Annotated in this window: 45 protein-coding genes, 1 tRNA gene and 2 pseudogenes (2 of these 48 cut by a window edge); 28 read left to right on the top strand and 20 right to left on the bottom strand. The window is 24.4% G+C overall.

From position 1 onward, the window contains the following. The 7 genes from cysN to mutS all read right to left on the bottom strand — a co-directional run. Positions 1-1,003: the 5' portion of a sulfate adenylyltransferase subunit CysN gene (cysN, locus tag BUMPG002_RS02155; RefSeq protein ID WP_025369051.1), read on the bottom strand. The gene continues 419 nt to the left of window position 1, outside the view; 1,003 of the gene's 1,422 nt are visible here — the first part of the coding sequence; it begins with the start codon at positions 1,001-1,003; its stop codon lies off the left edge, out of view. Positions 1,004-1,025: 22 nt separating this feature from the next. Further along, positions 1,026-1,934, bottom strand: coding sequence for a sulfate adenylyltransferase subunit CysD (gene cysD / locus BUMPG002_RS02160; protein ID WP_025369052.1), 909 nt, complete (start codon positions 1,932-1,934; stop codon positions 1,026-1,028). A gap of 62 nt (positions 1,935-1,996) precedes the next feature. Beyond that, positions 1,997-3,367: a siroheme synthase CysG gene (gene cysG, locus BUMPG002_RS02165; protein ID WP_044006141.1), complete on the bottom strand. Its 1,371-nt coding sequence runs from the start codon at positions 3,365-3,367 to the stop codon at positions 1,997-1,999. Positions 3,368-3,528: 161 nt separating this feature from the next. Continuing rightward, on the bottom strand, positions 3,529-4,269 hold the full coding sequence (locus BUMPG002_RS02170) for a phosphoadenylyl-sulfate reductase (RefSeq protein WP_025369053.1): 741 nt from the start codon (positions 4,267-4,269) through the stop codon (positions 3,529-3,531). A 15-nt stretch (positions 4,270-4,284) separates the two neighbouring features. Beyond that, the gene (gene cysI / locus BUMPG002_RS02175) at positions 4,285-5,994 is read right to left on the bottom strand and encodes an assimilatory sulfite reductase (NADPH) hemoprotein subunit (RefSeq protein ID WP_025369054.1); all 1,710 of its coding nucleotides are present in this window, start codon (positions 5,992-5,994) and stop codon (positions 4,285-4,287) included. After that, a complete protein-coding gene (locus BUMPG002_RS02180) occupies positions 5,994-7,802 on the bottom strand; it encodes an assimilatory sulfite reductase (NADPH) flavoprotein subunit (protein ID WP_025369055.1) in 1,809 nt (602 codons plus the stop codon). Before BUMPG002_RS02180 ends, cysI begins: the two co-directional genes overlap by 1 nt. A 96-nt stretch (positions 7,803-7,898) precedes the next feature. After that, on the bottom strand, positions 7,899-10,310 hold the full coding sequence (gene mutS, locus BUMPG002_RS02185; RefSeq protein WP_025369056.1) for a DNA mismatch repair protein MutS: 2,412 nt from the start codon (positions 10,308-10,310) through the stop codon (positions 7,899-7,901). A 176-nt stretch (positions 10,311-10,486) separates the two neighbouring features. On the opposite strand from mutS, the gene BUMPG002_RS02190 reads away from it, so the two are divergent. Both BUMPG002_RS02190 and BUMPG002_RS02195 read left to right on the top strand, forming a co-directional pair. After that, entirely contained in the window at positions 10,487-11,125 is a 639-nt protein-coding gene (locus BUMPG002_RS02190) for a DsbA family protein (protein WP_025369057.1), read from the top strand. Positions 11,126-11,293: 168 nt separating this feature from the next. Further along, positions 11,294-12,169 carry a 5'-3' exonuclease gene (locus tag BUMPG002_RS02195; protein WP_025369058.1) on the top strand — a complete coding sequence of 292 codons (876 nt, stop codon included), beginning with the start codon at positions 11,294-11,296 and terminating at the stop codon, positions 12,167-12,169. Positions 12,170-12,174: 5 nt separating this feature from the next. Here the strand turns inward: BUMPG002_RS02195 and yihA are convergent, their stop codons facing one another. Further along, positions 12,175-12,786 (bottom strand): ribosome biogenesis GTP-binding protein YihA/YsxC, encoded by a 612-nt coding sequence (yihA, locus tag BUMPG002_RS02200; protein WP_025369059.1) that lies wholly within the window; start codon positions 12,784-12,786, stop codon positions 12,175-12,177. A gap of 170 nt (positions 12,787-12,956) precedes the next feature. On the opposite strand from yihA, the gene typA reads away from it, so the two are divergent. Continuing rightward, positions 12,957-14,777, top strand: a complete 1,821-nt coding sequence (typA, locus tag BUMPG002_RS02205; RefSeq protein WP_025369060.1) for a translational GTPase TypA — start codon at positions 12,957-12,959, stop codon at positions 14,775-14,777. Positions 14,778-14,890: 113 nt separating this feature from the next. Here typA and gmk read toward each other — a convergent pair whose 3' ends face one another. Together gmk and ygfZ are read right to left on the bottom strand one after the other, a co-directional pair. After that, entirely contained in the window at positions 14,891-15,514 is a 624-nt protein-coding gene (gene gmk, locus BUMPG002_RS02210; RefSeq protein ID WP_025369061.1) for a guanylate kinase, read from the bottom strand. A 70-nt stretch (positions 15,515-15,584) separates the two neighbouring features. Continuing rightward, positions 15,585-16,550 carry a tRNA-modifying protein YgfZ gene (gene ygfZ, locus BUMPG002_RS02215; protein ID WP_025369062.1) on the bottom strand — a complete coding sequence of 322 codons (966 nt, stop codon included), beginning with the start codon at positions 16,548-16,550 and terminating at the stop codon, positions 15,585-15,587. A 124-nt stretch (positions 16,551-16,674) separates the two neighbouring features. Here ygfZ and prfB point away from each other — a divergent pair. The 12 genes and pseudogenes from prfB (at position 16,675) to tusA (ending at position 29,858) form a co-directional block, all read left to right on the top strand. Next, positions 16,675-17,773 (top strand): peptide chain release factor 2 gene (gene prfB, locus BUMPG002_RS02220; protein ID WP_143269453.1). Its coding sequence is split into 2 segments (ribosomal slippage): positions 16,675-16,749 and positions 16,751-17,773, totalling 1,098 coding nucleotides; the frame shifts between segments, so codons are not numbered across the junction. Between the two features lie 10 nt (positions 17,774-17,783). Next, positions 17,784-19,301, top strand: coding sequence for a lysine--tRNA ligase (gene lysS / locus BUMPG002_RS02225; protein WP_025369064.1), 1,518 nt, complete (start codon positions 17,784-17,786; stop codon positions 19,299-19,301). Positions 19,302-19,375: 74 nt separating this feature from the next. Beyond that, the gene (lysA, locus tag BUMPG002_RS02230) at positions 19,376-20,623 is read left to right on the top strand and encodes a diaminopimelate decarboxylase (protein WP_025369065.1); all 1,248 of its coding nucleotides are present in this window, start codon (positions 19,376-19,378) and stop codon (positions 20,621-20,623) included. A gap of 73 nt (positions 20,624-20,696) precedes the next feature. Beyond that, positions 20,697-21,593, top strand: coding sequence for a prolipoprotein diacylglyceryl transferase (gene lgt, locus BUMPG002_RS02235; RefSeq protein WP_025369066.1), 897 nt, complete (start codon positions 20,697-20,699; stop codon positions 21,591-21,593). Continuing rightward, complete coding sequence (gene thyA / locus BUMPG002_RS02240) at positions 21,556-22,350, top strand: thymidylate synthase (protein ID WP_025369067.1); 795 nt, start codon at positions 21,556-21,558, stop codon at positions 22,348-22,350. Before lgt ends, thyA begins: the two co-directional genes overlap by 38 nt. A gap of 60 nt (positions 22,351-22,410) precedes the next feature. Beyond that, positions 22,411-23,730 carry a tRNA (N6-isopentenyl adenosine(37)-C2)-methylthiotransferase MiaB gene (miaB, locus tag BUMPG002_RS02245; protein WP_025369068.1) on the top strand — a complete coding sequence of 440 codons (1,320 nt, stop codon included), beginning with the start codon at positions 22,411-22,413 and terminating at the stop codon, positions 23,728-23,730. 18 nt (positions 23,731-23,748) lie between these two features. Beyond that, the gene (ybeY, locus tag BUMPG002_RS02250) at positions 23,749-24,204 is read left to right on the top strand and encodes an rRNA maturation RNase YbeY (protein ID WP_025369069.1); all 456 of its coding nucleotides are present in this window, start codon (positions 23,749-23,751) and stop codon (positions 24,202-24,204) included. An 85-nt stretch (positions 24,205-24,289) separates the two neighbouring features. After that, positions 24,290-25,168 carry a CNNM family magnesium/cobalt transport protein CorC gene (gene corC / locus BUMPG002_RS02255; protein ID WP_025369070.1) on the top strand — a complete coding sequence of 293 codons (879 nt, stop codon included), beginning with the start codon at positions 24,290-24,292 and terminating at the stop codon, positions 25,166-25,168. 122 nt (positions 25,169-25,290) lie between these two features. Next, entirely contained in the window at positions 25,291-27,801 is a 2,511-nt protein-coding gene (gene leuS / locus BUMPG002_RS02260) for a leucine--tRNA ligase (protein ID WP_025369071.1), read from the top strand. 38 nt (positions 27,802-27,839) lie between these two features. Continuing rightward, the gene (holA, locus tag BUMPG002_RS02265) at positions 27,840-28,847 is read left to right on the top strand and encodes a DNA polymerase III subunit delta (protein WP_025369072.1); all 1,008 of its coding nucleotides are present in this window, start codon (positions 27,840-27,842) and stop codon (positions 28,845-28,847) included. Positions 28,848-28,909: 62 nt separating this feature from the next. Further along, positions 28,910-29,553 (top strand): annotated as a pseudogene (gene nadD / locus BUMPG002_RS02270) (nicotinate-nucleotide adenylyltransferase). Positions 29,554-29,621: 68 nt separating this feature from the next. Further along, positions 29,622-29,858 (top strand): sulfurtransferase TusA, encoded by a 237-nt coding sequence (tusA, locus tag BUMPG002_RS02275; RefSeq protein WP_025369073.1) that lies wholly within the window; start codon positions 29,622-29,624, stop codon positions 29,856-29,858. A 139-nt stretch (positions 29,859-29,997) separates the two neighbouring features. Here tusA and asd read toward each other — a convergent pair whose 3' ends face one another. After that, complete coding sequence (gene asd, locus BUMPG002_RS02280; protein ID WP_025369074.1) at positions 29,998-31,110, bottom strand: aspartate-semialdehyde dehydrogenase; 1,113 nt, start codon at positions 31,108-31,110, stop codon at positions 29,998-30,000. A gap of 348 nt (positions 31,111-31,458) precedes the next feature. Here asd and BUMPG002_RS02285 point away from each other — a divergent pair, with 348 nt between their 5' ends. From BUMPG002_RS02285 to recD, 7 genes are all read left to right on the top strand, one after another. Next, positions 31,459-32,049, top strand: coding sequence for a YhgN family NAAT transporter (locus BUMPG002_RS02285; protein ID WP_025369075.1), 591 nt, complete (start codon positions 31,459-31,461; stop codon positions 32,047-32,049). Positions 32,050-32,242: 193 nt separating this feature from the next. Continuing rightward, a complete protein-coding gene (locus BUMPG002_RS02290; RefSeq protein ID WP_025369076.1) occupies positions 32,243-33,421 on the top strand; it encodes a phosphoglycerate kinase in 1,179 nt (392 codons plus the stop codon). Between the two features lie 36 nt (positions 33,422-33,457). Continuing rightward, positions 33,458-34,534 carry a class II fructose-bisphosphate aldolase gene (gene fbaA, locus BUMPG002_RS02295; RefSeq protein WP_025369077.1) on the top strand — a complete coding sequence of 359 codons (1,077 nt, stop codon included), beginning with the start codon at positions 33,458-33,460 and terminating at the stop codon, positions 34,532-34,534. Between the two features lie 148 nt (positions 34,535-34,682). After that, positions 34,683-35,528 (top strand): small-conductance mechanosensitive channel MscS, encoded by an 846-nt coding sequence (mscS, locus tag BUMPG002_RS02300; protein ID WP_025369078.1) that lies wholly within the window; start codon positions 34,683-34,685, stop codon positions 35,526-35,528. Between the two features lie 6 nt (positions 35,529-35,534). Continuing rightward, entirely contained in the window at positions 35,535-38,693 is a 3,159-nt protein-coding gene (locus tag BUMPG002_RS02305) for an exodeoxyribonuclease V subunit gamma (RefSeq protein WP_025369079.1), read from the top strand. 8 nt (positions 38,694-38,701) lie between these two features. Beyond that, positions 38,702-42,205 carry an exodeoxyribonuclease V subunit beta gene (recB, locus tag BUMPG002_RS02310; RefSeq protein WP_025369080.1) on the top strand — a complete coding sequence of 1,168 codons (3,504 nt, stop codon included), beginning with the start codon at positions 38,702-38,704 and terminating at the stop codon, positions 42,203-42,205. A gap of 23 nt (positions 42,206-42,228) precedes the next feature. Further along, the gene (gene recD, locus BUMPG002_RS02315; protein ID WP_025384594.1) at positions 42,229-44,058 is read left to right on the top strand and encodes an exodeoxyribonuclease V subunit alpha; all 1,830 of its coding nucleotides are present in this window, start codon (positions 42,229-42,231) and stop codon (positions 44,056-44,058) included. A 41-nt stretch (positions 44,059-44,099) separates the two neighbouring features. Here recD and argA read toward each other — a convergent pair whose 3' ends face one another. Together argA and BUMPG002_RS02325 are read right to left on the bottom strand one after the other, a co-directional pair. Then, positions 44,100-45,428, bottom strand: coding sequence for an amino-acid N-acetyltransferase (argA, locus tag BUMPG002_RS02320; RefSeq protein WP_025369082.1), 1,329 nt, complete (start codon positions 45,426-45,428; stop codon positions 44,100-44,102). A gap of 175 nt (positions 45,429-45,603) precedes the next feature. Then, positions 45,604-45,680: transfer RNA gene (locus BUMPG002_RS02325), tRNA-Met, on the bottom strand. Positions 45,681-45,820: 140 nt separating this feature from the next. On the opposite strand from BUMPG002_RS02325, the gene mltA reads away from it, so the two are divergent. From mltA to nusB, 5 genes and pseudogenes are all read left to right on the top strand, one after another. After that, positions 45,821-46,891, top strand: coding sequence for a murein transglycosylase A (mltA, locus tag BUMPG002_RS02330; RefSeq protein ID WP_025369083.1), 1,071 nt, complete (start codon positions 45,821-45,823; stop codon positions 46,889-46,891). Positions 46,892-46,930: 39 nt separating this feature from the next. Then, positions 46,931-47,407, top strand: coding sequence for a 6,7-dimethyl-8-ribityllumazine synthase (ribH, locus tag BUMPG002_RS02335; RefSeq protein ID WP_044006142.1), 477 nt, complete (start codon positions 46,931-46,933; stop codon positions 47,405-47,407). A 50-nt stretch (positions 47,408-47,457) separates the two neighbouring features. Continuing rightward, positions 47,458-48,429, top strand: coding sequence for a thiamine-phosphate kinase (gene thiL / locus BUMPG002_RS02340; protein WP_025369084.1), 972 nt, complete (start codon positions 47,458-47,460; stop codon positions 48,427-48,429). 45 nt (positions 48,430-48,474) lie between these two features. Then, positions 48,475-49,566: pseudogene (gene ribD / locus BUMPG002_RS03305) on the top strand (bifunctional diaminohydroxyphosphoribosylaminopyrimidine deaminase/5-amino-6-(5-phosphoribosylamino)uracil reductase RibD). Between the two features lie 28 nt (positions 49,567-49,594). Continuing rightward, complete coding sequence (gene nusB, locus BUMPG002_RS02355; protein WP_025369087.1) at positions 49,595-50,023, top strand: transcription antitermination factor NusB; 429 nt, start codon at positions 49,595-49,597, stop codon at positions 50,021-50,023. A gap of 68 nt (positions 50,024-50,091) precedes the next feature. On the opposite strand, the gene dxs is transcribed toward nusB, so the two are convergent. The 3 genes from dxs to BUMPG002_RS02370 are packed head-to-tail and all read right to left on the bottom strand — an operon-like array spanning position 50,092 to position 54,069. Further along, a complete protein-coding gene (gene dxs, locus BUMPG002_RS02360) occupies positions 50,092-51,921 on the bottom strand; it encodes a 1-deoxy-D-xylulose-5-phosphate synthase (protein WP_025369088.1) in 1,830 nt (609 codons plus the stop codon). 19 nt (positions 51,922-51,940) lie between these two features. After that, positions 51,941-52,828: a (2E,6E)-farnesyl diphosphate synthase gene (ispA, locus tag BUMPG002_RS02365; protein WP_025369089.1), complete on the bottom strand. Its 888-nt coding sequence runs from the start codon at positions 52,826-52,828 to the stop codon at positions 51,941-51,943. Positions 52,829-52,887: 59 nt separating this feature from the next. Further along, the gene (locus BUMPG002_RS02370; RefSeq protein WP_025369090.1) at positions 52,888-54,069 is read right to left on the bottom strand and encodes an MFS transporter; all 1,182 of its coding nucleotides are present in this window, start codon (positions 54,067-54,069) and stop codon (positions 52,888-52,890) included. Between the two features lie 70 nt (positions 54,070-54,139). Between BUMPG002_RS02370 and BUMPG002_RS02375 the strand changes: the two genes are divergently transcribed. Further along, positions 54,140-54,484 carry a TusE/DsrC/DsvC family sulfur relay protein gene (locus BUMPG002_RS02375; RefSeq protein ID WP_044006143.1) on the top strand — a complete coding sequence of 115 codons (345 nt, stop codon included), beginning with the start codon at positions 54,140-54,142 and terminating at the stop codon, positions 54,482-54,484. Positions 54,485-54,488: 4 nt separating this feature from the next. On the opposite strand, the gene cyoE is transcribed toward BUMPG002_RS02375, so the two are convergent. The 4 genes in view from cyoE to cyoB are tightly spaced (at most 19 nt apart) and all read right to left on the bottom strand, a layout consistent with a single transcriptional unit that may run on beyond the window. Then, entirely contained in the window at positions 54,489-55,343 is an 855-nt protein-coding gene (cyoE, locus tag BUMPG002_RS02380) for a heme o synthase (protein ID WP_025369092.1), read from the bottom strand. 19 nt (positions 55,344-55,362) lie between these two features. After that, positions 55,363-55,689 (bottom strand): cytochrome o ubiquinol oxidase subunit IV, encoded by a 327-nt coding sequence (cyoD, locus tag BUMPG002_RS02385; protein WP_025369093.1) that lies wholly within the window; start codon positions 55,687-55,689, stop codon positions 55,363-55,365. Continuing rightward, complete coding sequence (cyoC, locus tag BUMPG002_RS02390; RefSeq protein WP_025369094.1) at positions 55,689-56,306, bottom strand: cytochrome o ubiquinol oxidase subunit III; 618 nt, start codon at positions 56,304-56,306, stop codon at positions 55,689-55,691. Before cyoC ends, cyoD begins: the two co-directional genes overlap by 1 nt. Continuing rightward, on the bottom strand, positions 56,303-57,671 hold the 3' portion of the coding sequence (gene cyoB / locus BUMPG002_RS02395) for a cytochrome o ubiquinol oxidase subunit I (protein WP_025369095.1). It continues 629 nt past the right edge of the window; 1,369 of the gene's 1,998 nt are visible here — the last part of the coding sequence; its start codon lies off the right edge, out of view; it ends in the stop codon at positions 56,303-56,305. The genes cyoC and cyoB overlap by 4 nt, the downstream gene beginning before the upstream one ends.

Below are 57,671 nucleotides of genomic sequence, written 5' to 3' on the forward strand. Positions count from 1 at the left end.
CATCAATAATAGCTTCTTGAGAAGGTTTTAAAAGAGAATTAGTATTTACAAAAAAATCTCCTCGATTAATATCTATTTCATCTTTTAATACTATAGTAATTGCCTGTCCAACTTCTGCTTTTTCTAAATTTTTATCAAATGTTACTATATTAGTAATGCGAGAATTTATATTAATAGGTAATATTTTAATTAATTGTCCAACATGAATACTACCAGATAGTAATGTTCCAGAATATCCACGAAACTCTGAATTAGGACGATTGATATATTGTACTGGAAATCTTATTTCTTCTGAATTATTTTTATATTGTATTTTTATTGTTTCTAAAATATCTAATAATGTTGAACCATTATACCAAGGCATAGCATGACTTTTAAAAACAATATTTTCACCTATTAATGCAGATATAGGAATAAACATAATATTTAAATTTTCTGGTAGTTTCTTAGAAAATTGTAAAAATTTTTTTTTTATATTAATAAATATTTCTTCTTTATAATTAACTAAATCCATTTTATTAATAGCAACAACTAAATCTTTAATTCCAAGTAAAGTCGAAATAAAACTATGTCGATATGTTTGTTCAGATAGACCTTTTCGAGCATCAATTAATAAAATAGATAAATCACATGTAGAAGCACCAGTAACCATATTACGAGTATATTGCTCATGTCCAGGAGTATCTGCAATAATAAATTTTCTTTTATGAGTAGAAAAATAACGATAAGCTACATCAATAGTAATACCTTGTTCTCGTTCAGATTGTAATCCATCTACTATAAGAGCTAAATCAATTTTATTACCTTGTGTTCCATGACGCTTGCTATCATTTTTCAGAGAAGATAATTGATCATCGTAAATTTGTTGAGTATCATGTAATAAACGACCAATTAAAGTACTTTTTCCATCATCTACACTGCCACATGTTAAAAATTTTAATAAAGATTTTTTTTGATTTAAATCTAACCAATTTTTAAAATTATCTTTTATATTAATACTCATTATCTTAAATTTAACCTCTTATTTAAAAATAACCTTGTCTTTTTTTAAATTCCATTGAACTTTTTTGATCATAATCAATAGCTCGTCCTGTTCGTTCACTAGTTTTAACTGTTAAAGTTTCTTGAATTACATCTTCAAGATTTTTAGCTTCTGATTCAATAGCACTCGTTAAAGGCCAACAACCTAAAGTACGAAATCTTACCATCTTTTTCTGTATTACTTCATTCGGAAGAACATTCATTCGTTCATCATCAATCATGATCAACGCGCGATCTCTTTTTAAAACTGGACGTAGTGCAGCGAAGTAAAGAGGAACAATTTCAATGTTTTCTAAAAAAATATATTGCCAAATATCTAGTTCAGTCCAATTTGAAAGTGGAAAAACACGAATATTTTCTCCTTTGTTAATTTGCCCATTATAATTCCACCACAATTCAGGACGTTGTTTCTTTGGATCCCACTGATGAAACGAATCACGAAAAGAATAGATACGTTCTTTAGAACGTGATTTTTCTTCATCTCGTCTTGCTCCACCAAAAGCAGCATCAAAATTGTATTTATTTATAGCTTCTTTTAAACCCTCTGTCTTCATTATATCAGTATATTTACTACCACCATGTTCAAAAGGATTTAAACCTAACAATTTTCCTTTTGAATTACAATGTACTATTAATTCTAGATTACAAGTACTAGCAATATGATCTCTAAATATATACATCTCTTTAAACTTCCACCCAGTATCTATATGAAGCAAAGGAAAAGGCAAAGATCCAGGATAAAAAGCTTTTTTTGCAAGATGTAACATGACTGAAGAATCTTTTCCGATAGAATATAACATTACAGGATTATGAAATTCTGACATTACTTCTCGCATAATGTAGATGCTTTCTGATTCTAATTGACGCAAATGACTAGTATTTTTTGTAAACATTAATCTTCCTTTTTTTATTAATTTTACTATAATAGTTTCTGATAAATATTATTTAACAAATTTTAAGTTTGAAACCATTTAAACTTATTATGTAAAAGTACAACTTCTCCAACAATTAATAAACCAGGAGCTATAATCAGTTTGATTATTTTTTCAATTTCATCTAAACGTCCTATAATTACTTTTTGATTAATCGTAGTTCCTTGTCCAATAATAGCTATTGGTGTCGATTTCGATCGACCAAATTCAATAAGTTTTTTAGAAATTTCTTTAGCCTGTAAAATACCCATATATATTACTAAAGTGTAAGAAGCATCACATAAAATAGACCAATTATTAATGAAACCATTAGTCGATTTATGACCTGTAATAAATATTACACCATGAGAATATCTGCGATCTGTTAATGGTATACCAGAATATGCAGCAATACCAATAGCAGAAGTAATTCCAGGAACAACTTGAAAATCAATCTCTGCTTTCTTTGCTGCTTCTATTTCTTCACCACCACGACCAAAAATAAAAGGATCGCCTCCTTTTAAACGTACTACTTTTTGACCTTTTTTTGCTAAAGATATCAATAGTATATTAATTTCTTTTTGAGTAATATTTTTCAGACCCGCACGTTTTCCAACACAGATCCGTTTAGCATCTCGACGAATTAAGTCTAAAACGTCTTGAGAAATTAAGTAGTCGTATAAAACTACATCTGCTTCCTGTAATACTTGTAATCCTCTTAAAGTTAATAAACCACTATCTCCTGGACCAGCTCCTACTAAAATGATTTCACCTTTTAATAAATTAATATCATGAATACTTTTTTTTAAAAAATTAACTGCTTGATCTTTATTACCCTTCAATATATATTCTACAAAAATACTCTTAAATAATCTTTCCCAAAAACGACGTCTTTCTAAAAAATTTATAAAATGTTGTTTGATCTTTTTTCTCCATTTACCTGCAATTTTAGCTACATCACCTAATCTTATTGGTAAAATAGATTCTATTTTTTCACGTAATAAACGTAATAAAACTGGAGCTGTACCACCGGAAGAAAGCGCTATAATGATAGGAGACCGATCAATAATAGAAGGAAAAATAAAAGAGCATTTTGATTGATTATCTACTACATTAACAAATATACAATAATCATTACATACATTAAATATATATTGATTTAATTTAGAATCATTTGTAGCTGAAATAACTAAAAAAGTTTTATTTAAAAATGATTTATGAAACTCTTCAGATATCCAATCTATTTTTTTTTCATCTAGAAGAGTTTTAACTTCTGAACATAATTCTTTAGCAATTACATTCACTTTTGCTTCTGAACGTAGTAAGAGCGTAATTTTATTAAATGCTACTTCTCCGGCACCAATGACTAAAATTTTTTTGTTTTTTAAATCTAAAAAAAGAGGGAGATAATTCACGTTTACCTTATCTGAAATTATTAAAATACAGTATTGAAAAATAAAAAAATTAAACTAAAAATTAAAATATAATAAATTACATTTTTATGTAATTCAAATAGATAAAAAAATTGTTTATGTTTTAAAAAATAATACGTATATTAATTATTTTTTTAAATCTATTAAATTTTATCTTCATGTAAACCACATTCACGTTTTAGTCCAAAAAAACGAGTTTCTTCCTCTAACATTCCTGGTATATGTTTAGAAGTAGTATGTGTGTCTCCTATCGAAGAATAGCCATCTTTTGATAAAGGATGAATATCTAATTGATTGATTTTTAAATATTTTTTTATTTCATTATTAGACCAATCTAATATTGGTAACACTTTAAAAGTTTTTTTTTGAATAGAAATATATGATAATAATTTTCGACTTTTTGATTGATCACGACGTAATCCTGCAAACCATGTTTGTACTGACAACTTATTTAAGGCATCATTCATTGGTTCAATTTTATTGATAGTATTATAAAAATTAATACCCTGAATTCCTTTTTTCCATAACTGTCCATATCTTGCTTCTTGCCATGCTGGAGATATTTTTGATCGAAAGACCTGTAAGTTTAAATTAAATTTTTCAGTTAAAAAATCAATAAAATTATATGTTTGAGGAAATAAATAACCTGTATCAACTAATATTATAGGGATATCTGGTTTTTGCGTAATCATAAGATGTAATAAAACTATTGATTGAATACCAAAACTAGATGACATAATATGTGTACAGGGTAAATTTTTTAATGACCATCGTATACGTTCTTCTGCAGAATAATTAGATATTTTCGAGTTGAGTTCAGATAAGATTTTATTTTTTTTTTTATCATTTAATAAATTAATATCTTTAATATTCAATATTGACATTATTTTATCTCCAAACTAATTCCAAAAATCAAAAATGGGATCAACGATCTCTTTAACAATACCTTTTCTAATAATAAAATCTCCAAAATCTTCTTGTGTTTTTCTTTCATTAGACCAGCATTTAATTAAAGACTTTAAATGAATAAATATTTCTTTTTCAGTAATGTTTTCTTGATAAATTTTAGGAATTCGACTCCCTACGCGATTACCTCCTAAATACAAATTATATCTACCAATAGATTTTCCAATCAAACCAATTTCAGATAATAATGATCTTCCGCAACCATTTGGACAACCAGAAATACGGAAAATTATTGTTTCTTTTTCTACACCATACTTTAACATAATCTTTTCTAATTTTGTAACAAAATGCAACAAAACACGTTCTGCTTCTGCCATTGCTAAAGGACAAGTAGGAAATGAAACACAAGCCATAGAATTTTGGCGTAAAGGACTGATTCTCTGAATTAAACCATGTGATAAAGCTATTTTTTCTATTTTATTTTTATTTTCTTCTAAGATTTCAGAAATGATAATATTTTGATTTGAGGTGATTCTAAAATTACCTTCATGAATATTTGCTATTTTTAACAGTCCAGATTTTAATAATTGATTCTGATTGTCATATATACGGCCATTTTGAATAAATAATGTCAAACTCCAAGTATTATTGATATCTTTAATCCATCCAAATCTGTCTCCCCTACTTATAAAATGATAAGGACGAATTGGTTGAAAATTAATATTTGCTCTTTTTTCTACTTCTTTTTTAAAAGATTCTAAACTAAAATTATTTATGGTATATCTAGTTTTTGCATTAGCACGATCAGTACGATTACCCCAGTCTCTTTGTGTTGTAACTATCGCTTGAGTAATTAATAAAACATTTTCTACAGAAATATAACCTATTTCTGTAGCAAGAAACGGCCATGTTTTTTTATTACCATGAATAAAAGATAATCCTCCACCTATTAAAACATTAAAACCAATTATTTTTTTATTTTCTGTAATAACAATAAAGTTCATATCATTTGCATATAAATCTACATCATTATATGGTGGTACTACAACTGTTGTTTTAAATTTTCTTGGTAAATAAGTTTTACCTAAAATAGGTTCTTTATCTGTTGTAGCAATCTTTTTTTGATCTAACCAAATTTCTGCATAAGCTTTAGTGTGTGGTAATAAAAATTCTGAAATTTTTCGTGCCCATTCATAAGCTTCTTGATGAACTAAAGATTCCATAGGATTAGATGTACAAAGAACGTTTCTATTAACATCATTAGCCGTTGCTAATGAATCCAATTCAATTTTATGTAACATTTTATGGACATCTTTTAACTTATTTTTCAAAATTCCATGAAATTGAAAAGTTTGACGATTTGTGAGTCGAATAGTACCATATAATGTATATTTAGTTGCAAAATTATCAATATCTATCCATTTTTTTGCTTTAATAACTCCACCTGGCAATCTACAACGAAGCATCATTGCGTAACGTGGTTCTAGTTTTTGTTCATGACGTTCTAAACGTAAATCACGGTCATCTTGCTGATACATACCATGAAATCGAATCAGTGAAAAATTATCTCCGCTAAAACCATTAGTTATTTCATTTTTTAAATCTTCAATTATTGTTCCTCTTAAATAATTACTATTTTGTTTTATACGTTCAGCATCAGTAACTTTTTCGAGTAAATCATTTTCTTTATTACTTTTTTTCATTAATATACATCTCTTTTATAACGCTTATTTAAGCGTAAATTATTTAAAAATTCCTCAGAATCTTCAAAATTCATATTACCATACTCACTAATAATATCTAATAACGCTTTTTCAACATCTTTAGCCATTTTAGAAGCATTACCACAAACATACAACTCTGCTCCTTCTTTTATCCAAGACCATACTTCTTTCCCATTTTCTCTAATTTTATCTTGTATATATATTTTATGTTCTTGATCTTGTGACCAAGCTAAACTAATTTTCGTAAGAAGACCTTTTTTTATGTATTCTTGCCATTCAATTTGATATAAAAAATCTTCGGTAAAATGAGGATTACCAAAAAAAATCCAATTTTTTCCTGTAGATCCATCATTATCTCTTTGTTGCATAAAAGCCCGAAATGGAGCAATACCTGTACCTGAACCAATCATTATAATAGGTGTATCTTGATTGAGGGGTAAACGAAAATTGTTATTATTTTCAATAAATATTTTTATTATATCATCAGGTTTTAAAGATTGTGAAAGATAACCAGAAGCACCTCCAAAATGTAAATTACCAGAGATTATTTTTTTTACAACACCTACTGTTATATGAATTTCATCATTATTCTCAGATTGAGATGAAGAAATAGAATATAATCGCGGTGTTAAAGGACGCAACAAGCTAATTAATTGTTCAGAAGATATTTTTGATGGATGGTCATTTATCATCTTAACTAAAGGGGTGTCAACAATATAGTTTTGAAAATTTACCTCGCCAGAAGAAATCATATTTTTTAGAAACTTATTATTAGTAACAACAGCATAATTTTTTACAATATTTTTAGTGTTATTAGTTAATTCAAAATGATTTTTTAGAGCATCAAAAATAGTTACAACGTTATTTTTAATTGTTACTTTATCAGATGCCTGAATAGAAAGTAATTCTAATATTTCCTTAACTAAATTCGAATCATTTTTATACCAAACACCTAATGCATCACCAGGTATATAATTGATATTTAAATTTTGAATATCAATTTCAATATGATGGACATCTTTATTAGAATTGCGACCAGTAATTTTTTGATTAATTAATACAGGAGCTCTTGCAGGATTTTTTTTATTATAAAGATCTTTTAGAATTATAGACTGCTTTTCATTATTAGTAGAAGATGGAAATGATTTATGATTATCTTTATAATGAAGATTCAGTGATTCTAATAATTTTTCAGACCATTGAATATAATTATCCTCATATTCAATATCAGCATCAAATCGATCAATTAAAGATTTTCCACCTAATTCTTTAAATCTCTTATCAAAATCTTTTCCTGCTTGACAAAAAAAATTATAAGATACATCTCCAAGACCAAAAATACTATAATAAAAATCATTTAATTTTGGAGCTTTTTTTGACATAATATATTTATATAAAGATAATGCTTCTTCTGGAGGTTCACCTTCTCCTTGTGTTGAAATAATTAAAATTAATATTTTTTCATCTTGTATTTTTTTAAATTTATAATCAATAGCATTAATTAAACGAGTTTTTATATTGTTTTTTTGTAAGTATTCATGAAGACGTTCAGATAATAACTTTGCATTACCAGTTTGAGAAGCTGAAATAATAGTAATAACAGGTTTGGTATTAAATTGTTTTATTTGAATAGGAAGTGTATTAGATGATTGATTTGCAACTTTCCAAAAATAACCTGATAGCCAAGCACATTGTATATTAGAACAACTACTTTCCAGTTGTTTTAAATTGTTTAATTGATCTGAACTTAAAGGCAGTAAGAGATCAAGTATTTTTTGATTTTTCATTGTAATAAAGATCCAAATTTCATTGAAATTAAAACAACTAAATTTATGAATAAAAACATAATTTATGCAAAAATGATTCATTTATTTCAAACAAAATTATATATTTTCTAAATCTATTAATTTTTCTTTTGCATGTTGAATAACAATATCAGGTAGTCCAGATAATGATGCTACTGATATACCATAACTTTTCCTTGAAATACCAGGTTTTATTTTATATAAAAAAGCTATATGTAAATGACTTTCTACAGCGGTGAAATGAAAATTTTTTACGGAATTATTTTTTAATTCTAATTTTGTTAATTCAAAAAAATGAGTAGATAATAATGTCATAGATTTAATTTTATCAATTAAATATTGCGAACATGACCAAGCTAAAGATAATCCTTCATTCATTGAAGTTCCTCTTCCCAATTCGTCTATTAAAACAAGACTATGAGATGTTGCATTATTAAGAATATTAGAAATTTCTGTCATTTCCATCATAAATGTTGAACACCCGTTGCTTAAATCATCTCCAGCACCGATTCTTGTAAAAATCTTATCAATAATACCAATTAAAGCAAATTTAGCAGGAACAAAACTACCTACCCAAGCCATAATTACAATAAGAGCAATTTGACGCATATAAGTACTTTTTCCACCCATATTTGGTCCTGTGATAATGAGCATCCTTTGTTTTTTTGATAAAACAACAGAATTATTTATAAACGGTGTTTTTAAAAAATATTCAACAACTGGATGGCGACTATCTAATAAAGAAATACCATATTTTTTAGTCATAATAGGACATACATAATTTAAAGATACAGCACGTTCTGATAAATTTGATAATACATCTAATTCTGATAATGCTGATGCACTATCTTTTAATTGTTCTAAAAAAGGCTCTATAATATCAAAGATTTCTTCATATAGTTTTTTTTCTAGTAATAATGATTGGATAACTGAATTTGAAACTTTTTCTTCATGTTGTTTTAAAAAAGAAACGCTATAACGTTCAGTATTTTTTAACGTTTGTATTCTTGTATAATGTTCTGGAATTAAATGAGCATGACGTTTATTAACTTGAATATAATATCCGATAATATGATTAAATCTAATTTTAAATGATTCAATCATCAATTTTCTTTTTTCCTGATATTCAAAATTTTTTATATAATCTATAGAATTTATTTTTATATTTCTCAAATCATCTAGCTGAACATTGTAATTTGAAGCTATTACACCTCCATCTCGGATAGATTTCGATGCATTGATGCTAATAGATTTATTTAATAAAATTAAAATTTCATCAAATGACCCAATAGATAAACGTATGTTTTTAATATGTTTAAATTTTATTTTTTTTAAAATTACATGTAATTTTGGTAAAATTTTTAATGTAGAACGCATTCTTATAAAATCATGAGGTGAGGCAGTACGCAAAGCTAAACGAGAATAAATTCTTTCTAAATCGTTTATTTGTCTTAAAATAGGTTGCAATTCTTTATAAAATAACTTTAAAATTTTTACACTTTCATGACGATTTTTTACAATCTTAAAATTTTTTAATGGTGAATGTAACCAACGATTTAACATCCTACTACCCATAGATGTAACTGTTTTATTTAATATAGAAGATAAAGTATTTTTAGTTTCTCCGAAAATATTTCGAGTAATTTCGAGACTTTTCCGAGTATTAACATTCATTGAAATATTCTCTTCTATATAATTATTTTTTATATTTCGAATGTGAGGCAAGATAGTCATATGCATTAATTTAACATATTGAAGTAAGCATCCTGCTGGACGTATTATAAAGTCATCTTTTTCTATTCCGAAACCTTTTAAAGTATGAGTTTTAAACTGTAAATTAAGTAAATTATATGAATTAGTTAAATCAAATTCTGATAATAAACGTTGACGAGTACATTTTCTATTTTCAATTAGAAAAAAATCGGAAAAATTTTCTGGATAAAGTATTTCTTTAGGATTTGTGCGTTCAATTTCTGCAAGTATAGAAGTAATGCTGAAATGTTTAGATACACCAAAAAAACCTAAAGAAATATCTAAAACAGCATATCCAAATTGATTATTTTCTTTCCAAATAGAAGCTATAAAATTATCTTCATTTTCTTCTAGAAATGCTTCATCTGTAATAGTACCAGGAGTGATTACACGTACTACTTTACGAGTGATTAACTTATTTTTTTTTAATTGATTTTCTTTTATTTGATCACATACTGCAATAGATTCACCTAACTTAACAAGTTTTGATAAATAATATTCAGCTGTATGACACGGTATCCCTGCCATAGGTATAATATTATTATTTGAATATCCTTTTTTTGTTAAAGTAATTTTTAACAATTTTGAAATACGTTCTGCATCGTCATAAAATAACTCATAAAAATCACCCATCTGATAAAAAAGCAACATATCAGGATATTGCAATTTTAAAGATAAATACTGTTTTATCATGGGGGTATGATTGTTTAATTGAGTATCAATATTTATTTTTTTTATCATAATATGCAATCCATATTTTTTATTTATATAAAAAAACTTTTAAAACTTATATAATACATTATATAAAATATATACATATAGAATTCTATTATTGATATATTATTTAAAATAATACTGTTCTTCTTTAAGAACTGATATTATAAAATCAACAAAAAATAAAATATAGGTGAAAAATGAAAAAAATATTTATTATTTTATGGAGTATCTTTTTTTCTTATCATGCTTTATGTTGTGAATTTAGTAATAAAACTAATAAAAAAGAATATACTATCAAAAATAAAAATATAACTAATATTCCTAATATAACGGAATTTTTTTCATTTTTTTGTCCATATTGTTATGAACTTAAAAAAAAATATAATATAAAAAAATTAATAAAAAAAAAGATCAACAAGAACATAAAAATAAAAACGTATCATGTAAATTTTTTAGGAGGAAAATTTAGTCATATTCTAACAAAATCTTGGATAATAGCACAAAAAATTGGAATTGAAGAAAAAATTATGCTACCTCTTTTTGAAGGTATACAAAAAAATCATACTATTCAAGATCTGGATAGTATAAAAAAATTATTTAAAAAAGAAGCTGGAATTAATGAAAATCAATTTAATAGTTTTTGGAATAGTTTAACATTGAATATATTAGTTCAAAAAAAAAACGAAGATATTAAAAAATATCAATTAAATTATGTTCCAACTATGCTTATTAATCGAAAATATATAATTGATTATTCTGTATTACAAAATCGATTTCAAGATAATTTTGCCAAAAAATGTATTGAATTAATTAAATTTTTAATTAATAAAAACTAAATTTAGTATAAATATTATCATGCATCATAAAATTAAATATGTTTATAAAAGAATCAAAAGAACATTCATGTATTTTTTAATAAAATATTGATATTAGTGCATTTTTTAAAATATTATAGTGAATTTAAATCTATATTCTTTCAATATATAAATGTATAAAGAGATAACATGCAACAAATCAAAAAAAATCCAATTATTATTATCGATGGAACATTATATTTATATTATTATTATTATGGATTTCCTTATTTTAAAAGTCATTTAGAAACACCATCAGGTGCAATATATGGTATATTGAAAATGATGAATAACCTTTTTCAAAAATATCATAATTCGAAAAAATTTATTATTATATTTGATTCTTTTAAAAAAACTTTTAGAAATAAATTATTTCCAGAATATAAAAAAAATAGATCTCCGATGCCCAATGCACTATTTCTTCAAATTAAACCTCTTTTTGAAATACTTAAAAATATTGGCATTAAAACATTAACAATTCCAGGTGTAGAAGCAGACGATATTATTGGTAGTTTAGCATGTAAACTAGAAAAAGAAGGAGAAAAAATATTAATCATCAGTCACGATAAAGATATGCTTCAACTTGTAACAAATAATATTAGCATACTACATAAGAAAAATAATTGTATTATTACACCAGAAAAAATACAAGAACAATATGGAATTAAACCTAAAGAATTCATTGATTTTTTAGCTTTAATGGGTGATACTTCAGATAATATTCCAGGAGTCCCTAAAATTGGAATAAAAACAGCATTATTTTTACTAAAAAAATTTTCTAATATTAAAAATATTTACTATAATCTTGAAAAAATACCATTTTTAGCATTTCGTAATGCTAAAAATATTGCAATACAATTAAAAAATAATAAAGAAACAGCTTTTCTATCATATCAATTAGCAAGAATCAAAATAAATATTCCTATTAAAATAACTTCAAAAGATATGTTTTTAAAGAAAAACTGTTATCAAAATTTATTCGATTTTTTAAAAAAATATAATTCCTACGGACAAAAAAAATTTTAACTTATTTAATTTAAAAAATATTTATCATACCAATGATTTAATTTTAATTGTAATTTTTTAATACCTATTTTTTTATAAGCTGAAAATAACTCAATTTGGAAAGAATCTGATAGTGATTTCAATTCTTCATATACTTTTTTAAATTGTATTTTTTGTTCATTAATGATTAACTTATCACATTTAGTTAAAAGAACTAACATAGAAATCTTATGATGTATTGCTATATGAATTATTTTTTGATCAAGTTTTTTTAAAGGACGTCTAATATCCATTAATAATACTAAACTTCTAAGCTGCTGCCGTTGTTCTAAATAATTATATACTCTTTTTTGCCATTTTTTTTTGATCAATACAGGTGCATTGGCATAACCATATCCAGGTAAATCAACTATTCTAAAACCTGGTACTACCTCAAAAAAATTAATTAACTGAGTTCTCCCTGGAGTTTTGCTAAAACGAGCTAATTTTTTTTGATTGGTCAATGAGTTAATAGCACTAGATTTTCCTGAGTTAGAATAACCAATAAATCCAATTTCAATTCCATTTTGAAATTCTATTTCATCTATTTGAGAATAACTTTTAAAAAATTTTGTTTTATTATAATTCAATGAATTCAAAATTTAATCCTGATTGTTAGAAATATAAAAAAATATTCAAAAAAAATGAATTAATTTTTTAAAGTTTTTATATTATAAAAATATTTCCTCAATAATTCATCTTTTCTAATCATTCTATCTTATAACAGTCTATAATATATCTTTTATTTATTATTTTAAAGAGAGAAAAAATGCATAAAAACATAAGAAACATTGCCATTATAGCACATGTTGATCATGGAAAAACTACATTACTTGATCAACTATTACAACAATCAGGAACTTTTCAAGAACATGAAGAAAGAACTGAACGAATCATGGATTCTAATGATTTAGAGAAAGAGCGAGGCATTACAATTTTATCTAAAAATACTTCTATTAAATGGAGAAACTATAAGATTAATATAGTTGATACACCTGGTCATGCAGATTTTGGAGGAGAAGTAGAACGTGTAATGTCTATGGTGGATTCAGTTTTACTAGTCGTCGATGCCTTAGATGGACCAATGCCACAGACACGATTTGTTACTAAAAAAGCATTTAAATATGGTCTGAATCCTATCGTTGTTATTAATAAAGTTGATAGAAAAAATGCTCGTCCTGATTGGGTAGTAGACCAAGTATTTGATCTTTTTGTTAATCTTAATGCAAATGACCAACAATTAGATTTTCCTATAATATATACTTCTGCTATTCTTGGAACTTCTGGAACAGACTATCTCAATATGCAAAAAAATATGATTCCATTATATGAATCTATTATTAAATATGTTCCTGTTCCTGATGTCGATCCTAATAGAAAATTTCAAATGCAAATTTCCCAACTTGATTATAATAATTATTTAGGAGTCATAGGCGTTGGTCGCATTAAACAGGGTTTTATTAAACCTAATGATTCAGTAGCTATTATTGATAATTTCGGAAAACACCGTCATGGAAAGATTAATAAAGTTTTACATTATTTTGGTTTAAAAAGAACAGAAATAAATAAAGGAGAAGCAGGAGATATTATTGCTATTACTGGAATTGATAAACTAAATATTTCTGATACAATTTGTCATCCAGATAATTTAAAACCATTACCAGTATTAAGTATTGATGAACCAACTGTAAATATGTTTTTTTCAGTTAATACTTCACCTTTTTCAGGAAAAGAAGGTAAATATATTACCTCTCGTCAAATTTTAGACCGATTAAAAAAAGAAATTATACACAATGTTGCTCTACAAGTAAAAGAAACAAAAGATGCAAATATTTTTTCTGTATCTGGACGCGGTGAATTACATCTATCTATATTAATTGAAAACATGCGTCGTGAAGGATTTGAATTAGAAGTTTCTCGTCCGAAAATAATTTTTCGTGAAATAAATGGAATTAAAAAAGAACCTTTTGAAAATGTCACTCTAGATATTGAAGATAAACATCAAGGAAGTATTATGCAATTTATAGGAACAAGAAAAGGTGAATTAAAAAATATGACTATGGATGGAAAGGGAAGAGTTCGTCTAGAATATATATTATCTAGTAGAGCACTAATTGGTTTTCGTACAGAATTTATGAGTATAACTTCTGGAACAGGATTATGTTATTCATCTTTTCAAAAATATAACGATATTCAAAATAACAATATTGGACAGAGAAAAAATGGAGTCTTAATATCTAATAGTATGGGTATGGCAGTTGGTTTTGCTTTATTTAATTTACAAGAAAGAGGAAAATTATTTATAGGACATGGTATACAAGTATATGAAGGACAAATCATAGGTCTTCATAATCGTTCTAATGATTTAACAGTAAATTGTTTAACAGGTAAAAAATTAACTAATATGAGAGCTTCTGGAACTGATGAAGCAATAGTTTTAACCACACCTGTTCATTTTACCTTAGAAGAAGCACTAGGTTTTATTAATGATGATGAACTTGTAGAAGTTACACCTTCTTCTATACGTTTACGAAAACGTTACTTAAAAGAAAATGAAAGAAAAAGAGCCAATCGAAATAAAAATATTTAATCAGAAGCATTAAATATAAAATGCCTTATGTAATATACATAATTATATAATTCTATTGACTCAATAGAATTATATAAAATATATATTTATATATGTTTTATTTTTTTCAATAATCAAGGTTTTAATAAATTAGAAATTAATATATGAAATTTATTTTTTTGATGAGATAAACATAAATGTTCAGCAGAAATAATAGTTTTTAAATAATCTATTGATTTTTTAAAATCATCATTAATAATTAGATAATCATATTCTGAATAATGTTTCATCTCATCTACTGCTTTTTCCATTCTTTTTGCAATAACAACTTCGCTATCTTGACCTCTTTCTTTTAATCTCTTATATAATGTATCTTTAGATGGTGGTAATAAAAAAATACTTTTTGATTCAGGCATTTTGTCTCGAATTTGTTTAGCTCCTTGCCAATCAATATCAAGAAATACATCTTTACCAGAAAGTAACATTTCTTCAATAAATTGACGTGAAGTTCCATAAAAATTACTAAAAACTTTAGCATGCTCTAAAAAACATTCCTCTTTAATCATTTTCTGAAATTTTTTTTGCGATATAAAATAATAATGTTTTCCATGTAATTCACCCGGTCTTATGATTCGAGTAGTATGAGAAATAGATACTTGAATATTATATAAAGGTTTTAATTTCAATAATCCTTGAATTAAACTTGATTTACCAGTTCCACTTGGTGCTGAAATAATAAAAAGAATACCTCGAGACATGATTTTTTAAAAAAATAGTATAAGCTGAAATTTAAAAAAAATATTTTTATATATTTATATATAAAAATTTTTAATTTTTATCTTTTATTAAAAATATATTTTTATATCCATATATTCTAAATAAATTATTTATATTAATAGATTTATACAATACTGCCTGTATCCATGTTTCTTTAGATTTAATTTTTACTATAGACAATAAAAAACCAATTTTACACCATTTATAATCTATATAAGTTTCAATAATAGAACCTATTTTCGGGGAAATACTTCCTTGACTAGTTAAAGAACATAAAAAACGTTTATTTAAATTTTTAAAATAAATTCGTGCTATTGTTTCCTGTCCATAATAACACCCTTTTTTAAAACTGATAGCTTTAAGTCTTTCTAAATTAATTGCTAATGGTGTAAATTTTTTAGAAGATTGTTCATCAATAATAGGAAAATTTGCTTCAATATCTAATGACAACCACTGTTTACTATTATTAAAAAATATTTTTTCATTTATATTTTTTTTAAATAATAGAAAATCTGATAAATTTAAAATTAATAGAAATCTTTCTAATGGTTCTGAAAACCATAGTATAACTTTTTTATTTTCATAAACTATAAGATGATTTTGGTCTGGTAATTTTTTAAAAAATTTTAATAAGAATAATCTAGAATTTGATCCTGCAATGCCAATTAAATAAATATTATTTAATTGATTAATATCTATTTTTGAAAATATAGAATATTTCTTTAATTCAATTATTTGAATCATGGAAACGCTTTTTCTTTGAATATAGGCATAGCCTTTATTATAGTGGAATAAACGCATAGTACTCCATACTTTTCCATTGAAATTACAATGTGCACAAAGTATATGATCGTTTTGAGATAATAAATTCATATCAATTGTTAATTGATTTTGCAAATATTTCTTACTATCAAGACCTTCTATATAAACAAAAGACCATTCTTCAAGTAATATCATAGTTAATGATAATTCATTTGAAGGATAAATAATATTTTGTACAGATATAAATGATGACATTGTTTTTTCCTAATATAAAAGAATAGTTTTTATAAATAAAAAATAAATTTATCTATGCAATTAAATATATATAATAAAATAATAATTAAATTTCATACTTAATCAACAGAAGAACTATTCCATTATGCTAGAAACAAACATAATTAAAAATCAAATTAATAATTTACAAGAGCGAATAAAAGATCTAAAGAGGTATCTTTGACTATAATAAAAAAAAAACGCGTATTTCAGAAATTAATTTAGAATTATTATCGCCTATAATATGGAATAAAAAAATACTTTTAAAAAACTTGAATAAAGAAAAATATTTTCTAGAATTAATAATTAAGAATATTAATGAAATAGAAAAAAACATAAAAGAAGTAATTATCTTTTTAGAATTAGCAATAGAAACATCAGATAATATCTTATTACAAGATACTATTATAGAAATAAAAAAAATAGAAGGAAAAGTTAAAAAACTTGAATTTTATCGTATGTTTTCAAAAAAAAATGACATCTGCAATTGTTATATCGATATACAATCTGGTTCCGGAGGAACAGAAGCGCAAGATTGGTCTAAAATACTACTTAGAATGTATTTAAGATGGGCTGATAAAAAAGGTTTTCAAACAGAAATTATTCACGAATCTGTAGGAGAAATAGTTGGTATTAAGTCTGCTACAATTAAAGTTTCTGGTGAATATGCTTTCGGATGGTTAAGAACAGAAACCGGAATACATCGTTTAATTAGAAAAAGTCCTTTTGATTCAGGTAATAGACGTCACACTTCTTTTAGTTCTATTTTTATCTATCCAGATATCGATGATAAAATACATATAAATGTTAATTCTTCCGATCTCAGAATAGATGTTTATAGAGCTTCAGGTGCTGGAGGTCAACATGTTAATCGAACTGAATCAGCTGTTCGTATTACTCATTTACCTACTAATATCGTTACTCAATGTCAAAGTAATCGATCTCAACATAAAAACAAAGAACAAGCAATGCAGCAAATGAAATCAAAATTATATGATATGAAAATGAGAAATAAAAAGAAAGAAAAACAAAAACTAGAAGAAAATAAATCAGATATTACGTGGGGAAATCAAATACGTTCATATATATTAGATAATTCAAAAGTAAAAGATCTTCGTACCGGTATTGAAAAAAATCATGTTCAATCTGTCTTAAACGGTGATTTAGATGATTTTATTGAACAAAGTTTAATAATTGGATTATAAAGGATTAAATATGTTAGAAAAAAACAATAATAACCAATATAGTGATATTGAAAACAATGAAAAAATAATAAGAAAAACAAAACTAATAAATATGAAAAAAACCGGTTTTTCTTTTCCTAATAATTTTAAAAAAAAGACTACTATAGAAGAAATTAATCAAAAATATAAGCATAAAAATATTCATGAACTTGAAGCACTAAATATTACAGTCTCTATTGCTGGTCGTATGACACAAAGACGTATTATTGGTAAAGCGTCTTTTTTTACATTACAAGATATAGAAGGAAAAATACAAATTTATATAAAAGAAAAAAAAATATCATCTGAATTTTATCAAAATCATTTTAAAAAATGGGATATTGGAGACATTTTAAGTGTAATAGGTATATTATTTAAAACCAAAACAGGAGAATTATCTATTTACTGTCATACTTTAGAAATCTTGAATAAATCATTAAAACCTTTACCTAATAAATTTCATGGTTTATCTAATCAAGAAATACGCTATCGACAACGCTATTTAGATTTAATTAGTAATAAAAAATTATTTAGTGTTTTTAAAAATCGTTCTAACATTATTATGGCTATTCGAAATTTTATGATAGAAAATAATTTTTTAGAAGTCGAAACACCAATGTTACAAAATATTCCTGGTGGAGCAAATGCACGTCCTTTTATTACTTATCATAATGAAATTAAAACGAAAATGTATTTGAGAATAGCACCAGAATTATATTTAAAAAAATTAATCATTGGGGGTTTTGAGCGTATTTTTGAACTTAATAGAAATTTTCGTAACGAAGGTGTTTCTAGTCGTCATAATCCAGAGTTTACTATGATGGAAGCATATATTGCATATTCAAATTATAATGATATGATGCATTTAATAGAAAATCTTTTTAAAAATATTACAGAGTTACTTTTTAAAACGAATCAAATAATATATGACAAATATCATTTTGATTTTAGTCAACCTTTTCATAGATTAACTATGAAAAATGCTATTCTTAAATTTAATCCAACTATTATTTTATCTGACTTAGATGACACAAATAAAATAAAAAAAATTGCGAAATCTATAGGTATTACCATAAAAGAGTTTGCAGAAGATGGGGAAATAATTACTGAAATTTTTGAAAAAACAGTAGAGAAAAAATTAATCCAACCTACTTTTATTACTGAATATCCAGTAGAAGTTTCTCCATTAGCAAGACGTAATAATATTAATAAAAATGTTACTGATAGATTTGAGCTTTTTATAGCCGGATATGAAATAGCAAATGGATTTTCAGAACTTAATGATGTACAAGATCAAAAAAATAGATTTTTAAATCAAATGCATAAATCTCATAAACAAGAAGATAAAAATATATTTTATGATGAAGATTATATCGAAGCATTAAAATATGGTTTACCACCTACATCAGGCTTGGGAATTGGAATTGATCGTTTAATTATGATATTAACTAATCAAATTAGTATTCGTGATGTAATTTTATTCCCGACACTTCGTCCATCTAATAAATAATTTTTTATAAATTTAATATCAATTACAAAAAATAAAAAAAATAAATATTTTTATAAAAATTCATAGGAAATAAAATGTCATATATTCTGACTAATGCTAAAAAAAATATTAACATTAAAAATGTTAAATCTTTAATAAAAAAATATCAACCACCATTTTGGGTCTACGACGCTGATATTATTTATGAAAAAATAAAATTATTAAAAAATTTTGATGTAATTAGATTTGCCCAAAAATCTTGTTCAAACATTAATATATTACGTTTAATGAAAAATAAAAATTTGAAAATAGATGCTGTTTCTTTAGGAGAAATTGAACGAGCATTATCATCTGGATTTCAACCGAATACAGACGAAATAATATTTACTGCAGACATTTTAGATCAAGAAACTTTATCTAAAGTAATTAATTTTAATATACCAGTTAATGCTGGGTCTTTAGATATGTTAACACAATTAGGAAAATCTTCTCCTGGTCATCATGTATGGTTGCGCATCAATCCAGGATTTGGATATGGACATAGTAAAAAAACTAATACTGGAGGAGAAAACAGTAAACACGGAATTTGGGAGCCTAGACTAGCAATACCTATTATAAAAAAATATAAATTAAAATTAATAGGTTTACATATGCATATTGGTTCCGGAGTCAATTATATTCATTTAAAAAAAGTTTGCAAATCTATGGTTCAATATGCATTGCAACTAAATCAAAAAATATCATCGATTTCTGCTGGTGGCGGATTACCTATACCATATCAAATTGATGAAAAACCTATTGATATCAAAAAATACTTTATGTTATGGAATAATGCACGGAAAGAAATTTCTAGATTTCTAGATCAAAAAATTGAATTAGAAATTGAACCTGGAAGATTTTTAGTTGCAGAATCCGGAATTCTAATTTCAAAAGTTTGGTCTGTAAAGAAAATGGGCAAAAAAAATTTTATTTTAATTGATGTAGGATTCAATGATTTTATGAGACCTACCATGTACGGTAGTTATCATCATATATCGATTATTTCTGGAGACAATAGGGAAATCAATGAAAATGAAAAAATTGATACTGTGGTTGGAGGTCCTTTATGTGAATCAGGAGACATTTTTACACAAAAAGAAGGGGGAACTGTTCAAACTAGAAAACTACCAATTATAAAAGTAGGCGACTATTTAATTTTTCATGATACAGGTGCTTATGGTGCTTCTATGTCGTCTAATTATAACACCAGACCTCTTATTCCAGAAATACTATTAGAAAATAATAATTCTTTTGTTATCCGTAGACGTCAAAAAATAGAAGAAATATTAAATTTGGAAAAATAATATTTTTTCAAAAAAATATAATTAAATTAAAATAAAAAAATATTTTGTAATCAACAAGGATGCACGCCTAAATATGTACATCATTTTTCCTAATTTTAATCCTATTATTTTTTCTATTGGTTCTATATCTGCTCGTTGGTATGGATTTATGTATCTTATTAGTTTTTTATTCGCTATGTGGTATGGAAAGAAAAAAAATATTAAAAATGAGCAAAAATGGTATAAAAAAAAAATAGAAATATTGTTATATGCTATTTTTATAGGATCTTGTATTGGAGGTAGAATAGGATATATAATTTTCTATAATTTTTCATATTTTTCTAAAAATATATTATATTCTTTTCATGTATGGAAAGGAGGAATGTCATTTCATGGAGGATTAATAGGTGCAATAATCACAATGTTTTATTTCTCTCTGAAATATAATAAAAAAATATTAGAAATATCTGATTTTATAACTCCATTAGTACCTTTTGGTCTAGGTGCTGGAAGATTAGGAAATTTTATTAACAGCGAACTGTGGGGCCGTGTATCTACTAATTTCCCATATGCAATGATTTTTCCTAATTCGCAATATCAAGATTTAAAAATAGTTGAACAATACCCCCACCTACAACCATTATTAAATCAATATGGAGCCTTACCCCGTCATCCTTCACAATTATACGAATGTTTTTTAGAAGGAATAGTGTTGTTTTACATTATTTATTTTTTTACGAAAAAAGATAGACCTACAGGTAGTGTAAGTGGTTTATTCTTAATATCTTACGGTACTTTTAGAATTTTTATAGAGTTTTTTCGAGAACCTGATCCTCAAATAGGATTATTTAAAAACATAATAACAATGGGACAAATACTATCAATACCCATGGTTATTATCGGATGCATTATTATGTTTAAAGCTTTTTATCAAAAACGGAATGTTGAAAAAAATGAAACAATATCTTGCTTTAATAAAAAAAATAATTAAAATTGGAAATCCAAAAAAAGATCGTACTGGTACAGGCACTTTGTCTATTTTTGGTCATCATATGAAATTTAATTTAAAAAAAGGATTTCCTCTTGTTACCACAAAAAAATGTCATATTCCATCTATTATACACGAACTATTATGGTTTTTAAAAGGTGATACTAACATTAAATATCTTAATCAAAATAAAATATCTATCTGGAATAATTGGGCAGATGAACAAGGAGAAGTTGGTCCAATATATGGAAAACAATGGAGAAACTGGAATACATCAGAAAAAAACAAGATTGATCAAATTAAAAATATATTAATACAATTAAAAAAAGATCCAGATTCCCGTAGAATTTTAGTATCTAGTTGGAATGTTGGAGAAATTAACAAAATGAAATTACCACCTTGTCATATATTATTTCAGTTTTATGTTTTTAACAAAAAATTAAGTTGTCAACTTTACCAACGTTCTTGTGATGTATTTCTTGGATTACCTTTTAATATAGCTAGTTATGCAATACTTATTCATATGATAGCACAACAATGTGATTTAGAAGTTGGAGAATTTTTATGGACAGGAGGTGATGTCCATCTATATAATAATCACATTGAATTAGCAAAAAAACAAGTACTAAGATCTCCTAAAAAACTACCTAAATTAGTCATTATTCAAAAACCTCCGTCATTATTTCAATATTCTTTTCAAGATTTTAAAATTGTTGGATACACTCCTGATCCTGCCATTAAAGCAGCAATATCTATATAAAAAATCATATTAAATATAATATATTCATATATCAACTTAGGTTAAGTTTCTCTAATAAAAATGAAATACATATATATAAAAACTTGGGGCTGTCAAATGAATGAATATGATTCATCTTTAATGGCTTCTCTATTGCAAAAAAAAAATCAATATTTAATAACTCTAAATCCAGAACAAGCTGATATTTTAATATTAAATACTTGTTCTATAAGAGAAAAAGCTCAAGAAAAAGTTTTTCATCAACTTGGTAGATGGAGAAAAATAAAAAATAAAAATTCTGAAGTTATTATTGCTGTAGGAGGCTGTGTAGCTACTCAAGAAGGTGAAGAAATTTATAAAAGAGCGAATTACGTAGATATAATATTTGGAACTCAAACTTTACATAGATTACCTGAAATGATTTCTGAAGTAGAAAAAAAACGGAAATTATCTATAGATATTAGTTTTCCTAAATTAGAAAAATTCGACCATTCTCTAGAAATAAAAAAAACAGGATATACAGCTGCTATTTCTATTATGGAAGGATGTAATAAATATTGCTCTTTTTGTGTAGTACCATATACAAGAGGAAATGAAATTAGTAGACCATGTGATGATATTTTATTTGAAATATCAGTATTAGCTGAAAAAGGTGTAAGAGAAATCAACTTATTAGGTCAAAATGTAAATGCATATCAAGGTCCAACTTTTAATGGAAAAATTTGCTTTTTTTCAGAATTAATTAGATTAGTATCTGAAATAGACGGTATAGATAGAATTCGTTTTACTACTAGTAATCCTTTAGAATTCACAGATGATATTATTGAAGTTTATAAAGATACCCCAAAATTAGTCAGTTTTCTTCACCTTCCTGTACAAAGTGGTTCTAATCGAATACTTCATTTAATGAAACGCTCATATACAATAGAAGATTATCAATCTATTGTTGAAAAATTAATCATTGCTAGACCTAATATTCAAATTAGTTCTGATTTTATTGTAGGTTTTCCAGGAGAAACTGAAACAGATTTTCAACAAACTATGACATTTATTAAAAATATAAATTTTGATATGAGTTTTAGTTTTATATACTCTAATCGACCAGGCACACCTTCTTCTGAAATGGAAGATAATCTTGATTTAAAAGAGAAAAAAAAACGATTATATATTTTACAAAATCGTATTAATCTTCAGACAATGTTATGGAGTAGAAAAATGTTTCAAAGTATACAATCTATTTTAGTAGAAGGTGTATCTAATAAAAACGTTATGGAATTATATGGTCGAACAGAAAACAATAGAATTGTTACTTTTCACGGTTCACCTAAAATTATTGGACAGTTTGTTGATTTAAGAATTAAAAAAGTACACACGCACACATTAAAAGGTGAATTATTTTAAAAAAATTAAACAAAATATATGAAACATTTTATTATAAATCTGCAATATTGTTGTATCAGTAATAATTATATACCTAAAAAATTCCTTTTTAATAAATGGATAGGACAAATTCTAAATAAAAAAAAATATATAATAACAATTAGAATTGTAGATGAATTAGAAATTAAAAATTTAAATTTTATTTATAGAGGAGAAAATAAGGCAACGAATGTTTTATCATTTCCCTGCAATGAAAAGATCACAATTAATTATAAACTATTAGGAGATTTAGTATTATGTAAAACAATAATAGAAAAAGAAGCTGCTCAATATAATACAACGTTAGAATCACATTGGGCACATATGACAATACATGGAACTTTACATTTACTAGGATATGATCATAAAAATAATATAGAAGCATATAAGATGGAAAAAATGGAAAACAAAATAATGTTATCTTTAAAATATAAAGCACCATATGTTAAAAATTGATTAATCTTTCATAAAAAATATTTTAACTCATGCTGTTCTACCATAGAATAGAAAAATATATTTTCAAAATAGATAATTTAATACTATGAGTGATAATCATTCGCGAGACTGCGATAAAATAAATAGAAAAGGTTTTTTTTCTATTTTATTAAATCAAATCTTTCATGATGAACCTAAAAATAGAGAAGAACTATTAGTACTAATACGTGATTCAGAACAAAACGAATTAATTGATCAAGACACTTGTGATATGTTAGAAGGTGTTATGCATATTGCAAAAAAAAGAATTAAAGAAATTATGATTCCAAGAACACAAATGATAACATTAAAATTAAATTATAATTTAAACAAGTGTCTTGATATTATTATTGAATCTGCTCATTCGCGTTTTCCAGTAATGAGTAGCGATAAAAATTATGTAGAAGGATTTTTAATTGCTAAAGATTTATTACCTTTTATAAAAAATTCAAAAGATATATTTTGTATAAAAAATATACTACGGTCAGCTGTAGTAGTGCCAGAAAGCAAATATGTAGACAGGATGTTAAAAGAATTTCGTTCAAAAAGAAATCATATGGCAGTAGTAATAGACGAATTTGGTGCTGTTTCAGGTTTGGTTACCATAGAAGATATACTTGAATTAATTGTTGGAGAAATTGAAGATGAATATGATGATGAAGAAAAAATAAATATAAAAAAAATACAAAAATGTATTTTTTCTGTTAGAGCACTAACAGAAATAAAAGAATTTAATGATACTTTCAATACTAATTTTGAAGATAATGAAGTAGATACTATAGGAGGATTAGTTATGAAAGAGTTTGGTCATTTACCTAGCCGTGGTGAAAGTATTAATATTAATGGTTATTCTTTTAAAGTTTCTATAGCTGATAGTAGAAAAGTTATTCAAATACATGTCACTGTTCCAGAAAATAATATACCTGTTTTAGAAGAAAAAAAATAATATAAATTATTATGCATATTATTCTAATAATTTTAAAAAGTATATATAAATTAATTTAATTTAAATTTTCAATTATTTTAACAAATTAAATTAATCAAATGTTTTATTATTGAGATAAATATATGGAAAAAGAATATGCACCTGAAAAAATAGAATTTTACGTGCAAGAATATTGGAAACAAAACAAAACGTTTCAAGTAAATGAAGATTCTAAAAAAGAAAAATACTACTGTTTGCCTATGATTCCATATCCTTCTGGAAAATTACACATGGGTCATGTTAGAAACTATACTATTAGTGATGTTATTGCTCGATACCAAAGAATGTTAGGAAAAAACGTGTTACAACCAATGGGTTGGGATGCTTTTGGGTTGCCAGCTGAAGTAGCAGCTATAAAAAATAATACTATGCCACTATCGTGGACTCAAGAAAATATAAAAAATATGAAAAAACAGTTACAATCATTAGGTTTTAGTTATGATTGGAGCCGAGAAATAACCACTTGTCAACCGGAGTACTATCGTTGGGAACAATGGTTCTTTACTAAATTATATGAAAAAAAATTAGTCTATAAAAAAAATAGTTTCGTCAATTGGTGTTCTCATGATAAGACTGTTTTAGCTAATGAACAAGTTGTTGACGGTTGCTGTTGGCGCTGCCAAAACAAAATCACAATCAAAAAGATTCCGCAATGGTTTATAAAAATAAGACAGTATGCTGAATCTTTATATCAAGATTTAAAAAAATTACATCACTGGCCTGAAAATGTAAAAAATATGCAAAAAAATTGGATTGGAAGAACAAAGGGATTTGAAATTTCTTTAAATGTTTTAAATTACAATCAGAAGTTAAAAATTTTTACTAATAGATTAGATCTCATTATGGATATTACATTTATTGTAATCTCTTCTTGTCATCCATTAACTATAGATCTGTCAAAAAAAAATAAACTAATTAAAGAATTTATAAGAAAATATAAATATTTTTCACAAGAAGAAATCGAAAAAGTAAAATATGAAGGGATTAATACAAATATATTTATTATTCATCCTATTACAGAAAAAAAAATACCAATTTGGATTGCAAATTTTACTTTAAAAATATATGGAGCAAATGCAATAGCATCTATTCCTGGTCATAATGAACATGATTATAATTTTGCAATCAAACATAATTTAGAAATAAAATGTATTGTTACAAGATCTGATAATAAAAAAGAAATATTGTTTAATTCTAAAAAAATAAAAGAAATTCTTATTGAAAAAAAAATATTAAACAAAAAAATTCATTATCGATTACAAGATTGGTGTGTTTCCAGACAACGTTATTGGGGAGCACCTATTCCTATGGCAAAATTAAAAAATGGAGAAATAGTATCAATACCAGAAGACCAGCTACCTGTACTTTTACCAGAAATTCAAAAAAATATAAATAATTCAGAACAACATATTTATCTTAATTCCGCATGGCATAAAATTCTTATTAATGGTCAGACTGCTTTTAGAGAAACAGATACTTTTGATACATTTATGGAATCATCTTGGTATTATGCAAGATATACTTGTCCACATTTTATTCATGGTATGATTGATCCTGAAGCATCAAAATATTGGCTTCCTGTTGATCAATATATTGGTGGTATAGAACATGCTATTATGCATTTAATGTATTTTCGATTTTATCATAAATTACTACGTGATTTCAATCTAGTAAAATTTGACGAACCAGTAAAAAATTTATTATGTCAAGGTATGGTTCTTTCAGATGCTTTTTATGAAATTACAAATAACTCGACAAGAAATTGGATTCATTCATCATCAGTTTTAATAAAACGTAATGAAAAAGGAGATATTATAAAATCATATAATAAACAAGGACAAGAAATATTTTATGCTGGCATGATTAAAATGTCTAAATCTAAAAACAATGGCATTGAACCAGAATCAATAATCAGACAATATGGAGCTGATACAATTCGTCTGTTTATCATGTTTGCTGCTCCTGTGGAATCTTCACTAGAATGGAAAGAATCTAACGTAAAAGGAATCTATCGTTTTTTAAACAAACTTTGGATACTCATATTTAATTATGTTAATTTAAAGAATATACATAAAAGTATCAATATTATATGTTTAAATGATCAACAAAGTGAATTACTTTATCAATTACATAAAACTATTCATAAAGTTTCTGATGATATAAGTCGTCGAAAATCTTTTAATACCGCTATTTCTGCAATCATGGAACTTGTTAATCAACTTATAAAAGCTCCAATAAAAGAAGAACAAGACAAGTCTATTTTGAGAGAATGTTTAACCTGTATAATTAAAATGCTTTATCCATTTACACCACATTTTTGCTTTTATGTCTGGAACTACTTATCTGAAAACACTTCTATTGATAATGAAAAATGGCCTATTTGCAATGACCAAATTCTTTTGAAAAAACATAATATTATTGTTCTTCAAATTAATGGTAAAAAAAGAAGTACTATGAAAATACCTCACAATTTAAATAAAGAAGAAATATTTTTGCATGCTCAAAATCAAATTATAATAAAAAAATATTTAAAAAACAAAAATATCAAAAAAACAATATATGTTCCAAATAAAATTATAAATTTTGTAATATAATAAAAAAAGATTATTTTTTAAATAAAATTATTATTTTTATGAATATAATACATTTAGAAAAACTTAAAAAACATTTAATAAAAGAATTAGATTTTTGTTATATTTTTTTAGGAGAAGATGATTTTTTAATAAATAGAAATCAAAATGCAATCTTATACTATGCTCATCGACGAGGATTTATAAAAACTAGTACAATTAATATAGAAAAAAATAATGATTGGGAAAAAGTCATTCGTTTTTATAAAACAAGAAATTTATTTTTTAAAAAAACAACTGTAATTATTAATGTTCTTATTAAAACATTAAATACTATTTTCATTGAAAATATTAATAAAATATCTGTTTTATTAAATATAGAAATTTTAACAATATTAAAATTTAATCACTTATCTCGTGTTATTCAAATTAAAAAAATACTAAGTATATTCAAAAATAATACAAAAATAGTATCTTGTTTTACACCATATAATTTACAGTTTGTAAACTGGATTAAATATGAAATTAAAGAAAAAAATCTCAATATAGAAAAAAAAGCTTTTTTTTTATTATGTAAATATTATGAAGGAAATACTTCATTTATATATAAAATTTTAGAAGTACTATTTAAAAAATGTCAAAAATCCTCTATTAAAATAGAAGAAATAAAAAAAAATATTATTGATTTTTTTAACTTTTCAGTATTACATTGGATTAATGCTATTTTGCAAGGACAAATAAAAAAAGCTATGTATATTTTAAATCTATTAGAAGACAAAAAACATAGTCCTCTTATTTTAATACGTACTTTGCAAAAAGATTTATTAATACTAATGCATATGAAACGTGAAAAAGACATAAATATAAATACATTTTTGAAAAAATATAATATTGATTATTCGAGACATAATTTTTTCATCAAAGCTTATAAAAAAATTCATGATCAATCTTATTTTAAAGCAATTAACATTCTTGTAAAAATAGAAATTCATATTAAGCAAAAATATGATAATTCTATATGGATTCAATTACAAAAATTAACTTTAATTCTAAGCTCATCTACTATTTAAAAAATTGAATTGTAAAAAAATTAATTTTAGTTTTTATTCATCTATATCTTAATAAATTAAAAATGAAAAAATTATATACTATATTTGGTGGAAATTTTGATCCTATTCACTATGGTCATATTCATTCTGCGGAAAAATTAGCCAAAGAAATACGTTTAGAAAAAATAATATTTTTACCAAATAATAATCCTCCACACCGTGATAAAACAAAAACCTCTATCATAGATAAAATGAATATGATCAAACTTGCCATTCATAATCATTGTTTATTTCAAGTAAGTGATTTAGAAACTAAAAGTACTCATGTTTTTTTTACTATAGATACATTAAAAAAAATTAGAAAAAAAATTAGTTTTACACCATCTTTGTGTCTTATAATAGGAGAAGATAATTTTCAAAACTTTCATCTATGGAAAGACTGGAAAAAAATATTGTCATATTCACACTTATTAATTTGTCCTAGAATACATATAAAAAAAAACATAATTTTGAATTCAAAAAATGGATTAATAATCATATTGTTCATGATTTTAAATTATTACATAAAAAACCATTTGGATTAATTTTCTTTTCTAAGATAGATCTTATCGATATTTCTTCTAGTGAAATAAGAAAAAATTATTATGAGGGAAAAATTTCTTCTAAACTTGTACCACTTATTGTTCATAAATATATTATGTTTAAACAAATATATAAATATGAATAGTATTTATTTTTTTGTTCTTTAAGTGTTCTTTCTATAAAAATATTATATAATTTTGATTTTAAAAAAGAATGAAAAACAAAAATAATGCTATATTAAACCTAATTGGGCTTCGATGTCCAGAACCCATTATGATTATTAGAAAAAAACTTCGTAATATGAAACTAAATCAAAAAATATTAGTTTTATCAGATGATCCTTCAACAACAAGAGATATTCCAAATTTTTGTTATTTTATGAATCATACATTATTAGAATTTGAAATTAAAATAAAGCCTTATCGTTATTTACTAAAAAAAGGATTATAAAATAAAAAATATTTTTTTGTTATTAATCTAATGAAAATTTAATTTTTAATATATATACACTAAAAATTTCAAATATATTTTTAATAAATATATTAAAATATAGTGTATATATTAAAAAATATATGTAAATAATAACAAATTATAATTTAATTAATAAATTTAACATTCTTCTTAAAGGTTCTGCAGCACCCCATAATAATTGATCGCCTACAGTAAAAGCAGATAAGTACTTCTTACCCATATTAAGTTTTCTTAATCGACCAATTGGTATATCTAATGTACCAGTTACAGCCGATGGAGTTAATTTTAATAATGTATCTTCTGGATTATTAGGAATAACATTAACCCATTTATTATGCATCTTAATAATTTCTTCAATATTGTCTAAAGATAGTTCTTTTTTTAATTTAATAACAAATGATTGACTATGACATCTTAGTGAACTAATTCTTACACATATACCATCAATTAAGACTGAAGTGTCAGATCCTAAAATTTTATTAGTTTCCACTTGACCTTTCCATTCTTCACGACTTTGTCCATTATCCATTTTTAAATCAATCCAGGGTATCAAGCTACCTGCTAATGGTGTTAAAAAATTTTCTATAGGAAAATCACAACTACGAGATGCTTCGGTTACTTTTCTTTCAATATCTAAAATTGAAAAAGATGGATTCAATAAATCTTGGGAAATGACATTATAAAGCATGCCCATTTGCTTTAATAATTCAATCATATAGCGTGAACCAGCACCAGATGCTGCTTGATAAGTTGAAACAGAAATCCATTCAATTAGTTTTTTTTCAAACAAACCGCCTAAAGACATTAACATTAAACTAACAGTACAATTCCCACCGATAAAAGTTTTAATGCCTTTACTTATAGAATTTTGTATAAAATTATAATTAACTGGATCTAATATAATTATAGAATTACTATTCATTCGTAAAGTTGAAGCAGCATCTATCCAATAACCTTTCCAACCAGATCTTCTTAAAACTGGATAGATTTCTTCAGTATAAAGACTACCTTGACAAGTAATAATAATATCCATTTTCTTTAATACAGAAATACTATAAGCATCTTGTAAAACATTATGTGATACATTTTTTATTATAGGAGCTTCTTGACCCAATTGAGATGTTGAAAAAAAAATAGGATTAATTTTCAAAAAATCATTTTCTTGTTCCATACGTTTTATTAAAACTGATCCTACCATTCCACGCCAACCAACTAATCCAACATTTTTCATCATGAATATATACACGGATTGTTTACATTAAAAATATTTTTTTCAAATTGGCAATTTATTTAAAGTAAAAAGTTTCCGGCTCCTAAAAATAATAAGTAAAAGAATATTAAATATAATTTTCACATAAAAAAAATATATACTTTTATAAAATATAAAAAAACATTGTAATAGAAAGTTCTATTTTAATTTTAAATATACTATAAAATTATAATTTTATATTAAAAATAAAATATTTATATAATTAATTTTTAAGAAAGTAAATAAAAACATCCATATTAATATCTAATTGTTAAAAATTAAAAGATTACATATAAAAATTATAAATTGAAAAGGAAGTGATAAATTAAAATGACTGAAATAATCTCTACAACTATATTACTAATTCTCATTATGGATCCTTTAGGAAATCTTCCAATTTTTATGACAGTATTAAAACATCTAGAAGCAAAAAGACGCAGAATTGTAGTAATACGAGAAATGATTATAGCGTTAATTGTTATGCTGTTATTCTTATTCGTTGGAGAAAAAATACTTGTTATCCTAAATTTACAAGCTGAAACTGTTTCAATATCTGGAGGTATTATTTTATTTTTAATTGCTATTAAAATGATTTTTCCTTCTGAAGATAGTAATAATGGAGTTGCTTCGGATGAAGAACCTTTTTTAGTACCCTTAGCGATTCCATTAGTTGCAGGTCCATCCCTTTTAGCAACATTAATGTTATTATCACATCAGTATCTACATCATATGTCTTATTTAGTTGGGTCGTTACTTATTGCATGGTGTTTTACAATTATTATATTATTATTATCTGGATTATTTTTAAAATTATTTGGTTCAAAAGGTGTTAACGCTTTAGAACGTCTTATGGGTTTAGTTTTAATTATGCTTTCAACTCAAATGTTTCTTGATGGTATTCGAGCATGGTTTAAAAATTAATTTTTCATTTAAAAAAAATAAATAGATGATGTTTGAATTTTTTATATTCAACTTTTTATCAAAATTATGTTATTTTTTAATAACCTGTTATTAATATGATAACAGGTTACAATAATCTTTTATAAAAATAAAAATGATAAATATTCTTTAAAAAAATAATTCAAATAAAAATCTACTATAGATAGGCTAGTTTATGAATATACATAAAATGACAACATTAGATATAACAGGAAAAACAGTTTTAATAAGAAGTGATCTAAATGTTCCTATAGAAAATGAAATCATTCAGTCTGAAGCTAGAATACTAGCAGCTCTTCCGACTATTCAATTAGCGATTCAAAAAAATGCTAAAGTAATTATTATGTCTCATTTAGGAAGACCTAAAGAAGGAACTTATACAAAAAAGTATTCTTTATTTCCTATTTTTAAATATTTAAAAAAAAAATTACTTAACACCCAAGTATATTTTTCTAATAACGATATGAAAGACATTCATATAAATCCAGGAGAAGTTGTAGTTTTAGAAAATGTTCGTTTTAATAAAGGAGAATTAAGTAATGACGATGCATTATCTAAAAAATATGCCAATCTTTGCGATATATTTATAATGGATGCTTTTGGTAGTGCTCATAGAATGCAATCATCTACTTACGGTATTGGAAAATTTGTTAAGATTGCATGTGCCGGACTTTTATTAATAAATGAAATTATAGCTTTAAAAAAAGCATTAGAAAAACCAAAACGTCCTTTGGTAGCAATCGTAGGAGGTTCAAAAGTATCAACTAAGTTTAATGTATTACATAAACTGTGTAAAATTGCAGATACTATCATCGTAGGAGGTGGCATTGCCAATACTTTTTTAGCTATTGACCATAAAATTGGAAAATCATTATGCGAATTAGATTTTATATGTGAAGCTAAAAAATTACGTGATAAATATAATATTATTGTACCAATTGATTCAAGAATAGGAAAAAAATTTCATAAAACTGAAAAATCTACAATCAAATCACCTTTTAATATTGAAGAAAATGAAGAAATTATGGATTTTGGTGATGAAACTATAAAGAACGTAGTCAAAATTCTAAAAAAATCTCAAACAATTATTTGGAATGGTCCAGTTGGTGTATTTGAATTTCCATATTTTCGAAAAGGAACTGAAATGATTGCAAAAACTATTGCAAATAGTACTGCATTTTCTATTGCTGGAGGAGGAGATACATTATCTGTAATTGATATGTTTAATATACAAAATAATATTTCTTATATTTCTACTGGAGGTGGAGCATTTTTAGAATTTATAGAAGGTAAAAAATTACCTGCAATTCAGATGCTAGAAGAAAATTTCAAAAAAAATAACATAAATAATTAACTGCAACTCTAAAAAATTTTTAAATAGGATAAAAAATTGAATATTTTGAATATCATTCAACCAGGTGTGATGACTGGTGATGAAGCTCGAATAACATTTGAATTCGCGAAAAAAAAAGGTTTTGCAATACCAGCTGTTAATTGTATTGGAACTGATTCTATAAATACTGTATTAGAAACGTCTGCTAGAGTGCGATCTCCAGTTATCATACAATTTTCACATGGAGGAGCAGCTTTTATTGCAGGTTATCAAAAAAAATCTTTAATGATTCAAGAACAAGCTATTAAAGGAGCTATATCAGGAGCTCAACATGTGCATTTAATGGCAAAATACTATAATGTACCAGTAATACTTCATACAGACCATTGTACAAAAGACATGTTGTCATGGATTGATGGATTACTAGAATTCGGAGAAAAATACTATAGAAAAAATAGTAAACCTTTTTTTACTTCTCATATGATTGATCTATCAAAAGAAAATTTAGAAGAGAACATATCAACTTGCAGTCAATATCTCAAAAGAATGAAAAAAATTAATATGCTGTTAGAGATAGAACTAGGATGTACAGGAGGTGAAGAAGATGGTGTTGACAATACTAAAATAGATAAAAAATTACTTTATACACAACCTCAAGATGTTAATTTCGCATATGAAAATCTTAAAAAAATAAGCGAAAATTTTAGTATTGCAGCTTCATTTGGTAATATACATGGTGTTTACCAACCAGGAAACGTTGATCTTCAACCTATTATTTTAAAAAATTCACAAAAATATGTCAGTATTAAACACAATTTAGGAAAAAATCCATTAAATCTAGTATTTCATGGAGGTTCAGGTTCACATTTAGAGGAAATACAAGAATCTATTAAATATGGTATTGTAAAAATGAATATTGATACTGATATGCAATGGGCAACATGGAACGGAGTTTACAATTTTTATAAAAAAAACAAAGAATTTTTACAAAATCAATTAGGAAATAAAACAGATAAACATAAACCTAATAAAAAATACTATGATCCAAGATCATGGATAAGAGAATCTCAAAAATCAATGTCTATTAGATTAGAACAAGCATTTAAGGAATTAAACGCTTTTAACATCTTATAAATATACTTATAGAAAATTTTTATTATATTCCGGGGAATAAATAACAATATTCTCCGAAAAACTATTGAATCAAAAAAATTTATTTTATGTGTCTTGAATATTAAAAAACAAAAACAATTATTTTTAAAATGACTATATAGAGATAATAATGGATGAGCTAAATGTAGTAAATGATATTAACCATGCAGGAAATTGGTTAATACGCAACCAAGAATTACTTCTTGAATATATGATAAATTTAACATCTGCAATCATTATTTTAATTGCAGGAATGTTTATAGCTAAAATAATATCAAATGGAGTTAATCAGGTATTAATCACTCGTCGTATTGATGCGACTATCGCAGGATTTCTTTCGGCTCTAATGCGATATATTATCATTACCTTTACTCTCATTGCTGCATTAGGTCGAATTGGAGTACAAACTACATCAGTTATTGCTATTTTAGGAGCAGCAGGTATGGCTATAGGTTTAGCTTTACAAGGCTCATTATCTAATTTTGCAGCTGGTGTCTTATTAGTTACACTGAGACCATTAAAAACTGGAGAATATGTTGACTTAGGAAATGTATCAGGAACTGTATTAAATATTCATATTTTTTATACAACATTACGTACTTTAGATGGAAAAATCGTAGTTGTACCTAATAATAAAATTATATCTGGTAATATTATTAATTATTCAAGAGAACCAGCACGTCGTAACGAGTTTATTATAAGTGTATCATATAATTCAGATATTGATTTAGTAATTAAAACATTACGAACAGTTATAGAAAATGAAGATAGAGTAATTAAAGATCGAGATATTGTGATCGGACTAAGTGAATTAGCACCATCTTCTCTAAATTTTATAGTTCGTTGTTGGAGCAATACTACTGATTTAAATCCAGTATATTGGGATTTAATGGCTGAATTTAAAAAAGCATTAGATAAAAACAATATTAATATTCCCTATCCTCAAATAGATATTCATCTTTACAAAAAAAAATAGGTATATATGTTTATCGTTTATAGATCAAATAAAATTGAGACACTATTTTTAAAAGCACACAAAATAATCGAAAAAAACCCACTGTCTAATATTTTTGAACAAGAAATTTTTCTTCATGATAATAAAATATTATTTCAATATTTAAATGTTTTTATTGCTAACCAAAAAGGTATTTCTGCTAATATAAAATATTATCATCCTTATAATTTTATATTAAAATTATTTCAAAAATTTTTTGGAATAAAAGAATATAAAAATATATTTACTCAATCTATTATGACTTGGAAAATTATGAAAATTTTAGATGAAAAAAAAATTTGTGAATATATTAATATAAAAGAAAATAAGATGAAAAAATTTAAATTTTCATTTTTAATGGCTAATATATTTGAACAATATCTTTTTTATCGTCCGGATTGGATTAATACATGGGAAAAAGAAAAACTTATAACTTCTATTGGTAATAGTGATCAATGGCAAATTAAATTATGGAAAGAAATAATCAATAATTATCAAAATATGAATCCGTTAAAATATCACTTTTCAAGTCTATTATATAAATTTCAATTACTTATCAAACAAGATAAAATAAAAAAAAAACATTTTCCTAAACGTTGTTTTATTATTTCTTCTCCTCAATTAAATCCTGTTTTTATTGAAATTTTTAAAAAAATTAGTATTTATTTTAACATTTATTTTTTACAAGTTAAGTTCTCTAAAAAAAATAGATTTCAAAATCCATTAATGAGATTATGTAAAAATCAAGAATTATTTAAAAAAATAAATATTCTGGACTCTAAAAAAATTAAAATAATAAATTATTTTGAAAAAAACAAAAATAATAACTTATTAAATCATATTAAAAACGATTTTCTTGAAGACAAATTCTTTAAAAAAAAAAGGATTATAGAATTAACTGATAATTCAATTTCTATAAATATTTGTTATAATAGAAAAAATGAAATTGAAATTTTACATGAAAAATTATTATTATTTTTGGAAAAAAATCAATATATTAAATTAAGTGATATAGTCGTTACTTCTTTTTCTATGGATGATTATATTTCATCTATTGATACAATTTTTAATGCAGCGCATAAAAAAAACAAACTGCCCTTTTTTATTTCTACAAAAAAATCTAAAAAAACAGAAATAATATTTTCCGTTTTTAAGAATTTATTAAATCTATCCAATAGTCGATTTGAAAATGAAGAAATATTAGAATTATTTGATATTCCAGAAATAGCAGATCGTTTTGACATTTCTGAAGAAGAAATAAATATTTTATATTATTGGATCAAAGAAGTAAATATTAGATGGGCTATTAATGAAAAACATAAAAAAAAATTTTCATTTTCTCAAAACAAACAGAATACCTGGTTTTATGGTATTGAAAAGTTATTACTTAGTTATGCAATGAATGATACAGAAAATATTTGGAATGATATTTTATCATCTACTTTAATTCATGGTTCTCGAGCAGATTTAATAGGAAAATTAGTAATCTTCATTAATGTACTAAAAAAATGGCAAAAAAAATTATCAAAATTACAAAATTTAATATATTGGCGCTCATTATCAAAAAACATTATTAATGATTTTTTTCTTAAAAGTGAACGCATAAATGATTGTCTTCAAATCATTCAAAAAAAATGGATAGAAATGATAGATGATGCTTTACTATCTAATTATAAAAAAAAAATTTCTATTGAAATATTAAAAAAAAACTTTATTATTAAAAATAATCCTACGAATAATAAAAAATTTTTACCCGGTGTAATAAATTTTTGCCATCCTTCTTCTATCTGTTTTATTCCATTTAAAATAATATGTTTTATTGGAGCTGATAACAAAAATATTCCAAAACAAAATACTTTAGATAATTTTAATTTATTAAACAAATATCCTATAACAAGTGATTTTAATGCCTATCAGAAATATTACTTTTTATTCCTTCAAAACATTTCTTGTGCTCAAAAATATTTTTACATAAGTTACGTCGGATATTCAATCAAAGATAATAGTAAAATATATCCTTCAGTTATGGTTGATCAACTATTATCTTATATAATATCAAATTTTTATTTGATGGGTGACCAAAATTTAACTACAAATGAAAAGAGAAGAAAAATAACTAAACATTTATGTAAAACATATACAAAAGAGTATTTTTATACAATAAAAAATACAGATGATTTTAAGATTGAAAATTCTATAGGTAGGTTAAAAAATACTGAGATAAAAATTTATGAATCTAAATTATTGAAAAAAAAATGTTTTGATAGAATTGATTTAATAGATCTAATCTGTTTTTGGAAAAATCCAATTCATTACTTTTTTAAAAATCATTTAAATATTAAATTTGATTTACCTAAACAAGAACTTATTATCACAGAGCCTTTTTCAGTTCATCAATTAGATGCTTTTGAAATAAAAAAAATTCTATTAAATAAAGCTATAAAATGTGAAGATACAAAAAAAATATTTCAATATTATCGGCTTTGTGGAAAATTACCGTATAACTTTTTTGGAACAGTATTTTGGAAAGATAAAATAAAAGAAATGCAATCTATATCAAAATTAGTTAATAAATACAGAAATTGTACAGAAGAAAAAAAAATTAATATACACATACAAAAATACAGAATAAATGGAATTTTATCTGAAATACAAAGTACAGGTTTACTTCGTTGGAAACCTACTTTAATCAATTATAGTGATCGTATATCTTTATGGATAGAACATCTAATTTATACTCTTATATGTGGTACAGGAGAAAGCAAAATTATAGGTTATAAAAATCAAATGTGGTCTTATATTTGTTTAGATCCTAATACAGCATATGATTATCTTTTAAAGTATATTGAAGGTTATGTTAAAGGTTCTCAAAAACCTTTATTTCTGATAAAATCAGGTGCTGCTTGGCTTGATCAAATTTATGATATAAAAAATAATGTTATAAAACAAGATAATAATTCCATACGTAAAGGATATAAAAAATTATTAGAAACTTGGATGGGAAATAATTATTTTAAAGGAGAAAAAAAAGATATATATATTAGAAGTCTTATTAAAACATTAAATGAAAAAAATATAAAAAAAATTTGTCAAACAGCTCAAATATGGTTAACTCCATTATTAAAAAACAAAAAAATTTTAAAATAGATTATAATATGAATTCACATAATAGAAAAAAATTAAATGCTTTTAAAATACCTATTCAAGGTATTACTTTAATAGAAGCTTCTGCTGGAACCGGTAAAACTTTTACAATCGTATTATTATATTTACGTTTATTACTAGGTATTGGAGAAAAAAAAACATATATTAAAAAACTTTTAGTACATGAAATACTAGTAGTGACTTTTACGAATGCTTCAAAAGAAGAATTATATATACGGATTAAAGATGGGATTAAAAATTTATATCAAGCTTGTATTTGTAAAAATAGTAATGATTTTATTTCTCAATCATTTTTAAAAAAAATTAATAATATAGAAGAGGCAATTTATATATTAGAAGAGGCATATAATAATATAAATAATATATCTATTTATACTATTCATGGTTTTTGTCAAAACATATTAAAATCACATACTTTTTATTTAAATACCATTTTTCAAGAAAAAATAATCGAAAATGAAGAGCAATTATATCTCCAAGCAACACAAGATTTCTGGAGATATTATTTCTATAATTTACCAGAAGAAATGATTAGAATAATTTATAAAAATTATAAAAATCCAGAATATCTTTTAAAAAAAATTAAACCTTTTTTACATATAAAATCAATATATTTTACAAAAAAAATTAAAAATGAAACGTTAATTGTTCATCATGAAAAAAATATCAAAAAAATAAACTATTTTAAAGAAATTTGGTTGAATTATCATTCAATAATATTTAAAAAAATCGATACAATAAAAATAAACAAAAAAATATATAATCAATTTAATGTTTCTAGATGGATTGATAATATTACGAGATGGGCTAAAACTTTTACTAAAGATTATACAATTCCAAGTGAATTGAAATATTTTACCCCAAAGAGCATTAAAATTAACACAATAAATGAAAGTGATGCAAATCATATTGTTTTTGAAGAAACAGAAAAAATATTAAAAAAAAATTTTTCGTTAAAAAATATAATTTTTTTTTACGCCATAAAAAATATACCTAAATTTTTACTTAAAGAAAAAGAAAAAAAAAACTTTTTAGGATTTAACGATTTATTAAATCTTCTTTTAAAATCTATTAAAAAAGAAAAATCTCTTAGAGAATTAATTAGAAAAAAATACCCTGTAGCATTTATTGATGAATTTCAAGACACAGATGTTCAACAGTATGAAATATTTAATCTTATTTATAAGAAAAAAAACAAAAAAACAGCATTGTTTCTTATTGGAGACCCGAAACAAGCAATATATAGTTTTAGAGGAGCAGATATTTTTTCTTACTTGTATGTAAAATCTAAAATTAAAAAATATTATTATCTTGATATTAATTGGCGCTCTTCAATTAACATGTCTAAAAGTATCAATTTTTTATTTTCTCAAAATCATAATCCTTTTATCTTAAAAAATATTCCTTTTATACCTATTATTCCAACTTTGAAAAATGCAAAAATGAATTTTAGTATCAAAGGAATTTCACAAACTCCAATAAGTTTCTTTTTCAACAAAGATAATGAAATTTATTTAGATGATTACCAATTTTGGATTTCAAAACAATGTGCACATGAAATCAATTATTGGCTGACTTGTGCAAAAAAAGGAAAAGCTATAATTACTACTAAAAATGGACAAAGAACTCTTAAATCTAATGATATTGCCATATTAGTAAGAAATGAAAAAGAAGCGACTCTTATTCAAGAAGAACTAAACAAAATAAACATCATGTCAATATATTCATCATCCAAAAAAAGTGTATTTCAAACTTTTGATGCTCAAGAATTATTATGTATATTAAAATCTATTTTAGAACCAACTAATAAAAAATTACTACAACAATCTCTTTCAACTGATATTTTAAAAAAAATATTTTTTATAGAAAAAAATAAGTTAGAAGATGAAAATTTATATTTTATCATAGAAAAATTATATCAATATCATGACATTTGGGACAAAATAAGTATTTTTCAAATGATAAGAAAAATAATATTAGATTCTCAAAAAAATTTTAATTTTTCAGAAACATATCTAAATTCTCAAAAAAATTTTAATTTTTTACAAATAGGGGAATTATTACAAGAAAAATTTCAATTTTTGCATAAAAAAAAATCTTTAGTTTGTTGGTTTGAAAAAAAAATACTAGAAAAAAAACAACCTTTATGTAATGAATATATTAGATATTTAGATGAATCACAAGCAGTTAAAATTATTACTATACACAAAGCAAAGGGATTAGAATATCCTATTGTTTGGCTCCCTTTTGGGATTGATTTTAATCAATCAAAAAATTCAATATATCATGATCAAAAAACTTTTAAAATATTTCTTGACTCAGAAAAAAGTCAAAAAAGTTTAATGATGTCAGATGAAGAAAGATTAGGAGAAGATTTGCGTTTTTTATATGTCGCACTAACAAGATCAATTCTTCACTGTAGTCTTGGAATATCTTGTTTAATAAAAAAAAAGATAAAAAATAGAAAAAATAGTGATCTTCATCATAGTGCATTAGGATATCTTATACAAGATGGCGAAATGATGGATTGTAACAATTTATCTATAAAATTAAATAAATTAAGTGATAATAATTTGATAGAAATTAAACATGATACAATAAAATCAGAATTCTCTATAAGTAAAAAAAATATTTATTGGCTATCTGAATTTAATTTATCTAAACAAGAAATTAAAAATATTTGGAATATCACAAGCTTTACTCAATTAAAAAAAGAAAATAAATTATTGATACATAATAAAAAAGAAATTATATTAGAAAATATTTTTAAAAAAGATAAAATAAAAAAAAAATTAACGCTACATACTTTTCCTTTAGGGAAAAAAACAGGTTTATTAATGCATTATATATTAAAAAATATAAATGTAATAAATCAAAAAAATTATTATTGGTTTTCTGATGTTCTAGAAAAATATAATATTCCTATAAAATGGACTCCTACACTGATGTCTTGGACATATGATATTTTAAACACTTCATTTAATGATAATAAAATTATTCTATCTCAATTAAAAAAACAAACATATGTAAAAGAATTTGAATTTTTTTTACCTATTAAAAACATTTTATACAGTGAAAAATTTAACAAGATTATTCAATCTTTTGATTTTTTATCTACTTGTTCTCCTCAATTTTTTTTTAATCCTGTTACAGGAATTTTAAAAGGATCTATTGATTTAGTATTTCATTGGGATAATAAATATTACATAGTAGATTATAAATCTAACTGGTTAGGGCAAGATAATAGTTTTTATTCTAAAGAATTGATAGAAAAAGAAATGATTAAAAATAGATATGATGTGCAATATCAATTATACACTATCGCTATACATCAATTTTTGCAAAAAAAAATAAAAAATTATAATTATACAAAAAACTTTGGAGGTGTTTTTTATATTTTTTTACGTGCCATAAGTAATGAAAAAAATAATGGTATTTTTTATACTATTCCAAATTATTCTTTAATACAACAACTGATTAATTTAATGTTATAGAAGATTAATAAAAAATGAACATAATGACTTCACTTTTAAAAAAAGCTGTGATCATGAAAATTATTCGTCCTATTGATTTTTATTTTTCACAATTTATATCAAAAAAAAACACTATTTTAATGTTAGTTGCAGCATGTGTGAGCTATGAAAATAAAAATGGTCATATTTTTTTACCAATAGAATATTTTGAAAAAAATCATTTTTTTTCTACTACAAATACAAAATTTATACAAAAAATTTTAAATATATTAGAAAAAAAAATAAATTGGTTAGAAGAATTATTACAACACAACTCTGTTAGTAACGGTTCTGATTCTACACCTTTAGTATTATTTAAAAAAAAAATATATCTTTATAAAATGTGGAAATCTGAAATAAACATTTTAAAATTTTTAAATGAAAAAAATAAAAATAAAAAAGTGAATAATAAAAAATTTTCTAAAATATTAGATAATTTATTCCCTGAAAAATTTAAAAACACTCAAAAAATAGCGGTAGCACTAACTTTAATAAAAAATATAACTTTTATTATTGGCGGACCTGGAACTGGAAAAACTACTACTATATTAAAAATAATTATTGCTCTAATAAAAACAGCAAAGAAATCAATAAAAATTCAATTATCTGCTCCTACTGGAAAAGCAACAACACGTTTAAACGAAATTATAGAAAATAATATTTTTGATATTTATCTTTCTCAAAAAGAAAAAACTTATCTTCCATGCTCTGCTATAACAATACATCAATTATTAGGATTTCAAAAAATATCACAAAAAAGTTTTTTCAATAAAAACAATCGATTAAATTTAGACGTATTAATTATTGATGAAACTTCAATGATAGATATTTTAATGATAGAAAAAATATTTGATGCAGTATCTAAAAATACTAAATTAATTTTTATAGGAGATCATAATCAATTATGTCCAATAGATGCAGGTTCTATTTTAAAAAGTATTGCTCGTTACTCTAATAACGGATACAACTATAAAACTTTATTAAATCTAGAAAAACTGACAAACTATAAAATAGCAAATAAAATAAATGAAAATAAAATCAACTCTATTAATAATAATATTTGTATATTAAAAAAAAATTATAGATTTAAAAAAAATTCAGGAATTTATATTTTATCAAATGCAATATCTAATAAAAAAATAAATATTTTTGAAGAACTATTTAATAATAGCATTCAAAACGTTTTTTTTTATGAAATAAATTCTATGGAAAATTATCAAAAAATGATTGAGAATATTTCTTTAAATTATAAAAAGTTTTGGGAAAAAATATATAAAAAAGAAAAAATTCAAAACATCATAGAAACTTTTCAATATCATCAAGTATTATGTGTATTACGCGATGGTATCTTCGGTGCAAATATATTAAATAAAAAAATAGAAGAAGAAATGTATAAAAAAGACATGATCAAATATTTTTATATTAATAATAAAATATGGTATGTAGGAAAACCTATTATGATTAATTCTAATAATCAACTTCTAGATGTATTTAATGGCAATATAGGTATTACTAATATGAGTAATAAGGGTGTCTTACAAGTATCTTTTTTAAAAGAAAAAAATATTATAAATATTCCTATAAATATCTTAAGAAATTATGAAACAGCTTGGGTTATTACTGTACATAAAGCACAAGGTTCTGAATTTATGAATACGTCTTTAATATTACCTAATGTTGATTCAAATATTTTAAATAAAGATGTTTTATATACTGGTATCACAAGATCTCGAAATATATTAAATATTTTTTCAAACAAAAAAATTTTTATAAAAACAGCTTTGAAAAATATAAAAAAGAATAATTTTATAGAAATGAACAACTTTTTAGAATAATATATAAAAATTTTACGATGCTCACTAAAGCATGCCATATATTAAAATATATCAATCATTAAAATTTTAGAACGACGTTGATAATTATACATTTTCTTTTTACTTTCAGGTAACATATCCACATCTACTAAAACAAAACCTCTCTCTTGAAACCAATGGATACTTTTTGTTGTTAATACAAAAATTTTTTTTAAATTTATTTCTCGCGCATGAATTTTTATTTTTTTTAATAATAAATCGCCTCTAGAAGAATTTCGATAATCAGGATGAACGGCTACACAAGCCATTTCTCCTATTTTTTCTTTTACAAAAGGATAGAGTGCAGCACAGGCAATAGTCAAGTTATCACGTTCAATAATAGTAAATTTATCTACTTCTACTTCTAATTGTTCTCTTGATCTACGAACTAAAATTCCTTTTTTTTCTAAAGGTCGAATTAATTCTAATATTCCTCCAATATCATTAATGCTAGCTCGTCTTATTTTTTCTGCTGATTCCATAACCATTTGTGTACCAATACCATCACGAGAAAATAATTCTTGCAATAATGCTCCATTTTTATGATAGCTAATTAAATGACTCCGATTTACTCCTTTTTTACAAGCTTTTATTGCTCCTCTTAAAAATCGTACAGTTGAAGAAATATAGTCACCTTTTTCTTCTAATTTACTAATTTTATGTTTTATATCATCAGGAAGTAACTCAGAAATAATTTTACCTTCATTATCTATAACTCCTTGCTTACTGCAAAAACCGATCATTTTTTCTGCTTTTAATTTAATACTGACTTGAGTAGCTATTTCTTCAGAAGTTAAATTAAAACTTTCTCCTGTGACAGAAACTGCTACCGGACCAATTAAAACTATAGCTCCATTTTTCAATTGACAATCAATTGCACTTTTATCAATTCTTCTAATTCGACCAGTATGACAATAATCAATACCATCATCTACGCCCAAAGGTTGAGCAATAATAAAATTACCACTAACTACATTTATATTAGCTCCTTGTAGAGGAGTATTACTTAAGCTCATTGACAAACGTGCTGTAATATCAAGTTGCAATCTTCCTGCTGCTTGCTTTACTTGTTCTAAAGACGCTGAATCAGTAATTCGTGTGTATTTATGATACATAATTTTAATATTTTTTTCATTTAAGCTTGCGTTAATTTGAGGACAAGATCCATATACAACAACTAAACGAATACCTAAACTATGCAATAATCCTATATCATTAATAATACCAGAAAAATTTCCATATTTAATTGCTTCGCCACCTAACATTATTATAAATGTTTTCCCCCGATGAGCATTAATATAAGGAACGCTGTGACGAAAACCCTGAACTAATTCAGTAGTACGTTCTTTCATAACAATCCTCTTGCATTTTTACTGCAATCTATATATTATTTTTTATATATGATTTGTATTTTATTAAAAAATAAAAAATGGATGAAAATTTTTTATATAAAAATTTGGAATTTTTTTGAAAAAGATGGGATGTTAAATAAAATTTAATTTTTTATTAAATTAGAAATTTAATAATTGGTTGCGGGGGCTGGATTTGAACCAACGACCTTCGGGTTATGAGCCCGACGAGCTACCAAGCTGCTCCACCCCGCGTCTGTAGTAATTAAATAATACACCTTTATTTTAAAAAAATCAAATTTTTTTATAAATTAAATATTTTTATTAAAAATCAGATACAATAACTAAATTATAAAAAAATCTATCATTCTATAGTTAGATATTAAAAAATAAAAATGAAAAAAAAAATAGTTGTAATGATATTTTTAACTTTGTTTTTTACATTTACAGTAGCTTGTATGAATGAACCTACAAATAAAGGACAGCAATATAAAAAAAAATTAATATACAATCTGACTAGAATAAAAAAAATAAATATTGAAAATAAATTAATTAATCCAGAATCATTGTTTCTTCAAATAAATAAAATTAAAAAATCGTCACCCAGTTTATATTTTAAAAACAAAACTATTTACACTTCAATTGAAAAATGGTTAAAAAATTCTAATATAAATGAATTTTATAAATTTGGAATTAATTTATTTCAAATGAAAGGTACAGATAACTATGGAAATGTTAAAATAAGTGGATATTATACGCCTATAATAAAGGCTAGAAAAACACCACAAAAAAATTTTATTTATCCAATATATTCAATGCCTTATAATTTTAAAAAAAAACAATATTTACCTAAAAGAAAAGAAATATATAATGGAATTTTAGATAAAAGATATATTTTAGCTTATACTAATTCTTTGATAGATAATTTTATTATGGAAATTCAAGGAAGTGCATTTATAGATTATGAAAACAACAAACCATTAAAGTTTTTTAGCTACTCAGGTAGTAATGGATGGCCTTATAAAAGTATTGGACAAATTCTAATTAATCGTGGTGAAATAGAAAAAAAAAATATGTCTATGCAAGCTATTAAAAACTGGTGTAAAAAACACACGAATAAAGAAATAAAAAATTTATTTGAAGAAAACACATCCTTTGTTTTCTTTAAAGAAACGCAAAGAAAAGAAGTATATGGTGCAAGTTCTGTTCCATTAGTAGCTAAAACATCAATCGCAGCTGATACAAATATAATAAAAAAAGGTACTATCGTATTACTGCAAATCCCTTTACTTGATAAAAATGGTATATTTATTAAGAAATATGAGATGCGTCTAGTCATTGCATTAGATGTAGGTGGAGCAATTAAGGGTCAACATTTTGATTTGTATACAGGAATTGGTGAAAAAGCAGGAAAATTAGCAGGTTTTTATAATCACTACGGACATGCTTGGATATTAAAAAAATAAACAATTGAAAAAAATTTAACTATTAAGTCAATATAAAAAATGAATATAATTCAATCAGGTATTACAGCCAAACACGCATCTATTGTAATTATCATTGCTCGATTTAATGAATTTATTAATAAAAATTTATTATTAGGAGCATTAGATACTTTAAAAAGAATAGGTCAAGTGGAAGAAAAAAATATATTACAAATATATGTTCCTGGAACATACGAAATATCAGTAGCAGCAAGTTATATTGCCAAATCTGGTAAATATGATGCTATTATTGTAATCGGTACTATTATTAAAGGAGATACTGATCATTTTAAATATATAGCTGGTGATACCACTAGTAATCTTTTAAAAATTAGTACTCAGTATTTAATACCTATTACATTAGGTATATTAACCACAAACAGCATTGAGCAATCAATTGAAAGATCAGGTACAAAAATGGGTAATAAAGGTTCTGAAGCAGCTTTAGCTGTATTAGAAATGATTAATGTCATGAAATATTTAAAAAAAATACTATAATTTTAAATGTATTTTATTGAATATCTATCTTAAATATTTAACTCTCAATTATGAAATATACTGAATTTGAAATTATCTCTAAATATTTTCAACGCAATCAAAAAAAAGATCTCAATGAGATAAAAGGAATTGGAGATGATAGTGCTTTAATCAAAATACCAAATAATAATGTTCTTGCAATAAGTACTGATACACTAGTTGAAGACATTCATTTTTTTAAAAATATAACACCTAAAGATTTAGCCTATAAAACCGTTGCAGTTAATCTTAGTGATCTTGCTGCTATGGGTGCTGATCCAAAATGGACTACATTATCTATAACCATGCCTAAAATTAATAATATATGGTTAAAAAAATTTAGTAATAGTTTTTTTGATGTTTTAAAGGAATATAATATCAGATTAATCGGTGGAGATACTAATCGTGGTCCTTTAAGTATAACATTAAGCATTTATGGTTTAATAGAAGAAAAAGATGCATTACTAAGAAGTAATGCTCATGTAGGAGATTTAATTTATGTAACAGGAACCCTTGGAGAAAGCGCCGCAGGTCTATTTTTGCTACAAAAAAAAATATCTTTAAAAAATTCAAAGATACGAAACTATTTAATTAAAAGACACCTACATCCTATTCCTCGAATTTATGAAGGAAAATATCTCAAAAAAATTGCTAATGCAGCAATTGATATATCAGATGGATTGATTTCTGATTTAAATCATATATTGAAAAACAGTCAATGTGGAGCTAATGTTAATTTAAATAAATTACCTATTTCTAAAATTTTAAAAGAAAATTTTAAAAGTCACTATTACTTAAATTGGGCACTAAGTATAGGAGAAGATTATGAATTATGTTTTACTGTGTCAAAAAAAAATGTCAAGAAACTTAATTCAAAAATAAAAAAATTTTTAGTAAGTTGTACATGTATAGGAGAGATCACATCTCTTGAAGAAGGTTTAAATTTTTTCTATAACAACAAAAAAATATTTTTTAAAAAAGAAGGTTTTAATCACTTTAATTAAAAAAATTTTATAATAGTAGATTAAAAAATGAATGATATATTTTATATGAAAAGAGCAATAGAAATTAGCAAATTAGGAGTATTTACTACTTCACCTAATCCTAATGTTGGATGTGTGATTGTCCAAAAAAATAGTATTGTCGGAGAAGGATGGCATGAACAATCAGGAAAAAATCATGCAGAAGTTAATGCATTAATTATGGCTGATAAAAAAGCAAAAGGCGGAACCGCTTATATTACACTAGAACCATGCAATCATTTTGGAAAAACTCCTCCTTGTTGTGATGCACTTATTAAAGCTGGTATCAATCGGGTTGTTATATCTAGTATTGACCCTAATCCTAAAGTTTCTGGGAAAGGAATCTTATATTTAAAAAAAAATGGTATTTCTGTAACAACAGGTTTATTATCAAAAGAATCTCAAAAATGCAATAAAGGATTTTTTAAAAGAATGAAAACCGGATTACCATGAATACAACTTAAATTAGCAATGTCGGTAGACGGAAGAATAGCCATGAAAAATGGTGAAAGCAAATGGATTACTTCAAAATATGCACGTCAAGACGTTCAAGTATTCCGATCAAAAAGTTCAGTAATTTTAAGTAGTAGTTCTACTGTTTTGGCCGACGATTCTTTATTAAATATACGCTATGAAGAATTTGATAAAAAAACATTATCTATTTTCCCAAAAAAAATATTTCAACATCCAATAAGAGTAATTATAGATAGCAAAAATCGTATTACACCATCACATAAAATAGTTAAAACTGAAGGCAAAATTTGGTTGATGCGACGAAAATTAGATCAATATTTATGGCCTAAAAATATCAGTCAAATTATCACAAAAGAAGAAAATAAAAAAATTCATATTGTCTCTGTTTTAAAATTATTAGGAAAACATGAAATTAATAATGTATGGATAGAAGCAGGAAGTATACTTTCTGGTTTTTTATTAAATGAAAATTTAATTGATGAACTAATTATATACATAGCACCTAAAATTTTAGGACATGAAGCAAAACCATTATGTATACTTGATAATAAATTAAAATTACTTGATTCTCTTCTATTTAAATTTGAAGATATTTCTCAAATAGGTCCGGATGTAAGATTAATATTATCTTCTCAAAAAAACTAAAATTATATAATCAAGAGACATTTTATTTATGAAACCATCTTGTCGTAGGAAAGCTCGTGCATGTGCCTTACAAATGTTATATTCTTGGGAAATATCTCATAATAATATTAAAGAAAGTGCTGTGGAATTTCTAAAAGAAAGAAATAAAAAAAATATTGACATCATATATTTTTATGAATTAATCATTGGAATTACATGTGATTGTAAAAATATAGATAATTTAATGAAACCTTATTTATTTAGATCGTTAAAAGAGCTAGGACAAATTGAAAAAGCAATTCTTAGAATTTCATTCTATGAATTATATAAAAGAAGTGATATACCTTATAAAGTATCTATTAATGAAGGAATTGAATTAGCTAAATTGTTTGGTTCTGAAGATAGTCATAAGTTCATAAACGGTGTCTTAGATAAAGCTGCATTTAAAATGGGATATAACAAAAAAAAAATTATATGATATTTTTTTTTCAAAAATAGTATTTATAAAATGATATATTTTTATTAAAAATTTAAATATAATTTCAATTATTCTGTCAACCAAAAGAATATTTTTTTATAAATACCTTCTTCATCTAACTGATAATCATGTCTAATTTCATCCTGAGTTCCTTGCGGAATAAATTCATCTGGCAATCCAATATTTAAAACTGGTAAAGTAATTTTTTTCAACATGATAAACTCATTTACAGCACTTCCTGCTCCACCAGAAATAACACCTTCTTCAAGAGTAATAAAAAAATTATGATTAGAAGACAATTTTAAAATCATAGATTTATCTAATGGTTTTACAAAACGCATATCAACTAGTGTTGCATTTAAATTATTAGCAGCAAAAAAAGCATTTTTCAATAAAGCACCAAAATTCAAAATAGCTATTTTTTCTCCTAATCTTTTTATAAGAGATTTTCCTAATGGAATTTTATTCATGGGCATTAACAAAGCCCCTATACCATTACCTTTAGGATATCTTACAGCACTTGGACCTTTATTATACATATAACCTGTATAAAGCATTTGTCGACATTCATTTTCATTACTAGGTGTCATAATTATTATGCCAGGGATACATCGCAAGTAGGCTAAATCAAATATTCCTTGATGAGTTTGACCATCATTACCAACAATTCCTCCTCTATCAATAGCAAATAAAACAGACAATTTTTGTAACGCAACATCATGTATAAGTTGATCATAAGCTCGTTGCAAAAAAGTAGAATAAATAGACACAACTGGTTTATAGCCACTAATGGCAAGACCGGCAGCAAAAGTAACTGCATGTTGTTCAGCTATAGCAACATCAAAATATTGACCAGGGAAAAGACGAGAAAATTTTACCATACCAGAACCTTCAGACATGGCAGGTGTAATAGCTATTAATTTTTCATCAATTTCAGCCATTTCACAAAGCCAGGAACCAAAAACATCTGAATAACTAATAGATTTTTTTGAAACTATTGAATTACTTGAAGATATTGCATGCCATTTAATAGGATCTAATTCTGCCGGAAGATAACCTTTTCCTTTTTTAGTGACAAGATGTAATAAATAAGTACCTTTTTGAGATTTTATTTTTTTTAATATATTAATAATAAAATAAATATTATGTCCATCAAATGGACCTAAATATTTTAAACCTAAATTAGAAAAGATAGTATTTAATGAAAAAAAGTTATTTTTAATCTCTACAGTTTTTAAAAACTCTTTCTTCCCAAAAAAATCTAAATTATTTGTATTTTTTTTAGTATATTTAATATTTCTTAAAAATTTTAAATGATTATTTAATGCTCCTACATTTTTTGAAATAGACATTTGATTATCGTTTAGTATAATTAATAAATTAGATTTTAATTCTCCAGCATGATTCATAGCTTCAAAAGCCATACCTGCTGTCATTGCGCCATCACCAATAACACAAATAGTTTTTCTATTCTTGCCTTCTTTTTCAGCGGCAATAGACATTCCCAAACCTGCACTAATAGAAGTTGATGAATGACCAACACTTAATACATCAAATTTACTTTCTTCTCTACAAGGAAATGAGTGTAACCCATTTTTTTTTCTAATATTTTTTATATCTTTACTTCTTCCAGTTAATATTTTATGTGGATATGCTTGATGTCCTATATCCCACAGTAAATTATCAAATGGAGTATTATAAATATAATGCAATGCTACAGTAATTTCTACTACACCTAATCCAGATGCAAAATGTCCTTGAGAAATAGTCAGAACATCTAATAAATATTGACGCAATTCAATGCATAATTGAGGAAGCTGATCAATAGATAAAAGTCTTAAGTTTTTTACTGAATTCGCAAAAGACAAAATGGGATATTTTTTAAAATTAAAATTCATCAGATGCTCATTATAAAATTTATTCAATACGTTTAATTATAAAATGTGTTAATTTTTCTAATGCATTAGTATTAAAATTCTTTTTTTTTAAACTATCTAATGCAAAAAATGCTTTTTCATATAATTCTTTTATTCTATTTTTTGATTTTTCTATATTTGTCAAAGATGGATAAGTATATTTATTATTAATTTGATTTTTTCTTTTTTTAAAACCAATATCTTTCAAATCTAATATATCATCTTGAATTTGAAAAGCTAATCCAATAGAACTAGAAAAAATATCTAAAATTGATAGTATAGTTTTAGAAAAATTATTTGAAGATAAATATGCTAAACGAGTAGAAGAACGTATTAAAAATGCAGTTTTATACAAATTAATATTTTCTAATTGAGATAAATTCATCTCTTTTATTTTAGCTTCTAAATCTAACGTTTGACCTATACACATGCCAGAAGCACCAATAGCATTCGATAATTCAGAAATCATACTTATTCGTTTAAAATTAGATACACCAGGCATTAAATCTTTTGATAAAACATTAAATGCAAGGCTTTGTAAAGCATCTCCAGCAAGTAAAGAAATATTTTCATTATATTTTATATGACAAGAAGGTTTTCCTCTTCTTAAATCATCATTATCCATGCATGGTAAATCATCATGAATTAAAGAATATGAATGAATACATTCAATAGCTGTAGAAATTACATCTAATGTAATAATATTGACCTTAAAAATTTTTCCAGTAGTATACACTAAACAAGAACGTAATCGCTTACCACCTGAAAAAATACTATATTTCATAGCTTTTAAAAGATTTGATTCTTGAAAAGGTAAATTATTTAACGTATCGGATAATTTTTTATTTACGCGATCTTGATATACCTTATATCGACTAAAAAAATCCATATTTGAATACCTATAGAAAATAGTAATTTTATAAAAAATTATAAATAATATTTATTATCTCATGTTTTTTTTTCTAAAAGACAATTTTTTTTACAAAAAAGACTAAATATTAACCAAAATAAAATAATAAGTATTTCAAATAAAAACATTTGCTTAATATTTAAAAAAGTATATAACCATCCGCTACAAATACCTCCCAATGATATACCTAAAAACTGACTAGTAGAGTACATGCTCATTATACTGCCTTTATAATTGTATAATTCTTGTTTATTCAGATGAGAAGGAAGAAATACTTCAAGAAAATTAAAAGATAGAAAAAAAACTTGTAAAGCAATAATTGAAAATAATAAATGATCAGTTGATTCTATAAAAATTATCTCTGAAAAAAAAAGAAAAATAATAGAAATTTCAATAATATAATCTAAAACATATTTAATTTTACAATAAAATATAAATAAAAATAAAATAATAAAAGAAACTAATATAGTAAATAAATATACTTTCCAGTGATTGTTTAAGGAAAGACCAGATAATTCAAATTGATTAGGTATTATCATAAAATTCATCATTAATAAAAAATGTAAAAAAAATATACCAATATAAGATCTCATGAAATTTTTTTTGAAAATAAATCCTAATACTTGATTATTTAAAATATTTTTATTCTTATATGCAGTATTCTTATCAGAATATGGAAAAGTAAAAAAAACAATTATTATACAGATAATAGATAAAAATGAAGATGTCCAAAAAAGAGAAAAAAATCCAAAATATTTAACCATTAAAGGTCCAGATATCATTGCTATTAAAAAAGAAAAAGCAAAACTAACACCTATACAAGCAATAGCTTTGACACGATTTTTTTCTTGGATTAAATCAGATAAAAAAGCCATACATACACCTGAAATAGCTCCTGAACCTTGTAAAAATCTACCAATAATTAATCCCCAAATAGAATGAACACTAGCACAAATAATATTACCTATAAAAAATATCAAAAGACCAAATATTATAATTTTTTTACGACTAAATTTATCAGATAATATTCCAAAAGGAATTTGAAATATCACTTGAGAAATACCATAGATTCCTATTGACAAACCTATTAAAAATTTATTTCCACCGTCTAAAAGCATACCATATTTACTTAAGACAGGAAGAATCATAAACATCCCCAACATACGTAATAAAAAAATTATACAAAAACTTAATGTAACTTGTAATTCTGAAAAGTTCATTTTATAATTTTCCATATTCAATTTTTGATTAAACTTTTATCTTTAATTTAAAAATATTTTTCAAAAAACAATGCATACTAAAAATAAAATTTCATACACATATGAAGAAGTTGAAAAAGATTCAGAAGGATATTTAAAGAGAACTAAAGATTGGAATATCTTATTAGCAAAAGAAATTGCACAAAAAGAAAATATCAATTTAAATTCTGATCACTGGAAAGTGATTATTTTTATCCGAAAATTTTATTTACAATTTAATATTACACCATCTATGAGGATGTTAATTAAAAGTATTAAAGAAAAAATAGGAAAATCTAAAAGCAATAGTATTTATCTATTTAAGCTTTTTCCTAAAGGACCAGCCGAACAAGCTAGTAAAATTGCAGGAATTCCAAAACCAGTAAAATGTTTATAAAAAATTAAAATAAAATATCTATAGATAGCAAAAAATTAAATAAAATGACAACTACAATAGAACAATAAAATAATTGGCAAGCATTTTTTTTATTATTTTTTTCAATCTTATCACAAGATAAAAATAACCAATAAAAATTCACAATAGAAGATAAAAATAAAAATGTATAACTTAATTTACATAAAAATATTAGTAAAATACTAAAAAAAATAAAAAAAATAATATAATAGAAAATATGTTTTTTTGTCGTCACAACACCTTTTACTACAGAAAAAACCGGAATTTTAGCTTGTTCGTAGTCTCGAATTCTAAATATGGAAATGGCGTAAAAATGAGACATTTGCCAAAATATAAAAATGATAAACAATAAAATTGCAAATAAATCTATAGTATTTGTCACTGCTGTATAACCAATAATAGATGGTGTAGAACCTGAAAAACTACCAATAAATGTTGAATAAATTGTTCTACGCTTACATAATAATGTATACAAAAAAACATAAACAAAAAATCCGAAAAGTGACAAAAACATGGTTAAATAATTTACTGAAAAACCTAATATAGATATTCCTAGAATTCCTAAAAAAATAGAAAAGACGTACACGCATACGGGCGATAGTATTTTTTTTGATAAAACTCTATCACTCGTACGTTCCATTTTTTTATCTATATCACAATCGATTAAATTATTAAAAACACACGCAGAAGCAATAACCAAAGATGTACCTAAAACAGTATATAAAAACAAAAAAAAATTAAAAAAAGTATGCTTGGATGCGAACAAAAAACTACCTGTAATTGAAATAATATTCCCCATAATAATACCGGGTTTTATTATTTCTAAATAATACTTTAACATAGATAAAGACGTCTTAAATTTAATGTAATAGCATATGGTGATTTAAATTAAACATGATCCATATAGAACCAAAAACAACAATAAAAATTATTATAATTACAAATAATAACGCTACAATATTCCATTGTCCTTCTATAGTAGAAAAATTTAAATGTAAAAAAAACAAAAAATGAACAACAATTTGACTTATGGCACATATTAGAATAATTATATAATTTAAATCACTAGAGAATATTTTTTGCATCACTAACAAAAATGGTAATACAGTTAATACTACAGAAAATAAAAAACCTAAAAAATAAGATTTTATTTCCTTATCAATATTTAATTGAATACGATTGTACATTAAACAGCTCCGTTTAAATAAACAAAAGTAAAAACACAAATCCATATAATATCTAAAAAATGCCAAAATATACTAAGGCATAAAATTCGAGTACAAATAGAATAAGTCAAACCTAATACTCTTATTTGATAAAAAATTGATAATATAATAATTAAACCAAAAAAAACATGAACTCCATGTGTTCCTATAAGAGTAAAAAAAATAGAAAAAAATGCATCTTTATTAGGACCAAAATTATTTTCTATAAGTTCATAAAATTCACTTATTTCCATAAACAAAAAAGCAAAACCTAGAAAAAAGGTAATTATTAAAGATGAATAAATTATTTTAATATTTTTTTTATTGATGCCTATAACAACAAAACTACAAGACAAAGAACTTAACAATAAAAAAAATGTTTCTAACAGAACAGAAGATAAATTAAACAACCTATTAGGAATTAAATAAATAGATATATTTGAGTAAATTATAGCATAAACAGCAAATAACACTGCAAAAATGATACAATCACTCATTAAATATATCCATAAACCAAATAATTTATTATTTTTTAATTTCTGTTTTTCAATAGTTAAATTTGTTTTTGAGATTATATTATTTGTTTTATTATCTATCATTTTAAACCTGCTTTTTGAATATTTTCTAAATATTTCTTTTCAATTTTTTTTATTTCTTCTACTGATATAGTATATTCATGATCCTCATTTATGCTTTTTACTACTAAGCTTGTAATAATTGCAAAAAAAGATAAAAAACATAACCAAACAATATGCCATACGGCTGCAAAACCAAAAAATAAAGAAAAAACACTAATTAAAAAACCTAATCCTGTATTTTTAGGCATATGAATTTCTTGATAATTTAAAATATTATTAATTAATTTTGTTTTCTGATTTTTTTGATTTATTTTAGTCAGCCAAAAATCATCTCTATCTTTAACAATAGGAATAATTGAAAAATTATAGACGGGAGCAGGAGAAGAAACAGACCATTCTAAAGTTCTAGCATTCCAAGGATCACCAGTTAAATCTAGATTATATCGGCGATCTCTGATAGAAACAAAAAACTGTATTATTTGACATATTATACCCAATCCAATAAAACAAGCTCCAACAGCTGCAATAGATAATAAAGCATGAAATTCAGCATCAATATTCTGACTTAATCTGCGAGTCATTCCCATTAAACCTAAAAAATATAAAGGTAAAAAAGCAATTAAAAAACCTATGATCCAAAACCAAAAAGCACGTTTTCCCCATTTTTCATTTAAAATAAAACCGAATAATTTAGGAAACCAATAGCTAATACCTGCGAAACAACCGAAGACAACTCCACCAATTATTACATTATGAAAATGTGCAACTAAAAATAAACTATTATGCAAAATAAAATCAGCAGGAGGAACTGATAATAATACACCAGTCATTCCGCCAACAGAAAAAGTAACTAAAAAACCTAACGTCCATAACATAGAAGAATGCATATGAATACGACCATGATACATGGTGAACAACCAATTAAAAATTTTTACTCCAGTCGGAATCGCTATAATCATTGTAGTAATTCCAAAAAAAGCGTTTATGTTTGCACCTGCACCCATAGTGAAAAAATGATGAAGCCATACAATAAAGGATAAAATAGTAATAGATAAGGTAGCCCATACTAAAGATACATAGCCAAATAGACGTTTTTGCGAAAAAGTTGCTACTATTTCTGAAAATACTCCAAATACCGGAAGAACTAAAATATACACTTCTGGATGACCCCAAATCCATATTAAATTAACATATAACATAGCATTTCCACCTAAATCGTTAGTAAAAAAATGAAAATTAAAATAACGATCTAAAGTTAATAATACTAGTGTAATAGTTAAAACTGGAAATGAAATAACAATCAAAATATTAGTACATAAAGAAGTCCAAGTAAAAACTGGCATTTTAAAAAAAGACATACCTGGAGCTCTCATCTTTAAAATTGTT

It is taken from the genome of Buchnera aphidicola str. G002 (Myzus persicae) (genome assembly GCF_000521565.1).
Taxonomy (GTDB): domain Bacteria; phylum Pseudomonadota; class Gammaproteobacteria; order Enterobacterales; family Enterobacteriaceae; genus Buchnera; species Buchnera aphidicola_C.

Bases quoted from the DNA above. Each gene is read 5' to 3' on its own strand.
- holA (WP_025369072.1), top strand. From the start codon at position 27,840: ATGAATATAATACATTTAGAAAAACTTAAAAAACATTTAATAAAAGAA.
- recB (WP_025369080.1), top strand. From the start codon at position 38,702: ATGAATTCACATAATAGAAAAAAATTAAATGCTTTTAAAATACCTATT.
- corC (WP_025369070.1), top strand. From the start codon at position 24,290: ATGAGTGATAATCATTCGCGAGACTGCGATAAAATAAATAGAAAAGGT.
- mltA (WP_025369083.1), top strand. From the start codon at position 45,821: ATGAAAAAAAAAATAGTTGTAATGATATTTTTAACTTTGTTTTTTACA.
- BUMPG002_RS02370 (WP_025369090.1), bottom strand. From the start codon at position 54,069: ATGAACTTTTCAGAATTACAAGTTACATTAAGTTTTTGTATAATTTTT.
- BUMPG002_RS02170 (WP_025369053.1), bottom strand. From the start codon at position 4,269: ATGTCAATATTGAATATTAAAGATATTAATTTATTAAATGATAAAAAA.
- ygfZ (WP_025369062.1), bottom strand. From the start codon at position 16,550: ATGTCATCATTTATATCTGTACAAAATATTATTTATCCTTCAAATGAA.
- lgt (WP_025369066.1), top strand. From the start codon at position 20,697: ATGTACATCATTTTTCCTAATTTTAATCCTATTATTTTTTCTATTGGT.
- ybeY (WP_025369069.1), top strand. From the start codon at position 23,749: ATGAAACATTTTATTATAAATCTGCAATATTGTTGTATCAGTAATAAT.
- BUMPG002_RS02290 (WP_025369076.1), top strand. From the start codon at position 32,243: ATGAATATACATAAAATGACAACATTAGATATAACAGGAAAAACAGTT.
- BUMPG002_RS02285 (WP_025369075.1), top strand. From the start codon at position 31,459: ATGACTGAAATAATCTCTACAACTATATTACTAATTCTCATTATGGAT.
- cysI (WP_025369054.1), bottom strand. From the start codon at position 5,994: ATGAAAAAAAGTAATAAAGAAAATGATTTACTCGAAAAAGTTACTGAT.
- dxs (WP_025369088.1), bottom strand. From the start codon at position 51,921: ATGAATTTTAATTTTAAAAAATATCCCATTTTGTCTTTTGCGAATTCA.
- lysA (WP_025369065.1), top strand. From the start codon at position 19,376: ATGTCATATATTCTGACTAATGCTAAAAAAAATATTAACATTAAAAAT.
- cyoD (WP_025369093.1), bottom strand. From the start codon at position 55,689: ATGTACAATCGTATTCAATTAAATATTGATAAGGAAATAAAATCTTAT.
- cyoC (WP_025369094.1), bottom strand. From the start codon at position 56,306: ATGATAGATAATAAAACAAATAATATAATCTCAAAAACAAATTTAACT.
- BUMPG002_RS02195 (WP_025369058.1), top strand. From the start codon at position 11,294: ATGCAACAAATCAAAAAAAATCCAATTATTATTATCGATGGAACATTA.
- BUMPG002_RS02180 (WP_025369055.1), bottom strand. From the start codon at position 7,802: ATGAAAAATCAAAAAATACTTGATCTCTTACTGCCTTTAAGTTCAGAT.
- tusA (WP_025369073.1), top strand. From the start codon at position 29,622: ATGAAAAACAAAAATAATGCTATATTAAACCTAATTGGGCTTCGATGT.
- BUMPG002_RS02190 (WP_025369057.1), top strand. From the start codon at position 10,487: ATGAAAAAAATATTTATTATTTTATGGAGTATCTTTTTTTCTTATCAT.
- cyoE (WP_025369092.1), bottom strand. From the start codon at position 55,343: ATGTTAAAGTATTATTTAGAAATAATAAAACCCGGTATTATTATGGGG.
- gmk (WP_025369061.1), bottom strand. From the start codon at position 15,514: ATGTCTCGAGGTATTCTTTTTATTATTTCAGCACCAAGTGGAACTGGT.
- argA (WP_025369082.1), bottom strand. From the start codon at position 45,428: ATGAAAGAACGTACTACTGAATTAGTTCAGGGTTTTCGTCACAGCGTT.
- recD (WP_025384594.1), top strand. From the start codon at position 42,229: ATGACTTCACTTTTAAAAAAAGCTGTGATCATGAAAATTATTCGTCCT.
- nusB (WP_025369087.1), top strand. From the start codon at position 49,595: ATGAAACCATCTTGTCGTAGGAAAGCTCGTGCATGTGCCTTACAAATG.
- asd (WP_025369074.1), bottom strand. From the start codon at position 31,110: ATGAAAAATGTTGGATTAGTTGGTTGGCGTGGAATGGTAGGATCAGTT.
- cysD (WP_025369052.1), bottom strand. From the start codon at position 1,934: ATGTTTACAAAAAATACTAGTCATTTGCGTCAATTAGAATCAGAAAGC.
- typA (WP_025369060.1), top strand. From the start codon at position 12,957: ATGCATAAAAACATAAGAAACATTGCCATTATAGCACATGTTGATCAT.
- lysS (WP_025369064.1), top strand. From the start codon at position 17,784: ATGTTAGAAAAAAACAATAATAACCAATATAGTGATATTGAAAACAAT.
- mscS (WP_025369078.1), top strand. From the start codon at position 34,683: ATGGATGAGCTAAATGTAGTAAATGATATTAACCATGCAGGAAATTGG.
- BUMPG002_RS02375 (WP_044006143.1), top strand. From the start codon at position 54,140: ATGCATACTAAAAATAAAATTTCATACACATATGAAGAAGTTGAAAAA.
- BUMPG002_RS02305 (WP_025369079.1), top strand. From the start codon at position 35,535: ATGTTTATCGTTTATAGATCAAATAAAATTGAGACACTATTTTTAAAA.
- thiL (WP_025369084.1), top strand. From the start codon at position 47,458: ATGAAATATACTGAATTTGAAATTATCTCTAAATATTTTCAACGCAAT.
- thyA (WP_025369067.1), top strand. From the start codon at position 21,556: ATGAAACAATATCTTGCTTTAATAAAAAAAATAATTAAAATTGGAAAT.
- ispA (WP_025369089.1), bottom strand. From the start codon at position 52,828: ATGGATTTTTTTAGTCGATATAAGGTATATCAAGATCGCGTAAATAAA.
- miaB (WP_025369068.1), top strand. From the start codon at position 22,411: ATGAAATACATATATATAAAAACTTGGGGCTGTCAAATGAATGAATAT.
- ribH (WP_044006142.1), top strand. From the start codon at position 46,931: ATGAATATAATTCAATCAGGTATTACAGCCAAACACGCATCTATTGTA.
- leuS (WP_025369071.1), top strand. From the start codon at position 25,291: ATGGAAAAAGAATATGCACCTGAAAAAATAGAATTTTACGTGCAAGAA.